This is a genomic window from Inquilinus sp. Marseille-Q2685 (assembly GCF_916619195.1).
In the GTDB taxonomy this organism is placed as follows: Bacteria; Pseudomonadota; Alphaproteobacteria; order DSM-16000; family Inquilinaceae; genus Inquilinus.
In genome coordinates this window covers 1681286-1736651 of record NZ_CAKAKL010000001.1, presented here as the reverse complement: position 1 = coordinate 1736651, position 55366 = coordinate 1681286, and the positions used below count along the sequence as shown (strand labels likewise).

Annotated in this window: 55 protein-coding genes (2 of these 55 cut by a window edge); 23 read left to right on the top strand and 32 right to left on the bottom strand. The window is 70.4% G+C overall.

What is annotated here, in order from left to right; all coding sequences use genetic code 11:
* The 4 genes from LG391_RS08265 to LG391_RS08250 form a co-directional block, all read left to right on the top strand.
* A protein-coding gene (locus tag LG391_RS08265) for a DUF4010 domain-containing protein (protein ID WP_225767496.1) crosses the window boundary here: on the top strand, window positions 1-40 show its final stretch. It extends 1211 nt beyond the left edge of the window; only the last 40 of its 1251 coding nucleotides appear in the window; its start codon lies beyond the left edge, outside the window; it ends in the stop codon at window positions 38-40.
* 130 nt (window positions 41-170) lie between these two features.
* Window positions 171-1418: a PQQ-dependent sugar dehydrogenase gene (locus tag LG391_RS08260; RefSeq protein ID WP_225767495.1), complete on the top strand. Its 1248-nt coding sequence runs from the start codon at window positions 171-173 to the stop codon at window positions 1416-1418.
* A 25-nt stretch (window positions 1419-1443) separates the two neighbouring features.
* The gene (locus tag LG391_RS08255) at window positions 1444-1782 is read left to right on the top strand and encodes a cytochrome c (RefSeq protein WP_225767494.1); all 339 of its coding nucleotides are present in this window, start codon (window positions 1444-1446) and stop codon (window positions 1780-1782) included.
* 357 nt (window positions 1783-2139) lie between these two features.
* The gene (locus LG391_RS08250) at window positions 2140-3303 is read left to right on the top strand and encodes a helix-turn-helix transcriptional regulator (RefSeq protein WP_225767493.1); all 1164 of its coding nucleotides are present in this window, start codon (window positions 2140-2142) and stop codon (window positions 3301-3303) included.
* A 3-nt stretch (window positions 3304-3306) separates the two neighbouring features.
* On the opposite strand, the gene LG391_RS08245 is transcribed toward LG391_RS08250, so the two are convergent.
* Both LG391_RS08245 and LG391_RS08240 read right to left on the bottom strand, forming a co-directional pair.
* Window positions 3307-4317 carry a CorA family divalent cation transporter gene (locus tag LG391_RS08245; RefSeq protein ID WP_225767492.1) on the bottom strand — a complete coding sequence of 337 codons (1011 nt, stop codon included), beginning with the start codon at window positions 4315-4317 and terminating at the stop codon, window positions 3307-3309.
* A gap of 13 nt (window positions 4318-4330) precedes the next feature.
* A complete protein-coding gene (locus LG391_RS08240; protein WP_225767491.1) occupies window positions 4331-5914 on the bottom strand; it encodes an inorganic phosphate transporter in 1584 nt (527 codons plus the stop codon).
* 181 nt (window positions 5915-6095) lie between these two features.
* On the opposite strand from LG391_RS08240, the gene LG391_RS08235 reads away from it, so the two are divergent.
* A complete protein-coding gene (locus LG391_RS08235; protein ID WP_225767490.1) occupies window positions 6096-6482 on the top strand; it encodes a YMGG-like glycine zipper-containing protein in 387 nt (128 codons plus the stop codon).
* A 3-nt stretch (window positions 6483-6485) separates the two neighbouring features.
* On the opposite strand, the gene LG391_RS08230 is transcribed toward LG391_RS08235, so the two are convergent.
* The 4 genes from LG391_RS08230 to LG391_RS08215 all read right to left on the bottom strand — a co-directional run bounded on the left by LG391_RS08230 (window position 6486) and on the right by LG391_RS08215 (window position 9922).
* Window positions 6486-7406 (bottom strand): arginase family protein, encoded by a 921-nt coding sequence (locus LG391_RS08230; protein WP_225767489.1) that lies wholly within the window; start codon window positions 7404-7406, stop codon window positions 6486-6488.
* Window positions 7407-7533: 127 nt separating this feature from the next.
* Complete coding sequence (locus LG391_RS08225; protein WP_225767656.1) at window positions 7534-8202, bottom strand: hypothetical protein; 669 nt, start codon at window positions 8200-8202, stop codon at window positions 7534-7536.
* Between the two features lie 654 nt (window positions 8203-8856).
* A complete protein-coding gene (locus tag LG391_RS08220) occupies window positions 8857-9267 on the bottom strand; it encodes a carboxymuconolactone decarboxylase family protein (RefSeq protein WP_225767488.1) in 411 nt (136 codons plus the stop codon).
* 88 nt (window positions 9268-9355) lie between these two features.
* Window positions 9356-9922, bottom strand: coding sequence for an HdeD family acid-resistance protein (locus tag LG391_RS08215; RefSeq protein ID WP_225767487.1), 567 nt, complete (start codon window positions 9920-9922; stop codon window positions 9356-9358).
* A 337-nt stretch (window positions 9923-10259) separates the two neighbouring features.
* Between LG391_RS08215 and rpsM the strand changes: the two genes are divergently transcribed.
* The 4 genes from rpsM to rplQ all read left to right on the top strand — a co-directional run bounded on the left by rpsM (window position 10260) and on the right by rplQ (window position 12812).
* Window positions 10260-10628 carry a 30S ribosomal protein S13 gene (gene rpsM / locus LG391_RS08210; protein ID WP_225767486.1) on the top strand — a complete coding sequence of 123 codons (369 nt, stop codon included), beginning with the start codon at window positions 10260-10262 and terminating at the stop codon, window positions 10626-10628.
* Window positions 10629-10646: 18 nt separating this feature from the next.
* Window positions 10647-11051: a 30S ribosomal protein S11 gene (gene rpsK, locus LG391_RS08205; protein ID WP_034844397.1), complete on the top strand. Its 405-nt coding sequence runs from the start codon at window positions 10647-10649 to the stop codon at window positions 11049-11051.
* A 196-nt stretch (window positions 11052-11247) separates the two neighbouring features.
* On the top strand, window positions 11248-12270 hold the full coding sequence (locus LG391_RS08200; RefSeq protein WP_088152867.1) for a DNA-directed RNA polymerase subunit alpha: 1023 nt from the start codon (window positions 11248-11250) through the stop codon (window positions 12268-12270).
* Between the two features lie 101 nt (window positions 12271-12371).
* Window positions 12372-12812 (top strand): 50S ribosomal protein L17, encoded by a 441-nt coding sequence (gene rplQ, locus LG391_RS08195; protein ID WP_225767485.1) that lies wholly within the window; start codon window positions 12372-12374, stop codon window positions 12810-12812.
* Window positions 12813-12876: 64 nt separating this feature from the next.
* Here rplQ and LG391_RS08190 read toward each other — a convergent pair whose 3' ends face one another.
* Window positions 12877-13647, bottom strand: a complete 771-nt coding sequence (locus LG391_RS08190; RefSeq protein ID WP_225767484.1) for an SDR family NAD(P)-dependent oxidoreductase — start codon at window positions 13645-13647, stop codon at window positions 12877-12879.
* Between the two features lie 99 nt (window positions 13648-13746).
* Between LG391_RS08190 and LG391_RS08185 the strand changes: the two genes are divergently transcribed.
* On the top strand, window positions 13747-14637 hold the full coding sequence (locus tag LG391_RS08185; RefSeq protein ID WP_225767483.1) for a LysR family transcriptional regulator: 891 nt from the start codon (window positions 13747-13749) through the stop codon (window positions 14635-14637).
* A 43-nt stretch (window positions 14638-14680) separates the two neighbouring features.
* On the opposite strand, the gene LG391_RS08180 is transcribed toward LG391_RS08185, so the two are convergent.
* Window positions 14681-15232: a DUF4142 domain-containing protein gene (locus LG391_RS08180; protein ID WP_225767482.1), complete on the bottom strand. Its 552-nt coding sequence runs from the start codon at window positions 15230-15232 to the stop codon at window positions 14681-14683.
* 192 nt (window positions 15233-15424) lie between these two features.
* Here LG391_RS08180 and LG391_RS08175 point away from each other — a divergent pair, with 192 nt between their 5' ends.
* Together LG391_RS08175 and LG391_RS08170 are read left to right on the top strand one after the other, a co-directional pair.
* Window positions 15425-16828 (top strand): Do family serine endopeptidase, encoded by a 1404-nt coding sequence (locus LG391_RS08175; protein ID WP_225767481.1) that lies wholly within the window; start codon window positions 15425-15427, stop codon window positions 16826-16828.
* Between the two features lie 64 nt (window positions 16829-16892).
* Window positions 16893-17738 (top strand): hypothetical protein, encoded by an 846-nt coding sequence (locus LG391_RS08170; protein ID WP_225767480.1) that lies wholly within the window; start codon window positions 16893-16895, stop codon window positions 17736-17738.
* 21 nt (window positions 17739-17759) lie between these two features.
* On the opposite strand, the gene LG391_RS08165 is transcribed toward LG391_RS08170, so the two are convergent.
* On the bottom strand, window positions 17760-20936 hold the full coding sequence (locus LG391_RS08165) for an efflux RND transporter permease subunit (protein WP_225767479.1): 3177 nt from the start codon (window positions 20934-20936) through the stop codon (window positions 17760-17762).
* 10 nt (window positions 20937-20946) lie between these two features.
* Window positions 20947-22140, bottom strand: coding sequence for an efflux RND transporter periplasmic adaptor subunit (locus LG391_RS08160; RefSeq protein ID WP_225767478.1), 1194 nt, complete (start codon window positions 22138-22140; stop codon window positions 20947-20949).
* Between the two features lie 229 nt (window positions 22141-22369).
* Here LG391_RS08160 and LG391_RS08155 point away from each other — a divergent pair, with 229 nt between their 5' ends.
* The 3 genes from LG391_RS08155 to LG391_RS08145 all read left to right on the top strand — a co-directional run bounded on the left by LG391_RS08155 (window position 22370) and on the right by LG391_RS08145 (window position 24322).
* Window positions 22370-23692: a replication-associated recombination protein A gene (locus LG391_RS08155; protein ID WP_225767477.1), complete on the top strand. Its 1323-nt coding sequence runs from the start codon at window positions 22370-22372 to the stop codon at window positions 23690-23692.
* Between the two features lie 68 nt (window positions 23693-23760).
* Window positions 23761-24069: a BrnT family toxin gene (locus tag LG391_RS08150; protein WP_225767476.1), complete on the top strand. Its 309-nt coding sequence runs from the start codon at window positions 23761-23763 to the stop codon at window positions 24067-24069.
* Entirely contained in the window at window positions 24059-24322 is a 264-nt protein-coding gene (locus LG391_RS08145; RefSeq protein WP_304608419.1) for a BrnA antitoxin family protein, read from the top strand. The genes LG391_RS08150 and LG391_RS08145 overlap by 11 nt, the downstream gene beginning before the upstream one ends.
* A gap of 59 nt (window positions 24323-24381) precedes the next feature.
* Here the strand turns inward: LG391_RS08145 and LG391_RS08140 are convergent, their stop codons facing one another.
* Window positions 24382-24837 (bottom strand): glyoxalase/bleomycin resistance/extradiol dioxygenase family protein, encoded by a 456-nt coding sequence (locus tag LG391_RS08140; protein ID WP_225767474.1) that lies wholly within the window; start codon window positions 24835-24837, stop codon window positions 24382-24384.
* Window positions 24838-24923: 86 nt separating this feature from the next.
* On the opposite strand from LG391_RS08140, the gene LG391_RS08135 reads away from it, so the two are divergent.
* The 4 genes from LG391_RS08135 to LG391_RS08120 all read left to right on the top strand — a co-directional run bounded on the left by LG391_RS08135 (window position 24924) and on the right by LG391_RS08120 (window position 28432).
* A complete protein-coding gene (locus LG391_RS08135) occupies window positions 24924-25778 on the top strand; it encodes a TrmB family transcriptional regulator (protein WP_225767473.1) in 855 nt (284 codons plus the stop codon).
* Window positions 25779-25888: 110 nt separating this feature from the next.
* Window positions 25889-26812, top strand: coding sequence for an aspartyl/asparaginyl beta-hydroxylase domain-containing protein (locus LG391_RS08130; RefSeq protein ID WP_225767472.1), 924 nt, complete (start codon window positions 25889-25891; stop codon window positions 26810-26812).
* A 55-nt stretch (window positions 26813-26867) separates the two neighbouring features.
* Window positions 26868-27752 carry a hypothetical protein gene (locus tag LG391_RS08125; RefSeq protein WP_225767471.1) on the top strand — a complete coding sequence of 295 codons (885 nt, stop codon included), beginning with the start codon at window positions 26868-26870 and terminating at the stop codon, window positions 27750-27752.
* The gene (locus tag LG391_RS08120) at window positions 27749-28432 is read left to right on the top strand and encodes a DUF2459 domain-containing protein (protein WP_225767470.1); all 684 of its coding nucleotides are present in this window, start codon (window positions 27749-27751) and stop codon (window positions 28430-28432) included. Before LG391_RS08125 ends, LG391_RS08120 begins: the two co-directional genes overlap by 4 nt.
* Before the next feature lie 3 nt (window positions 28433-28435).
* Here LG391_RS08120 and LG391_RS08115 read toward each other — a convergent pair whose 3' ends face one another.
* The 3 genes from LG391_RS08115 to crcB all read right to left on the bottom strand — a co-directional run bounded on the left by LG391_RS08115 (window position 28436) and on the right by crcB (window position 29949).
* Complete coding sequence (locus LG391_RS08115) at window positions 28436-28897, bottom strand: hypothetical protein (RefSeq protein ID WP_225767469.1); 462 nt, start codon at window positions 28895-28897, stop codon at window positions 28436-28438.
* A gap of 61 nt (window positions 28898-28958) precedes the next feature.
* Window positions 28959-29462: a hypothetical protein gene (locus LG391_RS08110; RefSeq protein ID WP_225767468.1), complete on the bottom strand. Its 504-nt coding sequence runs from the start codon at window positions 29460-29462 to the stop codon at window positions 28959-28961.
* 88 nt (window positions 29463-29550) lie between these two features.
* A complete protein-coding gene (crcB, locus tag LG391_RS08105) occupies window positions 29551-29949 on the bottom strand; it encodes a fluoride efflux transporter CrcB (RefSeq protein ID WP_225767467.1) in 399 nt (132 codons plus the stop codon).
* A 134-nt stretch (window positions 29950-30083) separates the two neighbouring features.
* Here crcB and LG391_RS08100 point away from each other — a divergent pair, with 134 nt between their 5' ends.
* The 3 genes from LG391_RS08100 to LG391_RS08090 are packed head-to-tail and all read left to right on the top strand — an operon-like array spanning window position 30084 to window position 32198.
* The gene (locus tag LG391_RS08100; protein ID WP_225767466.1) at window positions 30084-31067 is read left to right on the top strand and encodes an RluA family pseudouridine synthase; all 984 of its coding nucleotides are present in this window, start codon (window positions 30084-30086) and stop codon (window positions 31065-31067) included.
* A 20-nt stretch (window positions 31068-31087) separates the two neighbouring features.
* Window positions 31088-31630 (top strand): NAD-dependent epimerase/dehydratase family protein, encoded by a 543-nt coding sequence (locus LG391_RS08095; protein WP_225767465.1) that lies wholly within the window; start codon window positions 31088-31090, stop codon window positions 31628-31630.
* 7 nt (window positions 31631-31637) lie between these two features.
* Window positions 31638-32198: a nucleotidyltransferase family protein gene (locus LG391_RS08090; RefSeq protein ID WP_225767464.1), complete on the top strand. Its 561-nt coding sequence runs from the start codon at window positions 31638-31640 to the stop codon at window positions 32196-32198.
* Window positions 32199-32219: 21 nt separating this feature from the next.
* Here LG391_RS08090 and LG391_RS08085 read toward each other — a convergent pair whose 3' ends face one another.
* The 8 genes from LG391_RS08085 to LG391_RS08050 form a co-directional block, all read right to left on the bottom strand.
* A complete protein-coding gene (locus LG391_RS08085) occupies window positions 32220-32837 on the bottom strand; it encodes a LysE family translocator (RefSeq protein WP_225767463.1) in 618 nt (205 codons plus the stop codon).
* Window positions 32838-33090: 253 nt separating this feature from the next.
* Window positions 33091-34338 carry a nitrate/nitrite transporter gene (locus tag LG391_RS08080; RefSeq protein ID WP_225767462.1) on the bottom strand — a complete coding sequence of 416 codons (1248 nt, stop codon included), beginning with the start codon at window positions 34336-34338 and terminating at the stop codon, window positions 33091-33093.
* Between the two features lie 225 nt (window positions 34339-34563).
* On the bottom strand, window positions 34564-35157 hold the full coding sequence (locus LG391_RS08075; RefSeq protein ID WP_225767461.1) for an N-acetyltransferase: 594 nt from the start codon (window positions 35155-35157) through the stop codon (window positions 34564-34566).
* 101 nt (window positions 35158-35258) lie between these two features.
* Complete coding sequence (locus LG391_RS08070; RefSeq protein ID WP_225767460.1) at window positions 35259-36269, bottom strand: ABC transporter permease; 1011 nt, start codon at window positions 36267-36269, stop codon at window positions 35259-35261.
* Between the two features lie 30 nt (window positions 36270-36299).
* Window positions 36300-37808, bottom strand: a complete 1509-nt coding sequence (locus LG391_RS08065) for a sugar ABC transporter ATP-binding protein (protein ID WP_225767459.1) — start codon at window positions 37806-37808, stop codon at window positions 36300-36302.
* An 80-nt stretch (window positions 37809-37888) separates the two neighbouring features.
* Complete coding sequence (locus tag LG391_RS08060; protein ID WP_225767458.1) at window positions 37889-38839, bottom strand: sugar-binding protein; 951 nt, start codon at window positions 38837-38839, stop codon at window positions 37889-37891.
* 124 nt (window positions 38840-38963) lie between these two features.
* Window positions 38964-39383, bottom strand: a complete 420-nt coding sequence (gene cueR / locus LG391_RS08055) for a Cu(I)-responsive transcriptional regulator (RefSeq protein ID WP_225767457.1) — start codon at window positions 39381-39383, stop codon at window positions 38964-38966.
* Window positions 39380-41926 carry a heavy metal translocating P-type ATPase gene (locus tag LG391_RS08050; RefSeq protein WP_225767456.1) on the bottom strand — a complete coding sequence of 849 codons (2547 nt, stop codon included), beginning with the start codon at window positions 41924-41926 and terminating at the stop codon, window positions 39380-39382. Before LG391_RS08050 ends, cueR begins: the two co-directional genes overlap by 4 nt.
* Window positions 41927-42085: 159 nt before the next feature.
* Between LG391_RS08050 and LG391_RS08045 the strand changes: the two genes are divergently transcribed.
* On the top strand, window positions 42086-42292 hold the full coding sequence (locus tag LG391_RS08045) for a heavy-metal-associated domain-containing protein (RefSeq protein WP_225767455.1): 207 nt from the start codon (window positions 42086-42088) through the stop codon (window positions 42290-42292).
* Between the two features lie 24 nt (window positions 42293-42316).
* Here LG391_RS08045 and LG391_RS08040 read toward each other — a convergent pair whose 3' ends face one another.
* The 10 genes from LG391_RS08040 to LG391_RS07995 all read right to left on the bottom strand — a co-directional run.
* Window positions 42317-43759 (bottom strand): alpha/beta hydrolase, encoded by a 1443-nt coding sequence (locus tag LG391_RS08040; protein ID WP_225767454.1) that lies wholly within the window; start codon window positions 43757-43759, stop codon window positions 42317-42319.
* Window positions 43760-43834: 75 nt separating this feature from the next.
* Window positions 43835-44749, bottom strand: a complete 915-nt coding sequence (locus LG391_RS08035; protein WP_225767453.1) for a bifunctional precorrin-2 dehydrogenase/sirohydrochlorin ferrochelatase — start codon at window positions 44747-44749, stop codon at window positions 43835-43837.
* On the bottom strand, window positions 44724-47537 hold the full coding sequence (locus LG391_RS08030; protein ID WP_225767452.1) for a nitrate reductase: 2814 nt from the start codon (window positions 47535-47537) through the stop codon (window positions 44724-44726). Before LG391_RS08030 ends, LG391_RS08035 begins: the two co-directional genes overlap by 26 nt.
* Window positions 47530-47871 carry a nitrite reductase small subunit NirD gene (gene nirD, locus LG391_RS08025; RefSeq protein WP_225767451.1) on the bottom strand — a complete coding sequence of 114 codons (342 nt, stop codon included), beginning with the start codon at window positions 47869-47871 and terminating at the stop codon, window positions 47530-47532. Before nirD ends, LG391_RS08030 begins: the two co-directional genes overlap by 8 nt.
* Window positions 47872-47876: 5 nt before the next feature.
* The gene (gene nirB, locus LG391_RS08020) at window positions 47877-50342 is read right to left on the bottom strand and encodes a nitrite reductase large subunit NirB (RefSeq protein ID WP_225767450.1); all 2466 of its coding nucleotides are present in this window, start codon (window positions 50340-50342) and stop codon (window positions 47877-47879) included.
* Between the two features lie 13 nt (window positions 50343-50355).
* Window positions 50356-51153 (bottom strand): ABC transporter ATP-binding protein, encoded by a 798-nt coding sequence (locus LG391_RS08015; protein WP_225767449.1) that lies wholly within the window; start codon window positions 51151-51153, stop codon window positions 50356-50358.
* Window positions 51154-51164: 11 nt separating this feature from the next.
* Window positions 51165-52064, bottom strand: coding sequence for a nitrate ABC transporter permease (gene ntrB / locus LG391_RS08010; RefSeq protein WP_225767448.1), 900 nt, complete (start codon window positions 52062-52064; stop codon window positions 51165-51167).
* A 31-nt stretch (window positions 52065-52095) separates the two neighbouring features.
* Window positions 52096-53409: a CmpA/NrtA family ABC transporter substrate-binding protein gene (locus LG391_RS08005; protein WP_225767447.1), complete on the bottom strand. Its 1314-nt coding sequence runs from the start codon at window positions 53407-53409 to the stop codon at window positions 52096-52098.
* A 21-nt stretch (window positions 53410-53430) separates the two neighbouring features.
* Entirely contained in the window at window positions 53431-54687 is a 1257-nt protein-coding gene (locus LG391_RS08000; RefSeq protein WP_225767446.1) for a CmpA/NrtA family ABC transporter substrate-binding protein, read from the bottom strand.
* A 309-nt stretch (window positions 54688-54996) separates the two neighbouring features.
* Window positions 54997-55366, bottom strand: the 3' portion of a protein-coding gene (locus LG391_RS07995) for an ANTAR domain-containing response regulator (protein WP_225767445.1). Its footprint extends 215 nt past the window's final position; 370 of the gene's 585 nt are visible here — the last part of the coding sequence; its start codon lies beyond the right edge, outside the window; its stop codon occupies window positions 54997-54999.

Here is a 55366-nt window from a genome sequence, read left to right as displayed (position 1 = left end):
GGCCGCCGGCGCGGCCGGCATCATCCTTTCGGTGCCTTGATCCGCGAGCCCCTTCTCCGGATCGGCAAGCCGATCTACCCTGAGGCTGCGCAATCGTCGGGCGAATGACCGGCACAAACAGAAATTCCATTTCGGCAGCATCGCCCGGCATCAAAGAAGGGGGAGACGCCATGAAAGGGATTCGTGCGGTTCTGCTGGCAGGCGTCATGGTCGCGGTCTCAGGCGGCGCCTTCGGCCAGTCCAGCAACATCAAGAAGCTGCAGGACTTCAAGGTCACCGGCACCCCGCTGCAGCTGGAGACGGTGCCGCAGACCGGCGACTACGCCGACCAGATCCGGACCAACCTGCAGCAGGTGAAGCTGCCGCCGGGCTTCAGGATCGCGCTCTACGCCGTGGTGCCGGACGCCCGGCACATGGCGGTCGGCCCCAGCACCGGCATGGTCTTCGTCGGCACGCGCAAGACCCAGGTCTGGGCGGTGACCGACCGCAACAAGGACCGGGTGGCGGACGAGGTGAAGGTGTTCGCGCCCTCGGTCGACATGAAGGTGCCGAACGGGGTCTGCTTCTCCAAGGACGGCTTCCTCCATGTCGTCGAGCACAACCGGCTGCTGGTCTTCCCGGCCGCCGAGTTCTTCTACGAAGGCCCGGACACGGCGATCGGCGTGGTGGCGGAGACGCTGATCCCGGCCGCCGAGGAGTCCTTCAACCACGGCGCCCGGGTCTGCCGGGTCGGCCCGGACAACAAGCTCTACGTCTCGCTCGGCCAGCCCTTCAACGTGCCGCCGCCGGAGAAGGCCGCGCTGTATGGCGAGGCCGGCATCGGCGGCATCATCCGGATGGCGCGGGACGGCTCCGGGCGCGAGGTGTTCGCCCGCGGCATCCGCAACTCCGTCGGCATGGACTTCAACCCGGCCAATGGCGAGCTGTGGTTCACCGACAACCAGGTCGACGGCATGGGCGACGACACCCCGCCGGGCGAGCTGAACCGCATCACCGCGGCCGGCCAGCATTTCGGCTTCCCCTGGTATGGCGGCGGCACGGTCCGCACCGCGGAGTACAAGGACAGCGACCCGCCGGCGGATGCGGTGCCGCCGGTGGCCGAGATGGATGCGCATGCGGCCGATCTCGGCATGGTGTTCTACACCGGCAAGACCTTCCCGGAGCAGTATCGCGGCGGCGTCTTCTCGGCCCAGCACGGCTCCTGGAACCGCACCACGCCGGTCGGCGCGCGGATCATGTTCACCCCGGTGAAGCCGGACGGCAGCGCCGGCGCGACCGAGGTGTTCGCCGAGGGCTGGCTGGCCGACACCGGCGAGTATTTCGGCCGGCCGGTCGACATCGCGCAGCTGCCGGACGGTTCGCTGCTGGTTTCCGACGACTTCGCCGGCGCGATCTATCGCATCTGGCATGAAGGCTGAGACGAGGCCGACGGGAGGCAGGGTCATGCTCAAGCGGATTCAGGCGGGGCTGGCCCTGCTGGCGATGGCCGGGACGGCGGCGCCCGACGCGGCCTGGGCGGCCGGCGACAGCGCCGCCGGCCGGGCCAAGGCACGGCAATGCGCCGCCTGCCACGGGCTCAACGGCCTGGCGAAGATGCCGAATGTGCCGAACATCGCCGGCGAGAGCCCGATCTATCTCGAGAAGCAGCTGAAGGCCTTCCGCAGCGGCGAGCGGGCCGACCCGCAGATGTCGGTCGTCGCCAAACCGCTGAGCGACCAGGACATCGCCGATCTCGCCGCCTGGTACGCCGGCATCAGGTTCTCGGTGACGGTGCCGGAATAGGAGACGGGCCCGGATGCGAGACAGGCCACACCGAGCGGGTGTGGCCTGTCCCCGAATGCCGTCGGTCTGCACGTCGCCCTCGGTTGAACCTCCCCGGACGAGCCGCTCGGCCTTCTGATTTTTGAACGAAATGCCTCAGATTGAATGAAAATTGTATCAATCTTCGTGGGTGTCTATAATCTCTGTACTCTCGAAACACCCACAGGATGACTGAAAACCCATTCCGGTCCTATCCGCAAAATTGAGGGTGGCAACCTGACCCAAATGGACTATGGTCCTCGACAGGCCGGTGAAACCGGCCAGATGCCGCGGCGCAAGGCCGATCCCTTCGGTGTCCAGTCGAGGATCGTTCCCGAAATGGCGGATGATCTCCCGGACCTCATCGCGAGAATCTACGACGCGGCGCTCGACCACGGCCTGTGGGACTCGGTTCTCAACGATCTCGCCGGCATGTTCGCCGACGGCCACGCCAGCCTGTACCTGCTGCACGAATCCGACGACGCCGAGACCACGGCCTTTGAGGCGCTGGCCGCGACCAGCCGCTGGGATACGGCCTTCCTCGACAGCTATGCCCAGCATTTCTGGCGCCTGAACCCCTGGAGCGAGCGGGTCCTGAGCCGCGCCGTCGGCGAGGTCACGGTCAGCGACATGCTGGTGCCGCGCGGCACGCTGGAGCGGACCGAGTTCTATTCCGACTGGCTGCGGCCGCAGCAGCTGCTGTCCGGCATCGGCGGCACCTTCCTGCGCCGCGGCGGGGTCTCGGCCCATATCAGCGTGCTGCATGCCGAGCCGATGGCGGCACAGGAGACGGAGCGGCTGGCGGGGATGATGCGGCGGCTGCTGCCGCACTTCGCCCGCGCCGCCCAGATCCACCAGCGGCTCGGCGACGTGGTCACCCAGCGCGACGCGCTGGAGACCGGCCTCGACCGCCTTTCGATCGGGGTGATCCTGACCGACCCCACCGGCCGCGTCTCCTTCTCCAACCGGGCGGCCGAGGCGCTGCTGCGGGCCGGCACCGCGCTGCGGATCGACCAGCGCGGGCTGATCTGCGCCACCCAGCCCGGCGAGACCGCGAAGCTGCGCCAGCTGATCGCCTCGGCCTCGATCATCCTCGACGATCCGCGGCTCGAGCCGGGCGGCGGGCTGACCCTGACCGACTCGGCGGGCGGCGACCAGCTTGCGGTGCTGGTCTCGCCGGTCAGCCGCAACCGGCCCCTGCTCAGCCTGACCGCGCCCAAGGCGGCGATCTTCATCGCCGCGCCGGCGCCGGCCAACCAGCTGTCGCAGCCGGAGCTGCGGCGGCTGTACGGCCTGACCGCGACCGAGGCGCGGATCGCCGGCGAGCTGGCGGCCGGTCTGTCGCTGAAGGAGATCGCGACCCGTCTCGACGTCAGCTACGAGACCATCCGCAACCATCTCAAGAAGATCTTCATCAAGACCCGCACCAACCGGCAGTCCGAGCTGGTGCGCCTGCTGCTGCGCAACCTGCCGGCGATCGGCAACCGCACCGCGGCGGAATAGGGTTCAGAACATTCTCCGCCACAGCATCAGCGCCAGCGTCGCGACGCCGGCGGCCAGGATCAGCACCATCACCCACAGAAAGGCATCCGGATCCTGCAGGCCCGGCAGGCCGGCGACGTTCATGCCGAAGATGCCGGTGATCAGCGTCATCGGCAGGAAGATCGCGGTCAGCACCGCCAGCGCCAGCAGGCTGCGGTTCATCGCCTCGGCCCGCTGCGCCGCGATCTCCTCCTGCAGCATGCGGGTGCGGTCGATCACCTCGTCCAGGCTGCGGGCGGCGCGGCGGAAGCGCTCGGCGGCGGCGGCCAGGCCGGCGCGGCCTTCGGGGTCGGCCCAGTCCGGCAGGTCGTCCAGCCCGGCGGCGAGGACCACGCCCTCCGGCAGCAGATGCCGCCGCAACGCCGCGGCGCTGCGGCGGATGCGGCCCAGCGCCTGGCGGTCCTCGACGGTGCGGCTGGTCGACCGGTCGTCCAGCACCCGGTCCTCGATGCCGTCGACCTCGTCCATCAGCGACTCGACCGTGGCCTCGGCCTCCGCCGCCAGATGCTCGACCACCAGGGCCAGCATGGCCAGCGCGGTGGCCGGCGCGCGCCCGGCGGCCAGGCTGCGGTGGACCCCGTCGATCGCGCGCAGCGGATGGCGCCGGCCGGTGACGAGGAGGTTCGGCCCCAGGCAGAAACGCAGCCGGCTGATCTGGTCCGGCTCGAAGGCGAAGTCGTGGTGCAGCCCGTTGGCGGCACCGACCAGCCAACCGTCCAGCCGCTGCACCTGCACCCGGTCGGGCCCGTCCAGCAGCCATTGCGCCACGACCGGCGGCAGGGCGCCATGGCGGGCCAGCCAGTGCCGGGCGCGGGTGTCGGTCAGCTTCAGGTGCAGCCAGACCCAGCCGTCGCCCGCCTCCGGCAGCGGGTCGACCCCGGTCTGGCGACAGGCGCCGGACCCGGGGTCGAAGCGGTAGGCGGCGGCGACGGCCTCGCCGAAATGGAAGCTGACCGGGGCTCGTATCGCGTCCAACCCGGAACCCGGATCAGAACAGGTGCCGCAGCAGCCAGTAGAGCGCGGCGGCCAGGGCGATCGAGGCCGGCAGGGTCAGCACCCAGGCCATGATCAGGTTGCGGATCGTGCCCCATTGCAGGCCCGAGCGGTTCGCCGCCATGGTGCCGGCGACGCCGGAGGACAGCACATGGGTGGTGCTGACGGGCAGGCCGTAGACATCGGCGGCGCCGATCGTCGCCATCGCCACCAGCTCGGCCGAGCCGCCCTGGGCGTAGGTCAGGTGCTCCTTGCCGATCTTCTCGCCGACGGTGACGACGATGCGCTTCCAGCCGACCATGGTGCCGAGGCCCAGCGCGATGGCGACCGCGACCTTGACCCAGTCGGGGATGAACTTGGTCGCCTGGTCGAGATAGCCGCGATACTGGGTCAGCACCTTGCCGTCGTCGGCGCTGAAGGCCGGCGTATTGGCCTTGGCCATCTGTTTCAAGGCTTCGGAGGCCAGATACATGTCGTTGCGGATGTTGCCGACCTGCTCGTTCGGCACCGCGGCCAGCGAGCTGCGGCCGGCGACGCTGCGGTCGATCTCCTGCGTCAGGGCGACCAGCGCCGGCACCGTCTCCGGCGCGAGGGCCCGGTCGCGGACATAGGCGGTCACCGCCGCCCGCGCATCGGCCGGCGCAGCCGCGTCGCCGGTGTAGCGGGCCAGCACCCCGGCCGCCTGGTCCGACACCTGGGCGAAGGCGGCGATCTGCGCCTCCGGCATCGCCCGGTTCAGGGCATAGGCGGTGGGCACGGTGCCGATCAGGATCAGCATGATCAGCCCCATGCCCTTCTGCCCGTCATTCGAGCCGTGGGCGAAGCTGACGCCGGTGCAGGTCAGGACCAGCAGGCCGCGGATCCACAGCGGCGGCGGCTTGTTGCCCTCCGGCGCACGGTACAGCTCCGGCCGCTTGATCAGCGCCTTGGCGGCCAGCAGCAGCAGCGCCGCGGCGGCGAAGCCGATCAGCGGCGACAGCAGCAGCGACTTGCCGATGCCCAGCGCCTGGGACCAGTCCACACCGCTGGTGCCGGTGCCGGGGATGGCCATCAGCTGGTTCATCACGCCGACGCCGATGATCGAGCCGATCAGCGTGTGCGAGGAGGAGGAGGGCAGGCCGAAATACCAGGTGCCGACATTCCAGATGATCGCGGCGATCAGCAGGGCGAACACCATGGCGAAGCCGGCATTGCTGCCGACCTGCAGGATCAGCTCGACCGGCAGCAGCGAGATGATGCCGAAGGCGACGAGGCCGGTGGAGGTGAGGACGCCGAGGAAGTTCCACAGGCCCGACCAGACCACAGCCACCGTCGGCGGCAGCGAGTTGGTGTAGATCACCGTCGCCACCGCATTGGCGGTGTCGTGGAATCCGTTGACGAACTCGAAGCCCAGCGCGATCAGCAGGGCGATGCCGAGCAGGATGAAGGGCAGCAGACTCGGCGAATGGACGTCGCCGAGGTCGTTGACCAGGCTCCAGCCGGCATAGATGACGCCGATGATGAGCAGGGCGATGACGGCCAGTGGCGTCAGGCGGCTGAGCCCTCCTGCCGGCCTGGTGTCGAGCACGGACGTGGTCATGCGGGCCTCGCGGGCTTCGATCGGTACGATGCCGCCGACCCTACAAGCCGGATGTTACGGTTATGTTATGCTTTGCGGACGGTGCCGGGGCATGTGCTTTGGCCCGACTATGGTCTCATTTGTTTATTATAGTTCCCCGACGAAGAGAGGCCGTTTGTCGGCCCGATTGAGGGAGAGAGATATGGGCTTGAGCAGAGCAGCGGCCTTGACCGTCGTGGCGTTCGGCATTGCCGGCTGCGCCCAGCAGGTGCGGCCGATCATCGATCCCGCGACCTCGGTCGCCGGCGGGCGCAACTATGAATACGACCTGGCCCAGTGCCAGCAGCTCGCCGAGCAGGTGAATGCCGGTGGCCGCACGGTCGGCGGGGCGCTGCTCGGCGCCGGCGTCGGCGCGGCGGGCGGCGCGATCATCGGCGCCTTCACCGGCAATGCCGGGCGCGGCGCCGCGATCGGCGCCGGGGTGGGCGGCCTCAGCGGCGCGGTCGGCGGCGGCGCCTCCGCCGCCAACAGCACCCAGAACGTGGTGCGGAACTGCATGATCCGCCGCGGCTACGCCGTGCTCGATTGACGTTCAGGCTGCCGGCGTCCGCGCGGCCAGCAGGCACAGCCAGGTCCAGCCGACGGTGGCGGCCAGCACGGCGGTGACGTCGGACTGGTCGTGGGGCGGGCAGGTCTCGACCACGTCCGCCCCGATCCAGGCGACGTCGCCCAGCCGGCGCAGCAGCGCCAGCGCCTGCCACGGGAACAAGCCTCCGGCCTCCGGGCAGGCGACGCCGGGCGCCAGGCCGGGGTCGATGCCGTCGATGTCGAAGGTCAGATAGGCCGGCCGGTCGCCGAGCACGGCGCGGATCTGCTCCACCGTCCGGTCGATGCCGTCGAGATGCACGCTTTCGGCGGACAGGCCGGTGATGCCCTGGTCCCGGGTCCAGGCGGCGGTGGCGCGGTCGACCGGGCTGTGCAGCCCGACCTGCACCGTGGCCCGGGGATCGACCAGCCCGCGCTCGATGGCGTGGCGCAGCCAGGATCCGTGATAGATCCGGGCCGAGGGCGTGCCGGCCCAGGTGTCGACATGCGCGTCGAACTGCATCAGCGCCAGCGGGCCGTGCTTCGCCGCCGTCGCCTCCAGCAGCGGCAGGGTGACGGTATGGTCGCCGCCGAGGGCCAGCAGGCGGGCGCCGGCGCCGATCTGCTCCGCCGCCGCGGCGCGGATCGCCTCCAGGCTGCCGGCGATGTCGGCGGTGACCGGCGCCGCGTCCCCGGCATCGTAGAGATCCAGCCGCTCCTCCGGGCTCAGCCCCAGATCGGGATGGTCGTCGCCGGTCAGCGTCCGGCTCGCGGCGCGGATCGCGTTCGGGCCGAAGCGCGACCCGGGCCGGTTGGTGGTGCCGAAGTCGAAGGGCAGGCCCAGCACCGCTGCGGCGGGCCGGCCGCCTTCCGGACGGCGGCGATGCGGGGCATTGAGGAAGGTCGCGATGCCGGCATAGGGAGGCATGGGTCACTCCGGTCCGAAGGCGGGCCCGGATGGTTCGCGGCGGCAGGCCGGACTGTCAAGCCGGGCCGGGAAGCGGCGAAGGGCCGGCGCCTGGCGGCGCCGGCCCTTCGTCTTCCGGATCCGCCGTTCAGTGGCGGGCGCCGATCCTGGCGCCGCCGATGCTGATGCCGCTCTGATGCCCGCCCAGGCTCACGCCGATGCCGTTCTTGCCGCCCAGGCTGACATTGAGGCCGCCCTTGTTGGTGCTGGCGGCGCCGGTGCCGTCGTCGCCGATGCCGACATTGATGCCGCCGGAGTTGCCGGAGGCGGCCTTGCCGCCGAGGCCGACATTCAGCCCGCCGCTGTTGGCCGAGGTTGCGCTGCTGCCGAGCCCGGCGTTGATGCCGCCGGAGTTGCCGGAGGCGGCCTTGCCGCCGAGCCCAACATTGACGCTGCCGCTGTCGGAGGAGGCGGCGCCGTTGCCCAGGCCGGCATTGATGCCGCTGCGGTTGGACGAGGCCGCGCCGCTGCCGACACCGGCGTTGATGCCGGAGGTATTGCCGGAAGCGGCCTTGCCGCCCAGACCGACATTCACGCCGCCGGAATTGGCGGAGACCGCGCTGCCGCCGACACCGGCATTGATGCCGCCGCTGTTGTTCGAGGCGGCGCCGCTGCCGACGCCGACATTGAGCCCGCCGGAGTTGTGGGAGGCGCCGCCGGCCGCGCCGACATTCACCCCGCCGCTGTTGTTGCTGCCGGACCCGCTGCCGACGCCGACATTGATGCCGCCGCCATTGCCGGTGGCGCCGCCGCCCACCCCGACATTGATCCCCGCCGTTGCCGCCGCCGGAGCCTCCGCCGCCGCCCGAGCCCCGCCACCCGAGCCGCCGCCCCGGATCCGCCACCGCCCGAGCCTCCACCGGATCCGCCGCCGGAGCCTCCTCCGCCATGCGAGCCGCCGCCATTGCCGCCCGATGAACCGCCGCCGTTGCCGCCACCGCCGGCCGAGCCCGTGCCGCCCGTGGAACCGGTGCCGTTGCCGGTCCCCGTCCCGCTGCCCGTCCCCGTCCCGCTGCCGGTTCCATCGGGCAGGGAGGCGACGTTGATCCCTTCGCCGGCAGGCTCGAGGGCACAGCCTTTGCTGATGACAAGCTGCTGTTCTGCCGGCGACAGCTCGCGGAACGATTCGTTGCAGAGCTCAAACAGGTTGGAATTCGCCTGCGCCGCCGTCGATGCGAAGGCGGCGCAGGCCAGGGGGAGCCATAACTTCATGGCAGTGTCCTCTAAATCTGCTTATCGTGATAAATCGAGACCTGGAGGACCATATTCCGCTTGAATAGGGCGGAATATTTACTTTTCCGTAAACTGCTGATCGTAAATCTTTCCGAGATCCTATCGTTCTAGAACTTCAGGCAGTCGATACAGTGTTTCTAATGTCCGAAATTATATTACTTCAATGTGATAGAAAATTTCAGCCGGAACGTTGCTCCGTCCGGCGAAACGCTTCGTCGATCGGCACCTGCAGGCCGTTGGCCAGGCGGTTGGTCTCGTTCGCCATGCCGACCACGGCCAGGAGCTCACCCAGCATCTCGTCGGTCATGCCGGCCTTGCGCGCCGCCGCGCTGTGCGAGGCGATGCAGTAGCCGCAGCCATTGGTGGCGCTGACCGCGAGATACACCATCTCCTTCACCAGCGGGTCGAGCGCGCCGGGGGCCATCACCTCCTTCAGGCTCTCCCAGGTCCGCTTCAGCGTCGGCGGATGCAACGCCAGCGCCTTCCAGAAGTTGTTGACCCTGTCGATCCGGCGGGTGGCCATGATGTCGTCATAGACGGCGCGGACCTCCGGCGACGCCTCCTCGTATTCGATCAGCCCCGATGCCATGGCGATGCTCCTCGCGATTCCGATGCGGGCAGGGTGGCATGAGGCCCCGGGTGGCGTCACGCCGGCGCGGCGTCACGCGGTCGGGATGTCAGGCGGCGGGGGCGGCCGTGCCGCCGTGGTGCCGGGCCAGGCGGCGCAGGCGGAAGGCCAGGGTCAGCTCCAGCACCCCGACCACGATGGCCCAGGTGCCGATCAGCCAGACCAGCGACAGCGCGCCGGCGCCCGGGAAGAACAGGGCATAGGCGCCGAACAGCACCCACAGCGCGCCGGTCAGCGCCAGCAGCCACTCGCCCTCGATCTCGTTGCGCAGGCGGATGGCGGTGACGATCTCCATCACCCCGATCACGATCGCCCACACGGCAATGATGAGGACCAGCACGACCGCGGTCAGCAGCGGCCAGACCGCCGCGATGATCCCGGCGGCGACGCCGGCGACCCCGAGCAGGGCGTAGCCCCAGTTGCGGCCGCGGATGCCGACGACGATGCCCATCACCCCGTCGACCAGCGCATAGGCGGCGTAGAGGATGATCAGCACGGCCAGGGTGATGCCCGGCCACAGCCAGGCCAGGACCCCGAACAGGATGGCCAGGACGCCGCGCAGCGCGATGGCGCCCCAGTTGGCGGCAAGGGCACGAAGGACCGGCAGGTTCTGCATCGTCCGTCTCCCGCGGCATCCGGCCGGCGCTTCGGCCGTGCTCAAGAAAATGATCGCAATTGCGCAGGTGACAAGCCGAAGCGGTCCCGGTTATGGTTCGGCCGCTGTCGACCCTGGCCGGCGCGGATTCCGATTGCGAATCCCGGCGGTTGACTCTGTCCTGCCGATCACTATACTCCGCCCGCTTCGGAGCCGGAAGGCGACCGAAGCGCAAGGCGTTCGCGCGGCCGCTCCGGCCCGCGGGCAGACATGAACCAGCAGACCCGGCGATGCAGGCCAGGCCCCGGCGGGGCAGGGCAGCGGCGGCGCCGAAGGTGGCAACCGCAAGGAGAGCGACGTGGCACGTATTGCCGGCGTCAATATCCCGACCCAGAAGCGCGTCCTGATCGCGCTCACCTACATCCATGGGATCGGCCGTCACACCGCCCAGTCGATCATCGACAAGCTCGGCATCCCGGCCGACCGGCGCGTCAACGAGCTGACCGAAGACGAGATCCTGCGCATCCGCGAGACCATCGACAGCGACTACACGGTCGAAGGTGACCTGCGTCGCGAGATCGCGATGAACATCAAGCGCCTGATGGATCTCGGCTGCTACCGCGGCCTGCGTCACCGCAAGGGCCTGCCGGTCCGCGGCCAGCGCACCCACACCAACGCCCGCACCCGCAAGGGTCCGGCGAAGCCCATCGCGGGCAAGAAGAAGTAATCGGAAGGCGAGCGAACCATGGCCAAGCCAGCAGCTGCCGCCGCGAACGCCCGTCTGCGTCGTCGCGAGCGCAAGAACATCACCTCGGGCGTCGCCCACGTGAACTCGTCCTTCAACAACACGGTGATCACCATCACCGACGCCCAGGGCAACGCCATCGCTTGGTCGTCGGCCGGTGGCATGGGCTTCAAGGGCAGCCGCAAGTCGACTCCCTACGCCGCCCAGGTCGCCGCCGAGGATGCCGGCCGCAAGGCCCAGGAGCACGGCATGCGCGTGCTCGAGATCAACGTGAAGGGCCCCGGCTCCGGCCGCGAGAGCGCGCTGCGCGCCCTGCAGTCGATCGGCTTCCAGATCACCTCGATCCGCGACGTCACGCCGATCCCGCACAACGGCGTCCGCCCGCGCAAGAAGCGCCGCGTCTGAGGCCGGCCCGGCCCGCGCCGCCCCGTCCCCCACCGGGACAGGGGCGGCGCGGGCCGCCGCCTCTTTCGCAGCAGTACCGCCGGCCGATTCGGGACAGGACCACTGGCCACAGGGTCCACGGATGGGATCGGAAGGGGGCTTCGGCCCCCGTCGGCATTTCGGCCGTATCCGGCCTCTCGTGGCAGAACAGGATGATATGACAGTGCTTCAGCGCAACTGGCAGGAACTGATCAAGCCGAACGCTCTCGACGTCCAGCCGGGCGACGATTCGCAGCGCAAGGCGACCCTGGTCGCCGACCCGCTCGAGCGCGGCTTCGGCCTGACCCTCGGCAACGCCATCCGCCGCGTTCTGCTGTCCTCGCTGCAGGGCGCCGCGGTCACCGCGATCCACATCGACGGCGTGCTGCACGAATTCTCGTCGATCCCGGGCGTCCGCGAGGACGTCACCGACATCGTCCTCAACGTCAAGGCGCTGTCCCTGCGCATGCACGCCGAGGGCCCGAAGAAGATGCGGCTGAACGCCGAGGGCCCGAAGGTGGTCAAGGCCGGCGACATCGTCACCGGTCCGGACATCGAGATCATGGACCCCGAGCTGGTGCTGTGCACCCTCGACGACGGCGCCAAGCTGGCGATGGAGTTCACGGTCAATGTCGGCAAGGGCTACGTCCCGGCCAGCATGAACCGGCCGGAGGACGCGCCGATCGGCCTGATCCCGGTCGACGCCCTGTACAGCCCGATCCGCAAGGTCTCGTACAAGGTCGAGAACACCCGCGTCGGCCAGGTCACCGACTACGACAAGCTGTCGCTGACGATCGAGACCAACGGCGCGGTGACGCCGGAGGATTCGGTGGCGCTCGCCGCCCGCATCCTGCAGGACCAGCTGCAGCTGTTCATCAACTTCGAGGAGCCGTCGCGCGACCACCGCGAGGAGACCTCGGAGGACATGCCGTTCAACCGCAACCTGCTGCGGAAGGTGGACGAGCTCGAGCTGTCAGTGCGTTCGGCCAACTGCCTGAAGAACGACAACATCGTCTATATCGGCGACCTGGTGCAGAAGACCGAGGCGGAGATGCTCCGCACCCCGAACTTCGGCCGCAAGTCGCTGAACGAGATCAAGGAAGTGCTGTCGACCATGGGCCTCCATCTCGGCATGGAGATTCCGAACTGGCCGCCGGAGAACATCGAGGATCTCGCCAAGAAGCTCGAGGAGCCGTTCTGATCGGCTGACGAGTTGTACCCCGCCGTTCTTTCCCGATGAGGGGAGGCGGCGGGTCCCGCCATCGGACCCCCGCGGGGGCCAAGCCATGAGGAGAGATCGCCATGCGTCACGGAGTGACCGGACGTCGTTTCAGCCGCACCAGCAGCCACCGCAAGGCGATGTTCGCCAACATGGCGGCGGCGCTGATCACCCATGAGCAGATCAAGACCACCCTGCCGAAGGCGAAGGATCTGCGCCCGATCGTCGAGAAGCTGATCACCCTCGGCAAGAAGGGCGGTCTCGCCAATCGCCGCCTGGCCTATGCCCAGCTGCGCGACGACGAGGTGGTGGCGAAGCTGTTCTCGGTGATCGCCGAGCGCTACAAGACCCGCAGCGGCGGCTACTCCCGCGTGCTCAAGGCCGGCTTCCGCTACGGCGACGCCGCCCCGATGGCCGTGATCGAGCTGGTCGACCGCGACCGCGACGCCAAGGGCGCCGCCGACAAGGCGCGCGACGCCGAGCTGAAGGCCGCCGCGGCCGAGGCCGAGGGCGCCGAGGGCTGATCGGCCCCGCGACGGTGAACGGATCGAGGCCCGGCGCAAGCCGGGCCTTTTTCTTGGTGGCTGGTCAATGCCCGCGCTCGGCGCCGCCATTCACCTGGATCACCTGGGCGGTGACGTGCGAGGCGCCGGGCGAGGCCAGCCAGGCCACGGCGTCGGCGATGTCGGCCGGCACCCCGGCGCGGCGGGTCGAGGTCTCGGCGATCAGGGCGGCCTGGCGCTCGGCCGACAGCCGGTCGGCGAAGAACCCGGTGTCGCGGATATAGCCGGGCGCGACGATGTTGACGGTGATGCCGCGCGGGCCGAGGGCGACGGCCAGGTCGTAGCCGTAGGGATGCAGCGCGGCCTTGGCGGCGCCGTAGCAGCCGGCGCCGGATCCGCGATAGGCGGCGATCGAGCCGATCAGCACCACCCGGCCGCCCGGCGCCCGCAGCCGGTCGCGCAGCCCCTCGGTCAGCAGGACCGCGGACAGCACATTGCCGGCGAAGTTGTCGGTCCAGCGCCGCGCCACCCCGGCCAGGCCGTCGTCGTAATGGCCCGGCGGCGCCTGCAGGATGGCGTTGCCGCCGGCTGCATGGACCAGAACGTCGACCGCGAGGAAGCGCTCGCCGATCTCCCGGCACAGCGCCTCGACCCGGTCCGGCTGCGACAGGTCGCCCGCCAGCGGCAGCACCGGCGGCGCGGCCGGATGCTCCCGCCCGATCGCCTCGACCGCCGCCTGCAGCACGCCGGCGCGGCGGCCGAGGATCACGACCTGCTCACCCTGCCCGGCGAAGTGCCCGGCGACCGCCAAGCCGATGCCCGTGCCGCCGCCGCTGACCACCACCACTCGTGTCATCGATCCGTTCTCCCGTTGCGACGAGCGGACGATGGGACGGTGTCTCGCATACTTCAAATATGAGATCGTGAGCGTCTGATATCTGGAGAGTATCAGCCGATGATCGAACTTCGCCTCCTGCGCCAGTTCATCGCCGTGGCCGAGGAGCGGCATGTCCGCCGGGCGGCGGAACGCCTGGGCATGGCGCAGCCGCCGCTCAGCACCGCGATGCGGCGGCTGGAGGACGTGATCGGCGCGGATCTCTTCGACCGCAGCCGTCGCCGATTGGCGCTGACCCCGGCCGGCACGGCGCTGCTGGAGGAGGCGCGCCGCACCCTGGCCCAGGCCGATTATGCTGTGGCGGTGGCGCGCCAGGCGGGGCAGGGGCTGACCGGCCTGTTGCGCGTCACCTTCGTCGGCAGCGCCATGTTCGAGCGCCTGCCGCCGGTGCTGAAGGCGCTGCGGCAGCGTCATCCCGGCCTGGCGCTGGACCTGCGCGAGGCGACGACGATGCGGCAGCTGGACGATCTGCGCGGCGGCCGCTGCGATCTCGGCTTCGTCATCCCGCCGCTGCCCGACAGCGAGGGGCTGGACCAGCGCCCGGCCTGGGCCGAGCCGATGGTCGCCGTGGTGCCGGCCGACCATCGGCTGGCGGGTGCCGGCCGGATCAGTCTCTCCGACCTCGCCGCCGAGTCCTTCGTCATGTTTCCGCAGGGCGAAGGGCCGGGCTTCCACGCCGCGATCCTGGAGGCCTGCGCCGCCGCTGGCTTCGTGCCGCACGTCGCCCAGTCGGCGCATCAGATGCACGCCATCGTCTCGCTGGTCGCGGCCGGATTCGGCGTGTCGCTGGTGCCGGCGTCGCTGCGCCGGCTGCGGCCGCATGGCGTGCGCTACCTGTCCCTCGCCGGCCGCGCTCCCCAGGCGCGGATAGCCGTCGCCTGGCGCCGCGGCGACCGGTCGCCGGCCCTGCTGCAGGTGCTGGCGCTGCTGCGGGAGGTCACGGAACCGTAGTCCGGGCGACATGGATCGATCTTTGGCGTCCCGGAACGGCCGCTCAGCGGAGATCGACCAGGATGGTCAGCGCTTCTTCGAGATGGCGCTGGACCATCGGGCTCAGCTCGGACGCCAGCACCTTCAGCTCGGGATCGCCGCCGGAGGCGCGGTAGCTCTGCTGCAGCTCCAGGGCCTTCTGATGCCCGTCGATCTGGCCGTGCATGTAGAGGCGGTCGAAGTCCGGGCGCGCGGCCGAACTCAGCGCGGCCAGACCCTCCCGGCGCTCCGGGTCGAGCGTGGTCGGCGGCTGCAGGGCCGGGTTCGACGCCGCCGCGGCGCGGCGGATCCTGGCATTGGCCACGATGTGGTCCCGGACCATCATCCGGGCGAAGCGCCTGACATCCGCGCTGCGGGCCCGAGAGGCCGCGACCCGGCTGGACTCGACCTCGAACAGGCCGCTCATGCCTGTGCTCCGGACATAGTCGGCCGGATCGATCTGCGGCGCCGCGGCCGGCGCCGGCATCGCCGCGGGCTCGCTCTCGCCGTTGCTGCAGGCCCCGAACAGAATCGAACCGCCGATCGCCACGATGGACAGCGCAAGGGCGGTCCTCATGACCAATCTCCCTGGCTGGGGCGGGACTGCCATGGCAACGAGATCAGGACGGCCGCCGTTCCGGACCGCCATCGGCCCATGTCCGGGACGGCGCCGCCGTTCGAGCCCTGCCTCCCTCCGCGGCATGCCGGCCCATGGACGCGGGCGGAGGCCTCGGCTAGACCCACGCCCGTGACGGCGGATGGAGGAAGGATGTTCCGTTTCGCAGGCGCCGCGGCCGCGGCGCTGCTCCTGCTGGCCGGGCCGGCCGTGGCGGAGCCGGTGGTGCCGACCAGCCGGGCCGAGATCGACCTCAGCTTCGCGCCGCTGGTGCGCAGCGCGGCGCCGGCCGTGGTCAACATCTATGCCCGCCACATGGTGGTCGAGCGGCAGAACCCGCTGTTCGACGACCCGTTCTTCCGCCGCTTCTTCGGCGACGACCTGCCGGGCGGCCGGCCGCGGCAGCGGGTGGAGAATTCGCTCGGCTCCGGCGTGCTGGTGGCGGCGGACGGGCTGGTGGTGACCAACCACCATGTGATCAAGGACGCCGACCAGATCACCGTGGTGCTGGCCGACCGAACGGAATACGAGGCCGAGCTGGTGCTGTCGGACGAACGCACCGACCTCGCCTTCCTCAAGCTCAAGGACCTCGCCGGCCGGTCGGTGCCGTCACTGCCGCTCGGCGACAGCGACGCGCTCGAGGTCGGCGACCTGGTGCTGGCGATCGGCAACCCCTTCGGCGTCGGCCAGACCGTGACCATGGGCATCGTCTCCGCCATCGCCCGCACCGCGGTCGGCATCTCCGATTACGACTTCTTCATCCAGACCGACGCGGCAGTGAACCCGGGCAATTCCGGCGGCGCCCTGATCGACATGAAGGGCCGGCTGGTCGGCATCAACACGGCGATCTACAGCCGCACCGGCGGCTCGCTCGGCATCGGCTTCGCCATCCCGGCCAACATGCTGCGCAGCATGATGCGGGCGGCGGAGACCGGGGAGCCGGTGGTGCGGCCCTGGCTCGGCGCCGACGGCCAGGCGATCGACCGCAGCCTGGCCGAGGCCTACGGGCTGGACCGGCCGGCCGGCGTGCTGGTGAACGGCGTCGCCGCGGGCGGGCCGGCGGCGCGGGCCGGCCTCAAGGTCGGCGACGTGGTCACCGCGGTCGACGGCCATGCGGTCGACGACCCGGAATCGCTGCGCTTCCGCCTGGCCACGCTCGATCTCGGCGCCACCGCCAGGCTGACGGTGCGGCGCGGCCAGGACACGGCCGAGCTGTCCCTGCCGGTCGAGGCGCCACCGGAGGACCCGCCGCGCGACGAGCGTGTGCTCGGCGGCCGCTCGCCCCTGGCCGGCGCCACCGTGGTCAACGTCTCGCCGGCGGTGGTCGAGGAGATGCGGCTCGCCAATGCCGGCAAGGGCGTGGTGGTGACCGCGGTCGCCGCCCGCAGCCCGGCGGCGCGGCTGGGGCTGCAGCCGGGCGACGTGCTGCTGCGGCTGGACGACGAGGCGGTCGAGAGCACCGAGGCGCTGGACGCGGCGCTGCGCGGCTCCCGCGGCCCCTGGCGCATCGCCGTCCAGCGCGGGGGGCAGGTGCTGGAGACCGTGATCGGGCGGTAGGTCGGTTGCCTCTCAGCCCCCCGGCTGAAATGATCCGCCCCGATTCGTGGGAAGGGGATGGACGATGGCGGCACTTTCGAGCGGCGATCTGCTGCGGCGTTCCGTAGGCTGGAGCCTGGGGCATGCCGGTGTGCTGGTGCGACTGTCCGCGCCGGCCATCGCCTTCGCGCTGATCCTGCGCTTCGCCATCAACTGGCTGTGGGGCGACGAGGTCGCGGCGATGTTCGCGGACGAGGTGCCTTCCGGCACCGCCGCGCTCGCCATGCTGCTGTCGATGCTGGTGCTGTTGTTCGCCATCGCGCTGATCGCGGTCAGCTGGCACCGCTACGTGCTGCGCGGCGAGCTGGCGCCGTTCCCGGCCGACGCCGGGACGGTCCGCTTCGCCCTGTACCAGATCTGGCTCGGCATCCTCGGCATGTTCACGGCCGTGGCCGGGCTGTTCGTGCTGTCGATCCTGTTCGGCCTGGTCGGCGGGCCGTCGGTGCTGCGCGCCGTGGCCGATGGCGGCGCGTCGGGCGGCATGCTGGGGATCCTGACGATCTCGGGCCTGATCACGATCCTGTCGACCGTGCCCTTCGCCTTCTACGGGCTGGTCCTGCCCGCCATCGCGATCGGCGACCGGGGGCTGACCGCGGCCGAGAGCAGCCGGCTGCTGCGCGGCCGGCGGCTGGCGGTGCTGGGGGCGCTGGTCATCGCCCTCTTGGGGTTCTTCCTGGTCGCCATCGGCCTCGGTCTGGTGCTGGACGCGATCCTGCCGGAGGAGCAGGGCTTCGGCCTCGTGACCCTGGTGATCGACCTGGCGTCTCTGGCGCTGACCGCGGTCGAGGTCAGCGTCTTCGCCGGAATCCTATCCGAGCTGTATCGGGACCTGCGGCTGCCGGAGCTGGCGCGGGGCGGCGCTCCCGAGTAGGCCTCGGGGGCGCCGCCGCGGTCACTCCGCCGGGCCGCCCTCCGGCTTCGGCACCGGCTTGCGCCGGGAGACCACCGTGCCGAGCCAGCGGCAGACCACGTAGAACAGCGGCGTGAACAGCAGGCCGAACACGGTCACGCCGATCATGCCAAAGAACACCGCGGTGCCCAGCGACTGCCGCATCTCGTAGCCGGCGCCCGACGCGATCACCAGCGGCACCACGCCGAAGATGAAGGCGAAGGACGTCATCAGGATCGGCCGCAGCCGGGTGCGGGCGGCCGAGACCGCGGCGTCCTGCCGGCTTTCGCCATGCTCCTCCGCCTGGCGGGCGAACTCCACGATCAGGATCGCGTTCTTCGCTGCCAGGCCGATCAGCACGACGAAGCCGATCTGCGCCAGGATGTTGACGTCCATGCCCCTGAGCAGCAGGCCGGTGACGGCCGCCAGCAGGCACATCGGCACGATCAGGATGACCGATAGCGGCAGGGTCCAGCTTTCGTACTGCGCTGCCAGCAGCAGGAAGACGAACACCACCGAGGCGACGAACACCAGCATGCCGGTGTTGCCGGCCAGCTTCTCCTGCAGCGCCAGCTCGGTCCATTCGAAGCCGAAGCCCTGCGGCAGGGTCTCGGTGGCGATCTGCTCCATCGCCGCCAGGGCGTAGCCGGTGGAATAGCCCGGCAGGGTCGCCCCCTGCACCTCGGCCGCCGGGTACAGGTTGAAGCGCGGCACGCGGTACGGGCCGGTCCGATCGTGGAAGCTGGCCACGGCGGAGAGCGGCACCATCCCGCCGCTGTCGCTGCGGGTCTTGTAGTTGCCGATGTCGCGCAGGTTCTGCCGGAACTTGCCGTCCGCCTGGGCGGTCAGGCGGAAGGTGCGGCCGAGATAGTTGAAGTCGTTGACATAGGTCGAGCCGAGATAGACCTCGAGCGTCTCGAACACCCGGTCGGCCGGCACGCCCAGCATCTCCGCCTTCACCCGGTCGATGTCGGCGTAGAGCTTCGGCGTGCGGGTGTTGAACAGCGAGAACACGCCGGCCAGACCCGGGGTCTGGTTCGCCCGGCCCACGATCTCCTGGGTCGCGGCGTCCAGCGCCGGCAGGCCGCGGCCGGTCTTGTCCTCGATCATCATCTTGAAGCCGCCGCCGGTGCCGATGCCGCGCACGGGCGGGGGCTGGATGGTGATGATGAACGCGTCCTGGATGCCGGCCAGCTTCTGGTTCAGCGCCTGCTGCAGGTGCGTCACGTCCTGCCCCTTGGCGTCGCGCTCGGCGAAGGGCGCGAAGGTGGAGAAGATCGCGCCGGCGTTCGAGGCGTTGGTGAAGGTGGCGCCGTCGAAGCCGGAGAAGGGCACGACATGGATGATGCCGGGCACCTGCAGGATCTCCTTGGCGGCCTCCCTCACCACCGCGTCGGTGCGGGCGAGGGACGAGCCGGGGGGCAGCTGGATCACGGTGATCAGGTAGCCCTGGTCCTGCTGCGGGATGAAGCCGGTCGGCGCCCGGCCGAACTGCAGCCCGGTCAAGCCGATCAGCCCGACATAGAGCACCAGCATGACCACGGCGAAGCGCAGGATCCGGCGGGTCAGCCCGCCATAGCCCAGGGACAGCTTGTCGAAGGCCCAGTTGAAGCCCCGGAAGAAGGACTGGACCGGCCGGAACAGCACGAAGGTCTTCTTCTCGTGGTGCTCCTGGTGCGGCTTCAAAAGGATGGCGCAGAGCGCCGGGCTCAGGGTCAGCGACACGAAGGCCGAGATCACCGTCGCCGCGGCGATGGTGACCGCGAACTGGCGGAAGAACTGGCCGGAGATGCCGGTGATCATGGCCGCCGGGATGAACACGGCGCACAGCACCAGGGCGATGGCGATCAGCGCGCCGCCGACCTCGTCCATGGTCAGATGCGCCGCCTCCTTCGGCGACCGGCCCTCGCGCAGGTGCCGCTCGACGTTCTCGACCACCACGATGGCGTCATCGACGACGATGCCGATGGCCAGCACCAGGCCGAACAGCGACAGGTTGTTCAGCGAGTAGCCCAGCGCCGCCATCACCATGAAGGTGCCGATCAGCGAGATCGGGATGGCGACGACGGGGATGATCGCCGCGCGCCAGGTCTGCAGGAACAGGATGACGACGATGACGACCAGGACAACCGCTTCCCAGATCGTCTTCTCGACCTCATGCACCGATTCGGCGATGAACTCGGTCGGGTTGTAGATGATGTTGTACTGCAGGCCTGGCGGGAAGCTCTTGGACAGTTCCGCCATGGTCTCGATCAGGCGGTCGGCGGTCTCCAGCGCGTTCGATCCCGGCCGCTGGAACACCAGGAGCGGCACCGCCGGCCGTTCGTCGAGATAGCCGTTGGCGGTGTAGTCCTGGGCGGCCAGCTCGACCGTGGCGATGTCGCGCACGCGGGTGACGCGGCCGTCGTTGTCGGTCTTGACCACGATGTTGCCGAACTGGCGCGGGTCGGCCAGCCGGCCCAGCGTCTCGACATTGAGCTGATAGGCGCCCTGCTGCGGCACCGGCGGCTGGTTCAGCACGCCCGAGGCGACCTGGACGTTCTGCGAGCGCAGCGCCGCGATCACCTCGCCCGCGGTCAGGTTGCGCGAGGCCACCTTGTCGGGGTCGAGCCAGACCCGCATGGCGTAGTCGCGGGCGCCGAAGATGCGCACGTCGCCGACGCCGTCGAGGCGGGCCAGCACGTCGCGCACCTGCAGCGTCGCGTAGTTGGAGATGTAGAGCGGGTCGCGCGATCCGTCCGAGGAGCTGAGATGGATCACCATCAGCATGTCGGGCGAGGATTTGCGCACGGTGACGCCGATCTGACGCACCTCCTCCGGCAGCCGCGGCTCGGCCACGGCGACGCGGTTCTGCACCAGCACCTGGGCGATGTCGAGATCGGTGCCGAGACCGAAGGTGACCTGGATCACCAGCTGGCCGTCGCCGGTCGCCTGCGACTGCATGTACAGCATGTTCTCGACGCCGTTGATCTCCTGCTCGATCGGCGTCGCCACCGTGTTGGAGACCACCTCGGCCGAGGCGCCGGGATAGGAGGTGCGGATCTCGATGGTCGGCGGCGCGATCTCGGGATACTGCGCCACCGGCAGGGTGAAATAGGCGGCCGCGCCGAGCAGCACGACCAGGATCGACAGCACCGTCGCGAAGATCGGGCGGTCGATGCAGAAATGGGAGAAGCGCATCGGACCGTCCTCAGTTGGCCTCGTATTCCGGCTGCGGCTCGATGGTGCCGGGCTGCGCCGTCACCTTGGCCCCCGGACGCGCCCGGACCAGGCCGTTGATGATGACCTTCTCCTGCCCGGTCAGGCCTTCGCGCACGATGCGCAGGCCGCCCGGCTGGGTCGGGCCCGGCCGGATGATCTTCGGCTCCACCGTGCCGTCATCCTTGACCGTCATCACGATCCGGTTCGACTGGTCGGTCAGGATCGCGCTGTCGGGGATCAGGATGGCGTCGTATTCGTTCGAGCCGGGCAGCCGCAGCCGGCCGAACTGGCCGGGGGTGATGAACAGGTCCTTGTTCTGCAGGATGGCGCGGGCGCGGATGGTGCCGGAGCCGGGGTCGATCTGGTTGTCGACGAAGTTCATGGTGCCGGCATGCGGCCACTCCTGCTCGTCCGGCAGCCGGGTCTGGATGATCGTCTCGTTGTCCCGGGTCGACGGCAGCAGGCCGCGGGCGACGGCGCGCTGATAGGCGAGGTAGTCCGCCTCGCTCATGTCGAACTCGAAATAGATCGGATCGAGCGCCACGATGGTGGTCAGGAGCGTCGCGTTCGGGTCGCCGGTCACCAGGTTGCCGATGTCGACCCGGCGGTTGGAGACGCGGCCGGCCATCGGAGCCCGGACCTGGGTGAAGTCGAGGTTCAGCTGCGCCGACTGCAGCGCCGCGGTGGTCTGCTGCACCTGGGCCTCGGCCGCGCGGCGCTCCTGCACCGCCTGGTCGTAGGCCGAACGCGAGACGTTGGACTGGGCGACCAGAGACTGGGCCCGGTCGAGCTGGACCTTGGCGAGGTCGAGCCGGGCCTGGGCGCTGTTCAGGTCGGCCTTGGCCGAATCCACCGCCGCCTGGTAGGGCCGGGGATCGATCACGAACAGCACGTCGCCCTGCTTGACCATGGCGCCGTCGGCGAAGTTGATCGACTGCAGGTAGCCGGAGACGCGGGCCCGCACCTCGACCGTCGCCGTCGCCTCGTAGCGGCCGGTGAACTCGTCCCATTCGGTGATGCGCTTGACCAGCGGCGAGGCCACCGTGACCGGCGGAGGCGGCGGCGCCGACTGGCCCTCCGTGCTGCTCGATTCGTTGCAGGCGGCCAGGAAGGCCACCGTTCCCAATGCGGCCAGGGTGCCAAGCACCCTTCCTGGCCGCGTCTGCAGGCGCCCGGTCATCATGTCTCGCACTCCGAAGGAGGTCCCCTGCCGAGAGGGTCATCTCTGCATAGGGGGTTGTCAATGCATCGGGGTTAGGGGGTGAGAGTCGTTCGCCTTTTGCACTGCAAAAGTTCCGGGCGAAGTGACCGTGATCACATCGGGGCGAAAGCGTGGCGGGATTGCGGCGCCGGCTCCTCGTGGAAGCTCGCTGTTGCGCCGCCGCGGCCGCTGGTCGACGATGCGCCCCATCATGGCTCGTTCACCCAGACCCGACGATACCCCATCGCTCTTCGCCGACCAGGCGCCGCGGCCCCTGGCCGACCGGCTGCGGCCGCGCAGCATCGCCGAGGTGGTGGGCCAGGACCATCTGCTGAAGCCGGACGGGCCGATCGGCCGGATGGTGGCGGCGCACCGCATCGCCAGCATGATCCTGTGGGGGCCGCCCGGCTGCGGCAAGACCACCCTGGCCCGCCTTCTGGCCGAGCACACCGACCTGCATTTCGAGCCGCTGTCGGCGATCTTCTCCGGCGTCGCCGACCTGCGGAAGGTGTTCGACGCCGCCCGCGGCCGGCGTGCGGCGGGGCAGGGCACACTGCTGTTCGTCGACGAGGTGCACCGCTTCAACCGCAGCCAGCAGGACGCCTTCCTGCCGGTGGTCGAGGACGGCACCATCACCCTGATCGGCGCCACCACCGAGAACCCGTCCTTCGAGCTGAACGCGGCCCTCTTGTCACGCTGCCAGGTCTTCGTCCTCAACCGCCTGGACTTCAGCGCGCTGGAGGAGCTGCTGCAGCGGGCCGAGGCGACCGAGGGCCGGCCGCTGCCGCTGACGCCGGAGGCGCGCGACGCGGTCAAGGCCATGGCCGACGGCGATGGCCGCTATCTCCTGAACCTGGCGGAGGAGCTGTTCGCACTCAAGGTGGCGGCGCCGCTCGACGCCGCCGCGCTGGCCCAGGCGGTGCAGCGCCGGGCGCCGGTCTACGACAAGGCGCAGGAGAGCCACTACAACCTGATCTCGGCGCTGCACAAATCGCTGCGCGGCAGCGACGTCGATGCCGGGCTCTACTGGTTCGCGCGGATGCTGGCGGGCGGCGAGGACCCGCTCTACGTCGTGCGCCGGCTGGTGCGCTTCGCGGTCGAGGATATCGGCATGGCCGACCCGCAGGCGCTGACCCAGTCGCTGGCGGCCTGGGACGCCTATGAGCGGCTGGGCAGCCCGGAGGGAGAGCTGGCGATCGCCCAGGCGGTGATCTACCTGGCCACGGCGCCGAAATCGAACGCCGCCTACACCGCCTTCAAGTCCAGTGCCCGGGCGGCGAAGGAGACGGGCAGCCTGATGCCGCCGATGCACATCCTGAACGCCCCGACCCGGCTGATGAAGGAGATCGGCTACGGCAAGGGCTACGCCTACGACCACGACACCGAGGAAGGCTTCTCCGGCCAGAACTACTTCCCGCCGGACATGGACCGGCAGGAGTTCTACCGCCCGGTGGAGCGCGGCTTCGAGCGCGAGATCCGCAAGCGGCTCGACTACTGGGCCAAGCTGCGGGGGCAGAGAAGCGAGGAGTCGTAGGTGGTGGATTGATCGAACTTGAATCGGCCGATTGTTGTAACTACATTTGTGTAGCTACGGAGCGGGCTGTGGGTTGGAGATGGGATCCTCGCAAGGCCGCCCTGAACCGAAAGAACCACGGGGTTTCCTTCGAGCTGGCCATGCGGGTCTTTGGTGATCCCTTTCAGCTGTCGATCCTCGACCCGCATCCGGACGAGGAACGCTGGCGGACGATCGGAAAGCCCAGCCACGAGAGCGGAGTCGTCCTGTTCGTGGTCCACACGATCGATGATGAAGATCAGGTCGAGCTGTCGGGCCGGATCATCAGTGCCAGAGTGGCCGAACCGCATGAGAGAAGGGCTTATGAGGAAGGGAAATTCCCAACCATTGACCGATGAGCTGAAGGCAGAGCTGAAGGCGCTGGAGGCGATGCCGGACGACCGGATCGACACCTCCGATGCCCCGGCGGTGACCGACTGGACAGGGGCCCAGCGAGGACGATTCTATCGCCCCACAAAACACCAGCTTACGCTTCGCCTCGACGCGGATGTGGTCTCCTGGTTCAAGGACGCAGGCGATGGCTATCAGACGCGGATCAACCAGGTGCTGCGCGACTATGCCGAGCGGCGCGGGCTGCAACGCGTAAAATAGGGCTCTGCAACCGGCCTCGAAAGGAGGCGGAGGAGTAGCCGCTCCTCCGCCCTGCCGTCTTACACCATCGTCACGCCCGGCGGCGGTTCGGGCGCGCCGACGGTCTGGCAGAACCACAGCGAATAGCCATAGGGATCCTTCACCGCGAAGGTCCTATCGCCCCACCACTGCGTCGTCAGCGCCTCGGTCACCGCCACGCCGCGCGACCGCACCTCGTCGTGGAAGCCGTCGACATCCTTGACGTAGAAGTAGATGTCGAGCGGCCGGGCCCCGCCCTGGCCGCGGGCGATGCCGGCGCCGGGCGATTGCGGCCGGCCCATCATCACCATGATGCCGTCGCGCCGGACGATGCCGAAGTCGAACTTCCCGTCCTTGCCGACGATGCCCATCATGTGGCCGAAGCCGAGCTTCTCCAGATAGAAGTCGCGCAGCGTCTCCACCTCCTCGACCCAGAAGCTGGGGATCACCTGGGCCGGGGCCTCCGGATACGCCAGGTGGCTCAGATCCTCGCTCATGTCGTCCTCCCCGATGAGTGGCTGATGGGGGGATTGTCCGCGGCCGCCTGCTCGCTTTCATCTACTTTCTGGAGTAGAAAGCGATCATGCGATGGCAGGACCTGGCGCTGCTCGACGAGGCCGGCTTCTCGCTCTACGAGAAGCGGGCGCTGGTGGCGCTGGGGATTCTCGGCGTGTCGGACGCGGCCGGGCTGTGCCGCGAGGGCGACATCCCGACCTCGAAGATCTACCTGGCGATGGAGAAGCTGGCCCGGCTGGGCCTGTGCGAGATCCAGCACAGCCGGCCCAAGCTCTATGCCGCGCTGCCGCCGGACGCGGTGGTCGACCGGCTGGTCGAGTTGGCGCGCGAGCGGGCCGAGAGCTTCGCCGCCCAGGCCGACCAGCTGCGCGCCACCCTGCGCGACCTGCCCGGGCGGCTGCGCGGCGGCCGCGGCGTGGTCGACCTGGCGCTGGGCACCGAGAGCCATGTGAAGCGCCATCTCGCCCGTCTCGCCGGGGCCCGCCGGCGGGTGCTGTCCTATCTCGAGGAGGGCGACCTCTCGGCGATCGACCGCCAGGCCGAGTCCGGCTTCGACGTGCTGAAGCGCCTCGGCCGCGCCGCCTCCGGCCGCGGGCTGGACCACCGGGCGATCTTCGGCTTCTCCGACCGCACGGCGCCGCGGCTGCTGGCCTTCCTGCGGCGCCATGGCGGCTCGCTCGGCCACCTGTCGGGGCTGCGGTATTCGGGCGAGCTGGGCCACCCGTTCCATGTGCTGGACGACGAGACGGTGATCCTGTCGCTCGACCATCCCTTCGTGCCGGAGGGGCGCTTCGCCTCGCTCCTGGTGCATGACCGCGACCTGGCGGCAAGCCTGACCCAGGGTTTCGAGACGTTATGGCAGAAGGCGCTGCAGGATCTGCGCGAGATCCGGTTCATGCCCAGGCAGCCAGGGCCTTCCTGAGCCCTGCGGCGCCCTGGTCCTATCGGCGAAGCGGCGGGGATGGTATAGAGCGTGCGAATTGGTCGCAAACCCGGTCCCGTCGCCCGGGTCCGGTTGGAGGTATGGCCCAGATGCTGGCCACAGTGTTCGCCCCGAAGTTCCTGATCGTCTACGCCTATATCGCCTCGGCGCTGTGGGTGCATTTCCGCGGCCAGGTGCGGCACCGCTTCACCCGCCAGCTGACCGACCATTCGACCTTCTTCGCGCCGATCAACTGCTTCATGTACCTGTTCTCGCGGGTGCCGAGCACGCCCTATCACGACCCGCGCAGCTTCCCGGAGCTGCAGGCGCTGAAGGACAACTGGCATGTGCTGCGCGAAGAGGCGTTGCGGCTGCAGGAGGAGGGCGACATCAAGGGCTCCGACAAGCTCGACGATGTCGGCTTCAACTCCTTCTTCCGGCGCGGCTGGAAGCGCTATTACCTGAAGTGGTACGGCGACCCGCTGCCCTCGGCCGCGGCGCAGTGCCCGCACTCGGTGGCGCTGGTGCAGAGCATCCCGAGCCTGAAGGCGGCGATGTTCACCTCGCTGCCGCCGGGCGGCAAGCTGGTGGCGCATCGCGACCCCTATGCCGGTTCGCTGCGCTATCATCTCGGCCTGGTCACGCCGAACGACGACCGCTGCCGCATCGTGGTCGACGGCAAGTCCTACAGCTGGCGCGACGGCGAGGACGTGGTCTTCGACGAGACCTTCATCCACTACGCCGAGAACTTCTCCGACGAGAACCGGGTGATCCTGTTCTGCGACGTCGAGCGGCCGATGCGGTTCCGCTGGGCGCTGGCGGTGAACCGCTTCTTCGCCAAATACCTGATCCAGGCCGGCGCCACCCGCAATGCCGACGGCGACAAGGTCTCCTGGGTCAACCGGGCGTTCAGCTACGTCTATCCGGTGCGGGCCTTCTTCAAGAAGGTGAAGAAGAAGAACCGCAAGCTGTACTACGCAATCAAATACGCCTTCTTCGGTGGCCTCCTGGCGGCGTTCCTCGCTCTCGCCTGACTTCGGCCATGCCGCCATGCCAGGGTCGCCGCGACGGCATCGGCAGGGGGCATGAGTGACATCGGGCGAGCAGACGGCCGCGTTCGACCGCTTCGTCGCCATCGACTGGTCCGGCGCCCTCGGGGCCTATGACGGCATCGCCGTCGCCGAATGCCGGGCCGGGGCCGATGGGCCGGCGCTGCTGCCGCCCCCGGCTGGCCGGCGCTGGACCCGGACCGCGGTCGCCGCATGGCTCGAGAACCAGGTGGAGGGCGGCGGCCGGATCCTGGCCGGGATCGACTGCGCCTTCTCGCTGCCCTTTGCCGTGGCCGCCGGCTATCTGCCGCCCGGCGGCGACGCCGGGGCGCTGTGGGCGCTGGTCGACCGGGTGGCCGGCGAGGCGCCGGATTTCCACGGCGCCGGCTTCGCCCGCCATGCCGACTACGCCGCCGATTTCTGGCATCGCGGGCCGCGCCCGGCCGGCTGGGCCGAGCCGCACCGCGCCGCCGAGCTGGCCTGCCGCCGCGACCGGCTGGGCGCGCCCGACAGCCCGTTCAAGCAGTTCGGGCCGAAGACGGTCGGGCCCGGCGCGCTGGCGGGGATGCGGGTGCTGCACCATCTGCGCCGCCGGCTCGACGGGCGGCTGGCCGTGTGGCCGTTCGAGGCGCCGGCCGCCCATCCGCTGGTCATGGTCGAGATCTTTCCGCGCCTGTTCTGGCGCCGGGCCGGCCGCACCGCCAGCGCCAAGGTGCGCGACCGCGCCGATCTCGACGCCGCGCTGGCGCGTCTCGGCAGCGGCCCGGCCCTGGCGCCAGACCCGCTGACCGATCACGCCACCGACGCGCTGGTGGCCGCGGCCGGGCTGCGGGCGCTGGCGGCGGACCCCGCCGTGTGGTCGCCGCCGGGGCTCGACCCCACCACCGCCCGTACCGAGGGCTGGATCTTCGGGGTGCGCGGATGAGGGCGCTGCGCCTGCTGCTGGCGACCGCGACCGCGCTGACCGCGGGTTTTCTGGGCCTCACCGTGCTCTATATCGGCGTCGCCTTCGCGCTGGCCCTGGCGCCGCTCGGCGGCCGGATGCAGCACGCCGCCGCGAGCGACCCGCCGGCCTATGTCTGCGCCACCCTGACCCACACCGACATCGTGCTGCCGGCGCGGGACGGGCTGGTCGACTGGACCGCGGTGTTTCCGGATGCCGTGCCGGTCGCCTTCGTGCCGAACCTGCATGTGGCCTTCGGCTGGGGCGACCTGACCTTCTACCGCGACACCCCGACCTGGGCGGACCTCCGCTTCCGCACCGCCATGGCGGCGCTGTTCGGCGGCGGCCCCACCGCCCTGCACGTTGCCTATGTTTTGGACCCGGCGGGCGTGCCGGGCTGCACCCGGCTGGCGCTGGACCGGGCGGGGCGGGACGCGCTGATCCGCTTCATCCGCGGCACCGCGGCGCTGGACCCGGCCGGGCGTGGCGTGCCGGCGGCGCCGCCGGGGACCGGGACCCATGAGGCGTTCTACGCGGCGCATGGCACCTACCGGCCCTGGCGCACCTGCAATGTCTGGACCGCCGAGGCGCTGCGGGCTGCGGGCGCGCCGACCGCGCTGTGGGCGCCGTTCAGCTTCGGCGTGATGTGGCCGCTGGGGTGATCGTCAGGGCATGAAGATCCGTTTCAACTGGTCTGGATCGCCGGGCAGGATCCGAGTGCTTCGCGCGATGACCTTCCCCTGAAATCGATCGGCGGTGACATAGAGCAGATAGATCATCTCGCCGATTCTGTACACTTGCGAGCAGCCTTTGGCGTCCTGCTCGAAGTAGCAGATCGTATCTCCCTCGACAGTCCACCTGCCGCGGAATGGCCGAACGCTGTCCTTGTAATGATAGGTTCCGTCGGGATCGTAGTATTCGCTCCAGGATGCCCCCGCACGCCGGCGGCGATAGTCGATGATGAACTCGCCATAGATCGTCCGGCCTGAAACCAGATCGGTGATCTGCTGGCCTGTCAGAAGTCTGGCGCCCTGGGCTGTCAAAATCGCCGGCGTGATGCTCGGTTCCGATGTCTGGCAGCCTGCTAGGACCAGCAGCGCTGTCAGCATCAGAAAGAGATTGCGCATGTGAGCATCCCTCGCCAGCAGATCCGTTCGACGCAGGTGATGCGCCGTCCCGGGACCGACTCTACTTCCGCGGCCGGCGCTTGCGCGGCTCCGGCTTCTTCGGCACGAAGCCCTCGGCGTCGCCATCCGCGGTCTTGTCGGCATAGGAGATCGCACGGCCCTGATAGGGGCCTTGGGCGACGGAGACGAACTGCATGGTGGTGCCGAGCTCGTACAGCCTGGCGCAGCGCTCCTCGCCCTCGCGGAAGCTCAGGCACAGCTCGTCCCGGTCGTCGGGCACATGCCAGCGGCCGCGGAAGGTGGTGCGCCGGTCGCGGTACCAGAGTTGCCCGTCCGGGGCGAAGTACTCGGTCCAGGCGTCGCCGGCCTTGTCGGTGTTGGTGTCGACCGAGAAGGTGCCGTAGACCGTCTTGTCGGTCAGCCGTTCGAGCAGCGCCATGCGCGGGATCGGCTTGGCGCCGTGCGCCAGCAGCTGCTCGGCGGTCGGGGCCGGCGGCAGCGGTTTCGGCGCGCAACCCGCCAGCACCCCAAGCAGCACGATTCCCGCCACGATCCCCAGCCTCATCGCCGTCCCCCAATGTCTGAGCCGACTCGATCCCCTTACTCGATGATAATATCCCTTTATGCACGGATGGCGGGAAAATCTCGTCCCGTTACGCTCCTTTCAGCGCGTTGATTGCCCCGGCCGCCACGACGCCGAGCCAGACCGCGGCCAGGCACAATACCACCGACAGCACCACATTGGCGCCCGCCCGGGCCCATTCGCCGTCCTGCATCAGCGCCAGCGTCTGCAGGCTGAAGGAGGAGAAGGTGGTGTAGCCGCCGCACAGCCCGACCATGACGAAGATCCGCATGTCCGGGCTGACGACGAACCGACCGTCCGGCCCGGTCAGGCCGCCGAAGAGGCCGATGACGAAGGAGCCGAGGACGTTGATGATCAGCGTGCCCCAAGGAAAGGCCTCGCCGGCGCGCTCGGCGACGAAGCCGGAGCACCAGTACCGCGCCATGCCGCCCAGCGCGCTGCCGGCCGCGACCCACAGATAAGTCCCCACGCGACGATCCCCTCTCGTGCTACACAACCCGCATGAGCCGAACGCCCGCCCCGCCGCCGACCCGAAAAGACCATCCTGCGCCGAAGCCCGCGGCCGGCGCCACCCCGCGGTCAGGCGATCCTGCGCCGCGCGCGGTGCAGACCGTCGCGGTGTCGCAGGACGACGGCGAACTGCGGCTGGACCGCTGGTTCCGCCAGCGCTTCCCGGGCCTGACCCATGGCAGGCTGGAGAAGCTGCTGCGCACCGGCCAGATCCGGGTCGACGGCAAGCGCGCCAAGGCGGCGCAGCGGCTGGAGGCCGGCCAGACCGTCCGCATCCCGCCGCTCGACGAGGCTGCGGCGCAGGCGCCGGTGCCGCGCGCGCCGATGCCGCTGAGGGCCGAGAAGGCGGAGGGGCTGGCGGCGGAGCTGAAGCGCACTATCCTCCTGATCGACGACGACGTGATCGTGCTGAACAAGCCGTCCGGCCTGGCGACGCAGGGCGGGGGCAAGGTCAAGGCGCATGTCGACGGGCTGCTCGATCATCTGCAGTTCGACGCGAAGGAGCGGCCGCGGCTGATCCACCGGCTGGACCAGGAAACCTCGGGCGTGCTGCTGATCGGCCGCACCGCCAAGGCGACGCGGCGGCTCAGCGAGGCCTTTCGCGAGCGCGCCACGCGCAAGGAATACTGGGCGGTGACGGCCGGCGTGCCGCAGCCGCATCAGGGCCGCATCGACCTGGCTCTGGCGCGGTCGCCGAACAATGTCGGCCGCGTGGTCGAGGACGGCGACGAAGAGGGGCAGCGCGCGGTCACCGACTACACGGTGGTCGAGGCCGCGGCCCGGCACGCCGCCTTCGTCGCGCTGTGGCCGCTCACCGGCCGCACCCATCAGCTGCGCCTGCACATGGCGGCGCTGGGCACGCCGATCCTGGGCGACGGCAAGTACGGCGCCGGCAAGGCCGTGATCGCCGGGGCGGAGCTGCCGCGCCAGCTGCATCTGCATGCCCGCCGGCTGGTGCTGCCGCACCCGGCGCGCGGCACGATCGACGTCACCGCCCCCCTGCCGCCGCACATGGCGACGACCTTCCGCTACTTCGACTTTGACCCGAAGGCGAAGCCGGAGGGGCCGGAAGACTAGGCGGTGCGTCGGAGCGGATCGTGACGCTGATCATCACCGGATCCGAGGGCACTATCGGGCGGCGGCTGCGCCGGGCCTTTCCGGGATGCATCGGCATCGACCGGGCGGCGGGGGCCGAGATCCGGGCCGACCTCTCGACGATCGATTACCGGGAGCCGGCGATTGCCGCGGCCCTGCGGGACGTCGACGCGCTGATCCATCTGGCGACCTCGGCGGACCCGGACGCGCCGGAAGCGGTGCACTGGCAGGCGGTGATCGACGCCGCCCGGCTGTTCGCCGCCTGCGCGGCGCAGGGCGTCGGGCGGATCGTCGTGGCCTCTTCCGACTGGGCCGCGCCGAAGAACGGAGCCGCGATCAACAGCTATGGCCGGTCCAAGCTGGCGCTGGAGAGCCTGGCGGCGATGTATGCGATGAAGCCGCGCTCGGCCCGAGTGATCCGCATCGGCTGGGTGCCGCACGACCCGGCGGCGCTGGCCGCGGCACCGGACTGGCTGCGCCGGAATCATTGGGACGACGACAGGCTGGTCGAGGCGTTCCGACAGGCGCTGGAAGCCCGGGAATAGAGTAGCCATGCCGATCTCCGCCGAGACCGTCATCGCCCAGGCGATGGAGAACCCGGTGAACGCCGCGCTGATGGAGCGGCTGCCGCGGCTCGGGCTGCCGCAATGCTTCCTGACCGCCGGCTGCCTGTTCCAGGCGGTGTGGAACCGGCGCTCCGGCCGGCCGCCGGAGGCGTCGGTCAAGGATTACGACGTCTTCTATTTCGACGACCGCGACCTGTCCTGGGAGGCGGAGGATGCGGTGATCCGCGAGGCCGCCGCCCTGTTCGCGGATCTCGGCGCGCCGGTCGAGGTGAAGAACCAGGCGCGGGTCCATCTCTGGTACCAGAAGCGCTTCGGCGGCGCCTATCCGCGGCTGCGCTCGGCCACCGACGGCATCGACCGCTATCTCGTGCAATGCACCTGCATCGGCATCGAGGTGGCGACGGGCCGGCTCTACGCCCCGAACGGGCTCGAGGACATGGCCGAAGGCGTGCTCCGGCCCAACCCGCTGAATCCGTCGCCCGAGCTGTTCCGCGCCAAAGCCGAGGCCTACCGGGCGCGCTGGCCTTGGCTGACGATTGTCGAATGACGGCGACAGGCGCGGAACCGCTCACCTGCCGCGGGCGAGGGCCAGGCCGAGGCCGGCGCCGACCAGCAGGCCGCCGGTGATCCTCTGCCGCAGCCGGCCATGGCGGGCCAGCAGGGTCCGGGCGCGGCCGGCCAGCAGGGCCCAGCCGCTGTCGAGCGTCACCGCCAGCAGCAGGAACACCGCCGACAGCAACGCCACCTGGGCGCCGGCCGGCCGTGCCGGGTCGACGAACTGCGGGAAGAAGGCGCCGTAGAACAGCAGCGTCTTCGGATTGGTCAGCGACACCAGCAGGGCGCGGCCGTAGATCGCCCTGGCGGATTTCGGCTGCGCCGCGATCCGGGTCAGGTCGGCCGGCGGGGCGCGCCAATGAGCGATGCCGAGCCAGAGCAGATAGGCGACGCCGATCCAGCGCAGCGTCTCGAACCAGCCGCCGGCGGTGCCCAGCGCCTCGGCCATGCCGAGGGCGGTCAGGCCGAGCTGCAGCATCATGGCTGAGCTGGTGCCGAACACGGTCAAGAGACCGTAGCGCGGCCCCCAGGCGACGCTGTTGGCGACGATCAGGGCCACGTTCGGCCCCGGGATCAGGATGACCAGGGCGACGGTGGCGATGAAGGCGAGGAGGAGGTGCGGGTCGATCATCGGGCTCTCCGAAGGCAGGAGGCCGGCGAGGATCGGATGTGAAAAACCCCGCCGGTGTGGCGGGGCGTCGTGCGTCGGGCCGTCAGCCGCCGGTCAGGAGGACCGCGGCTTCGCCCCGGGCGCGCAGGCGACAGCGACCGCCGGATTGCGGCGGTGTTGTTGCAGGCGATGGGAAGCGGCTCGAAGCATGGCGGCAAGATACGGGGCGGGGCCGGCGCGGTCAATCCGGCGCGAAACCCCGCCCCAGGTCGGGTCAGGCCGATGCGCCGGCACGGGTCGGGGAGGCAGGGATGCGGCGAATGGTGAGGTGCATCCAGCCCAGCGAGACGGCGATGAGGACAAAGAGGAGCAGGAAGCAGCTCGACCACAGGCCGGTCACGTCCTTCAGGACACCGAAGGCGACGGGCAGGACGAAGCCGCCGAGCCCGCCGACCATGCCGACCACCCCGCCGACGGCCCCGATGCTCTCGGGATAATAGGCGGCGATGTGCTTGAAGACGGCGGCTTTGCCGAGGCTCATGACGAAGCCGAGCACGAAGACGGCGACGACGAAGACGACCGGGCCGATCGCAAAGGGCGGTGTCGCCGGCAGCGCGAGGATCGCCGTCGCCACGGCGGAGACCATGAACACCAGATACATGACGGCCCTGGCGCCGACCCGGTCCGACAGGACGCCGCCATAGGCGCGGAAGATGCTGCCGGGGATCGAATAGGCGGTCGCGACCATGCCGGCGGTCTCGAGATCGAAGCCGTAGGCCCCGACGAGATAGCGCGGCAGCCACAGCGACAGGGCGACGAAGCCGCCGAAAGCGAAGAAATAGTAGAGCGAGAAGCGCCAGACCCGCGGGTTCTTCAGCGGGGCGAATTCCTGCAGGAAGGGCTTCGGCGCATGGCCGTGGAGCTTGCGCCTGCGGTAGTCCGGGTCGTCGCCGGTGGTGAACCAGAACACGACGGCCATGACGGCGAGGCCCAGGGCCCAGATTTCCGCCACCGCCTGCCAGCCCCAGGCCAGAAGGACGAAAGGGGCGAGGAACTTCGTCACCGCCGCGCCGACATTGCCGGCCCCGAAGATGCCGAGCGCCGTGCCCTGCCTGTCCGGCGGAAAGAAGGGCGACACATAAGTCACGCCCACGGCGAAGGACCCGCCGGCGAGGCCGACGCCGAGGCCCGCGAGCAGCATCTCGGGATAGGTGCTGGCGCGGGACAGCAGGAACGTCGCCGCGGCGGCAGACAGCATCGTCGCGGTGTAGACCAGCCTGCCGCCGTACCGGCCGGTCCAGATGCCCAGCAGGATGCGGCTGAGCGATCCGGTCAGCACCGGCAGGCCGATGAGAAGGCCGAATTCGGCTTCGCTCAGGCCGAGCTCCTGCTTGATGCGGATGCCGATGATCGCGAACAGCGTCCAGACCGCGAAGCACAGGGTGAAGGCCACGGTCGAGATCCACAGCGCCCGCTGGGCAGTGGCGGTCGGGCTTACAGGCGGTGGATTGACGTCGGCCATGGATGCTCCGGGACGCGATACTGAACCGGCCTTCGCGGCCGGATCGCATCCCGCAGGAATCGTGCCAACTTGCCTGTCCGGAGAAGGCATGGGAGTTCTCGGGACAAAGCCGCCCCGAATGGCGGGCTTGTCCCGTCGGATCGCTCAAGAACCGGTCACAGGATCATCGATGCTGCCCAATTCCGGAGCAGGACGGATTGTCCCGGCGTGCATCCGTCCGGGCGATCAGCGCGCGGCGCGCCGCATCGGGGTCAGGAGCGGCGAAGACTCCGTCTGGATCGTCCCCATGATCTCGAAGCCGTGCCGCCGGTACAGCCCGATATTGGCCGGATTGGTCGAGTCGAGATAGGCCGGGAGATGGTCCTGGTCGCAGCGGCGCAGGGCGGCCTGCAGCAGCGCCGCGCCGTACCCCTTGCCTTGGTGCAGCGGGTCGACGCCGATCAGGGGCAGATACCAATGCGGCTCGGTGGGGTGGTACCGGGCCATCTGCTCGACCATGGCGCCGAACTCGCCCTGTCTGTCCCGTGGGATGGTCGCTGCGATCAGCGCTTCCAGGGCCTCTCCGTCGGAATGGGCGCCCGGCCGCAGCCACAGTGCCGCCCCGGCGTGATCGTCGACCTGCCAGGCCGTGCCGTCGGCGAAGGCCGTGCCGCCGAGGCCACGGATAAAGCCTGTGAAATGCAGCAGATACTGTTGCGGGTCGGGGTAGGTCCAGCGGGCGATCGGGTCGGCGGCGAAGGCCAGCAGGATGGTGGCGATGGCCCGCTCGCTCTCGGGCGGCTCGACGATCGCCACGGTCGGCATCGCGGATGCGGACATCGGCGACTCCCTTCCAAGGCGTCGCGGTCAGCCGTGACGCCTCGGGATGATCATGACCCTCGATCTGCCCCGGCGCACGCCGTTTCGTCGGGACCGCCCGGTCAAGGCTTCGGCGCCGATCCCGCCACCGCCGGCGCCCGATCGGCCGCGGCCGGGACGGCGCGGGCCTGGCGGGCGGCGCGCAGCTTCTGCAGATGCTGGTCGGCCAGCACGCCGATCAGGATCACCGTGCCCATCACCGCGAAGTTGAGCGAGGAGGGGATGCCGAGCAGGTTGACCAGGTTCTGCAGCACCTGCAGCAGAACGGTGCCGAGAATGATGCCGAGGATCGAGCCTTCGCCGCCGCGCAGCGAGCAGCCGCCCAGCACCGCCGCGGCGATGGCGTAGAGCTCGTAGAAATTGCCGTGCGCCGAGGGCTGGATCGAGTTCGTGTAGAACGCGAGAAACACGGCCGCGAGGCCGGCCAGGAGCCCGCAGATGACATAGGCCGAGGCGATCACGGCGCGGGTGCTGATGCCGGAATAGCGCGCCGCCTCCTCGTTCTTGCCGACGGCGAAGAGATAGCGGCCGAACACCGAGCGGTGCAGCACCACCCACATCACCAGCGCCACCACCACCATGGTGAGGAAGGTGTTGGGAAGGCCGAAGCTGCGGCCGGTGGCGAAGTTCGCCAGCGTGTCGAAATCGCCGCCATAGCCGAAGCCGACGGTGGCGTCGTCGGTGTAGTAGCGGGCGGCGCCGCGGTAGATCAGCAGGGCGCAGAGGGTGACGACGAAGGGCTGGATGCCGACCCGGGCGACCAGGAAGCCGTGGATGGCGCCGAACACCCCGCCCATGGCGATGGCGGCGGCCAGCGCCAGCGGCCAGGACCAGCCCCAGTTCACCACCATGTCGACGAAGACGACGCCGATCAGCGCGAACATCGACCCGACCGATAGCTCGATGCCGGCGGTGATGATCACCAGCCCCTGGCCGATCGAGAACAGCCCGTACAGGCCGACCAGATTGGCCCTGTTGAACAGGTTCACCGCCGAAATGAAGCGCGGCTGCAGCAGCGCCACAACGCAGCCGATCACCAGGATCAGGACCGCCAGCCCCAGTTCCTTCCTCATCGTCCCCGACGTCCTCCCGGTGCCTTTTCCCTACGCCGCCAGCGGCCGGCCGACGGCGAGCTGCATCACATTGGGTTCATTGAACTGGTCACGGCTGAGAATGCCGCTGATCCGACCCTCATGCATCACCGCGATGCGGTCGCTGACGCCGATCACCTCCTCCATGTCGCTGGAGATCATCAGGATCGGCACGCCGCGGTCGGCCAGGTTGCGCATCAGCTGGTAGATCTCGGACTTGGCCCCGACATCGATGCCGCGCGTCGGCTCGTCGAAGATCAGGAAGCGCGGCTGCAGCGCCAGCCACTTCGCCAGCACGATCTTCTGCTGGTTGCCGCCGGACAGCTTCAGCGCGGTGGTGGTGACGGACGGCGTGCGGATGCGCAGCTTCTCGCGCTGGGCCTCGGCCTCCTTCGTCTCGCCGCGGCCGTCGATCAGCCAGCGCCTGGCGACGCGCCGAAGGCCGGGCAGGGTGACGTTCTCGGCGATGGTCATGTCCAGCACCAGGCCGCTGCGCTTGCGGTCCTCCGGCACCAGGAACAGGCCCTGGGCAATGGCCGCGCGCGGCGTGCCGATGGTGAGCGGCTTGCCGTCCAGGCGGATCTCGCCGGCCAGCATCCGGTCGATGCCGAACACGGCGCGCGCCAGCTCGGTGCGGCCGGAGCCGACCAGGCCGGCCAGGCCCACGATCTCGCCGCGGCCGACCGACAGCGTCACCTCATGGTCCGGATATGTCGCGGTGCGAACGCCGCGGATCTCGACCGCGTCGGGCTGCGCCGCGACGGCGGGCGGGATGTACAGCGCCCGCAGGTCGCGCCCGACCATCATCCGCACCATGCGGTCGTGATGGATCTCGTCGCGGTCCAGCGCCCCGACCAGCCGGCCATCGCGCAGGCAGACCACGCGGTCGGCGCAGGCCTCGATCTCGCCCAGCCGGTGGGTGATGAAGATGGTGGCCACTCCGGCGGCCTTCAGCTCGCCGACCACGCGCAGCAGCGTCTGGGTCTCGGCGATGGTCAGGCTCGAGGTCGGCTCGTCCATGATGATGATGCGGGCGTCGAGCGACAGCGCCTTGGCGATCTCCACCATCTGCTGCTGGGCGATCGACAGCTCGGCCAGCGGCGTGGCCGGCCCGAAATCGACGCCGAGGCGGTCGAGCAGCCTTTGCGTGTCGGCGTGCAACCGCGTGGTGTCGATCAGCTTCAGCGGGCCGAAGCGCCGCGGCTCGCGCCCGATGAAGACGTTGGCGGCGACGTCGAGATTGTCGAAAAGGTTCAATTCCTGATGCACGAAGGCGATGCCGGCGGCGATCGCCTCCTGCACCGTCAGGGCCGTGCGCTGCGTGCCGCCGACGGTGACGGTGCCGGTGGTCGGCGCCTCGACCCCGCCCAGGATCTTCATCAGCGTCGACTTGCCGGCCCCGTTCTCGCCGATCAGCCCGACCACCTCGCCGCGGCGGACGGTCAGGCTGACATCCTTCAGCGCCTGCACGCCCGGATAGGTCTTGGAGATCCCCTCCATGGCGAGGACGATGTCGGTCATGCTCGGAAGTCCGCCTGTGCTGGTCGCGAGAACCCCTCCCCCTGACCCCCTCCCGCGAGGGGAGGGGGGACAAGGAGGAGTTACTTGCCCAGCAGCTCCCGCATCTGCTTCTGGAAGTCGGCGACGTTGCTCTGGTCGATCAGCCGGGTCGGGATGATCTTCAGCTTGTCGGCCGGGATGAAGGACTTGTCGCCCTCGATGTACTGGGCCAGCAGCTTCACCGTCTGGTAGCCGAACTCGTAGGGCTGCTGTACCACCGTGCCCTCGATCACGCCCTCCTGCACGCCGCGCAGGGTGACCGGGTCCTCGTCGAAGCCGACGACCTTGATCTGGCCCAGCTTCCCGGCCGCCTTCATGGCGTCGTAGATGATCGGCGTGTTGTAGGAGTAGAGGCCGACCAGCATCGCCAGGTCGTCGTACTTGGTCAGCGTGTCCTCGACATTGCGCTTGGCCTTGGCGAAGTCGATGTCGTCGGTGCGGACGTCGACGATCTCGATCTTGGTGCCGGCGATCGCCTTCTTGATGCCCTCGACCCGCTCGCGGGCGTTGGCGTTGCCCAGGGTGCCGACGAACAGCATGATCTTGCCGCCATCCGGCAGGGTCTTCTTGATCAGCTCGCCCGCCTGCACGCCGGCGGCGACGTTGTCGGTACCGATATACAGCAGCCGGTCGCTCTTCGGCGCGTCGCTGTCGAAGGTGAACAGCGGTACCTGGGCGGCGGCCTTGTTCAGCAATGCCGTGGCATTGTCCGGGTCGACCGGGCTGATGCCGATGCCGGCGACGCCGCGGGCCAGCATGTCCTCGACGATCTGGCGCTGCTCCGCGGCGCTGGACTGGCCGGGGATCTTGAACTCGACGCTGTAGCCCTTGAGCTCGGACACCGCCTTGTCGGTGCCCTTGTGGGCGATGGTCCAGAAATCGGACGACCCGTTGACGACGAAGGCGATGGTCTTGTCGGCGGCGGTGGCCGGGCCGATGGCGAGAGCCGATGCGACGGCGGCCGCGAGACCCGCCAGAATCAAGCGCTTCATAAGGTTCCTCCCGTTTTCCGGGCCCGCTCTGCGGCGGGGCCGGTCAACATTGCTATTATAATCAGACAATTTGGATCACAACGCCTGGAACCGGTCAAGCCGGTGCGCGACGTCCGGGCCGGCCTCAGGCGGATCGTGCCCGCCGGGCCGGCTTCGGCTCGAGCGCCAGGTCGTCGAGAATCGGGCAGTCGGGTCGGTCGTCGCCATGGCAGCAGGCGGAGAGATGCCGCAGCGTGCCGATCATCTGCTTCAGCCCCTCGACCTTCCGCTCCAACTCGGCGACATGGCCGAGCGCGATCCGCTTCACATCGGCGCTGGATCGGTCGCGGTCCTGCCACAGCGCCAGCAGCCCGGCGATCTGCTCGACCGAGAAGCCAAGGTCGCGGGCGCGGCGGATGAAGCGCAGCGTGTGCACATCGTCGTCGCTGTAGACCCGATAGCCGGCTTCGGTGCGAACCACTTGCCGGGTCAGCCCGACGGATTCGTAGTAGCGGATCATCTTGGCGGAGACGCCGGAGGCGGCTGCCGCCTGGCCGATATTCATGGTCTGGCTTCCTTGGAAATGAGCCGCGCCGCCGGCGCCGGCCCGTCGTCCCGGTCCGCCATGGGCGGCCGGAAACGGCGCAGGCGCAGCGCGTTGGCGAGGACGAACACGCTGGACAGTGCCATGGCGCCGGCCGCCAGGATCGGCGACAGCAGCCAGCCCTGGGCCGGGTACAGGGCGCCGGCGGCGACCGGGATCAGCGCGGCGTTGTAGGCGAAGGCCCAGAACAGGTTCTGCTTGATGTTGCGGATCGTCGCCTGCGACAGGGCGATGGCGTTGGCCACGCCGCGCAGGTCGCCCGACATCAGCACCAGGTCGGCGCTCTCGATGGCGACGTCCGTGCCGGTGCCGATGGCGATGCCGACATCGGCGGCGGCCAGGGCCGGCGCATCGTTGATGCCGTCGCCGACGAAGGCCACCCGCCGGCCGCCTGCGCCGAGGCGCTTCACCGCCTCGACCTTGCCCTCCGGCAGCACCTCGGCCGCGACCTCGTCGATGCCGAGGCGCCGGGCGATCGCCTCCGCCGTGGCGCGGTTGTCGCCGGTGACCATCGCCACCTTCAGGCCGAGCGCATGCAGCGCCCGGATCGCCTCCGGCGTCGACGGCTTGATCGGGTCGGACACCGCGATGATCGCGGCCAGGCGGCCGTCGATGGCGGCGTAGAGCGGCGACTTGCCGTCCTCGCCCAGCCGGGCGGCCGTCCCGGCGAAGGCCGACGGGTCCAGGCCCAGCGACCGCATGTAGCGGTCGGCGCCGATCGCGACGCGGCGGCCGTCGACCGATGCCGCGACACCGTGGCCGGGCACCGCCTCGAAGGCCTCGGCCGCCGGCAGGGTCAGGCCCCGCGCGCTAGCGGCGGCGACGATCGCCTCCGCGATCGGATGCTCCGACCGCGCCTCGACCGCCGCCACCAAGCGCAGCGCCTCGTCGCGGTCGACGCCGTCCAGCGTGTCGAAATCGGTCAGCTCGGCCCGCCCCTGGGTCAGCGTGCCGGTCTTGTCGAGCGCGATCACCCGGGCGTCGCGCAGGGCTTGCAGCGCATCGCCCTTGCGGAACAGCACGCCCAGCTCGGCGGCGCGGCCGGTGCCGACCATGATCGAGGTCGGCGTCGCCAGCCCCATGGCGCAGGGGCAGGCAATGATCAGCACCGCCACGGCGTTGACCAGGGCGAAGGCCAGGGCCGGGTCCGGCCCGAAGGCCAGCCAGACCAGGAAGGTCGCGGCGGCCATCGCCATCACCGCGGGCACGAACCAGGCCGTGACCTTGTCGACCAGAGCCTGGATCGGCAGCTTGGCGCCTTGGGCCTGCTCGACCATGCGGATGATCTGGGCCAGCAGCGTCTCGCCGCCCACCCGCGTGGCGCAGAAGGAGAAGCTGCCGGTCCTGTTGATGGTGCCGCCGACCACCTCGGCGCCGACACCCTTGGCCACCGGCACCGGCTCGCCGGTGATCATCGCCTCGTCGACGAAGGACGAGCCCTCGACCACCTCGCCATCGACCGGCACCCGCTCGCCCGGCCGCACCAGCACGATGTCGCCGGGCCGCACCTCCTCCAGCGCCAGGTCCAGCGTCCGGCCGTCGCGCACCACCCGCGCGGTCTTCGGCTGCAGCCCGACCAGCCGGCGGATCGCCTCCGAGGTGCGGCCCTTGGCGCGCGCCTCCAGGTACCGGCCCAGCAGGATCAGCGTGGTGATCACGGCCGCGGCCTCGTAATAGACATTGGCCGTGCCGGCGGGCAGGGCGCCCGGCAGGAAGGTGGCGACGACCGAATAGCCCCAGGCGGCCGCCGTGCCCAGCGCGACCAGCGAGTTCATGTCGGGCGCTCCGCGCAGCAGAGCCGGCACGCCCTTGCGGAAGAAGCGCAGACCCGGGCCGAACAGCACCAGGCTGGCCAGCACGAATTGCAGGATCCAGCTCTGCCGCATGCCGATCGTCGCCATCACCAGGTCGTGAATGGCGGGGATCAGATGCGTGCCCATCTCCAGCACGAAGACCGGCAGGGTCAGCACAGCGGCGAAGGCCAGGCTGCGCCCCAGCGAAGCCATCTCCGCGGCCCGGGCGTCGCGCTCACGGTCGCCGGCGTCCTCCGCGCCGATGCGCCGAGCCTCGTATCCCGCGTCGCGGACGGCCTGCTCCAGCGCCGCGGGCTGGACCGCGCCGCGGGCGAAGCGGACCGTGGCGCGCTCGGTGGCCAGGTTGACGGCGGCCCCGGTCACTCCGGGCACGGCGCGCAGCTTCTTCTCGACGCGCGCGACGCAGGAGGCGCAGGTCATGCCCTGGATCGCCAGCTCCACAGCGTCCTGCGGCACGGCATAGCCCGCGCTCTCGATCGCCTTGACCACCGCCGGGATGTCCGGCGCGGCCGAGAACGACACGTCGGCCCGCTCGGTGGCGAGGTTCACGGTCGCCGCGGCGACGCCCGGTGCCTTCGCGATCGACTGCTCGACCCGGCGCACGCAGGAGGCGCAGGTCATGCCCTCGATGGCGAGCTGAACCACGTCCCTGGTGCCTGAATTTGCTTGCTGCACGGTCCCGATTCCCATCTCGCAACAGCGGATGTGGGGAGAGATGGACCTTCCCACAATGGGAAGGTCAAGGGGGCTTTCGACGGGATCGATGAAGACGGCAAAAACGTGCTTGACCTTCCCATGATGGAAGGCCCGACAGTGCCGTCAGTTCACGCGAAACAGGAGCGAACCATCATGGGTGTCCCGCTGTCCTTCCGGGTCGAGGACATGACCTGCGGCCATTGCGCCGGCACGATCAAGGGCGCGATCGAGGGCAGCATCCCCGGCGCCCGGGTCGAGGCCGACCCGGTGCGCAAGCTGGTCTCCGTCACCGGAACCGAGGACCGGGCCCGGGTCGCCGGGCTGATCACGGAGGCCGGCTACACGCCCGAAGCGGCCTGAGGCGGGCGGCCGGCGCCCGCCGGCTCAGCCATTCACCAGGAAGCGCAGCGGGTCGGGCGCGACCTGGCAGGCATCGACCGGCTGCCGGTCCGGCGCATCCAGGAACTTCCCCGCCAGGGTCTCGGCGCAGGGGTCGCTGCCGATCAGGCCGTGGCCCTGGTCCTGGCGCTCGATCAGGAAGGCGTTCGGCAGATGCGAGGCGGTGGCGCGCGCCCAGGTCGGCGGCGTCACCGGGTCGAGTCCGCCGGACAGGATCAGGGCCGGGATATCGCTGTCGACCGGCTCGGAGGCGAGATCGTCCGCGGCGCCGGCCGGCCAGGCCGGGCAGGTCGACCCCGGCGCGTCGCGCAGGTCGCCGGCGTCCGGCGACAGGCATTCGGCCAGGTCGTATGCGCCGTTGGCGATGGTCGGGTCCAGCAGACCCGTCAGCCACTGCTCCGCCGCCTCCTCATAGGCCTCGTCGCGGTCGGCATCGATGCCGGCGATCAGCGCCGGCAGGGTGGCGGCGTCGTCGCGGGAGTAGAGGTCGTTGAACACCACCTCGGCCAGCAGGCCGCCGGTGAACATCAGCTCGGCCTCGCCGTTGCCGTCGGGCCGCGCCACGGTGACGGTCGGCGGCTCGTCGTCCAGCCGTTCCAGCAGGGTGCGGTAGCGCGCGGCCAGGTCGGGATAGGCGGCGTTGCAGGTGTCGTCGGCGGCGCAGGCGGCGAAGACGCGCTGCAGCGACCGGCCGCCGTCCGGGTCGTCCTCCTCCGACGCGGTGAACAGGCTCCTGCCGGGCGGATAGACGCCGTCGAGGATCATCGCGGCGATGCCGTCGGGATAGCGCCGCACCGTCTCCAGCGCCAGCCGGGTGCCGTAGGACGATCCGAACAGCACCCATCGGTCGATGCCGAGGGCGCGGCGCAGATCGGCCACGTCGCGGGCGCTGTCGGGCGTGGTGTAGCGGGTCAGATCGTGGCCCTCGGCCTCCCAGCGGCCGCGGCAGGCGCGGGCGGCGTCGACCGCCGCGGAGGCGTTGCCGCCGTCGCCCTCCGGGCCGTTGCCGCGGATCTGGGCTTCCACCATCTCCGGGCAGGTCAGGTTCGGCTCCGACCTGCCCATGCCGCGCTGGTCGTACAGCACCAGCTTGCGTTTCTGCAGCCAGTCGTTGCGGGCGATCAGGTCCCACCAGCGGGCGATGCCGTCGGGGTCCAGCCCCGCCGCCCCGCCCGGGCCGCCTTCGAGATACAGGATCGGCGGCGCATCGCCGAGCTTATCGGGGGTCGAGAGGATGGCGACGGCGAGCGTCACGGTGGCGCCGTCGGGCTTGTCCCGGTTCTCCGGCACGATGACGGTGCCGCAGGTGGCGGCTCGTCCGTCAGGCACCGTGAAGCCGCAGGCCCCTTCATGGAATTCGGGCGCCGCCAGGGCCGGGGCGCCGCCGGCCAAGGTCAGGGCGGCGATCAGGATCAGGGTACGGGTCATCATCGGCATTCGCGGGACAATGGCCGCCTCAAACTAAGCAAGCCGGCGAGGCGGCGCCATGCGGCAAGAGCGTCGCTACTCCGCCGCGAGCATTACCGTGCTCTGCAAGACGGAAGCGGCGACCAGCTGCACCACCTGCAGGCCTCGGCCCAGGTCGTCGCGCAAGGCGGCGGCCTCGGCCGGCGTCCGCACCGGGCCGCGGCGCGGCGCGTCGCGCCGGGCATGGTCCAGCACCGCCGGGTCGACGCCGTCCTCGACCAGCAGCAGGTCGGCCCGGCGCAGCGCCGCCACCTGGCGCAGCGTCAGGTCCTGCTCGCCGCCCGGGCCGACCGCGATCCGGGTCAGGGAACCGACGGAGGGGCGGGCGGCCGCCACCTGGTCCATCAGATCGAGCGCCAGGGCCCGATCGGTTGCGCCGTCGCGGTACAGCCGGCGCCAGAAGGCCAGGCGGCGGGCCGGGTCGGCGATGCGGCGGCGGATCTCGTCGCGCAGCGTGCCGGACAGGGCAGCCAGCCGGCCGAGACCGGGCGGGATCAGCGCCTCCAGCTCCTGCCGGATCAGCCCGGCCAGGGCCGGAGCTGCGCCGCCGGTCGAGACCGCGACCACCACCGGCGACCGGTCCAGGATCGCCGGCAGGATGAAATCGCACAGCGCCGGCCGGTCGACGACGTTCAGCGGCACGCCGGCCGCCCGCGCCAGGGCGGCGCTGCGCTCATTGGTCCGGTCGTCGCCCGAGGCGTCGATCACCAGGCAGGCCCCGGCGAGATGCTCGGCCTTCAGCGGCCCCGGCAGGACCTCCGCGCCGGCCGCCGTCTCGGCGAAGGTGGGATCGGCGCCGACCAGCCGGACCGCGGCGCCGGCGCGGCGCAGCAGCTCGAATTTCGGCGCCGTGGCATCGCCGCCGCCGACCAGGACGCAGGCCCGGCCGCGCACGGTCAGGAAGAGGGGAAGATGGGGCAGGGCGTCAGCCTGCTGCAGGAAGGGCGGCATGGGCGACGATCTCCTTCAGCTCCGGCACGCAGGAGCCGCAATTGGTCCCGGCGCCGAGCAGAGCGCCGAGCTCCTTGACCCCGATGCCCTGCCCTTCCCGCAGGGTGCGCAGGATCCGCTCGAGGCCGACGCCGAGGCAGGCGCAGACGATGCGGCCCTCGGCTGGGGCGCCGGCCGGGGCGCGGCCGGACAGCAGGGCACGGCGGTCGGCGTCGTCCAGCTGCGGCGTCTCGGCGGCGAAGCGGGCCAGCAGCCATTCCGGGTCGGGCAGCCGGCCGGGCGGGGCGACGAACAGGCACTCGGCCAAGCCGCCGGCATCCAGCGTCGCCAGGCGAAACAGGCCGCGCTTGGCATCGGCGAACTCGATCACCTGCCGGTCCTTGCCCGGCGCCAGCCGCGACCGGCCGAGGATGATGCCGTCGGCCGGCGGCTCGGGCCCGCCCAGGGTGTAGATCTGGCAGCCGGCGGCGGCGCGGCGGGTCCAGTAGACCAGGCCGGTCGGCCGCATCCGCCGACGCGAGACCAGAAAGCCCTCCCAGCCCAGCGCGATCCGTTCGAGCGCGACCGGCATGTGCTTCAGCTCCGGCTGGCCGGAGACCGGGTCGACGGCTGGGCTGGCCAGCCTGCCGACGACGCAGTCGGTGGTGAAGCGGTCGTTCCAATGCATCGCCAGGAAGGCCTGGCCGGGCGCCTGGTCGGGCGTGATCCGGGCGCGGGCGAGGGCGCGGCCCCAGCCGCTCCTCACCCGCACCAGATCGCCTTCGGCGAGGCCGTGGCGGCGGGCGTCGTCCGGATGCAGCTCGACCGCCGGCTCCGGGCTGTTGGCGGCCAGGCGCGGCACCGCGCCGGTGCGGGTCATGGTGTGCCACTGGTCGCGCAGCCGGCCGGTGTTCAGCAGCATCGGCCGGTCGCGGTCCGGGCGGTGGGCCGGCGGGCGGTGCCGCCCCGGGACGAAGCGGGCACGGCCGTCCGGCGTCGGGAAGCGGCCGTCGGCGAACAGCCGCGCCGTGCCTAGCCGTCGGCCTTCCGGCACCGGCCACTGCACCGGTTGCAGCGCGTCATAGGCCTCGCGGTCCAGCGCCGCGAGGGCGCCGATGTCGAAGGCCCGCTTGCCGCCGTTCTCGAAGGCGGACAGGGCGGCGTGCTCGCGGAAGATCGCGGCCGGCTCCTCATAGGGAAAGGCGTTGGCGAAACCCATGCGACGCGCCACCTGGGTGACGATCCACCAATCCGGCCGGGCCTGGCCAGGCAGGGGGCGGAAGCCGCGCTGCCGCGAGATCCGGCGCTCGGAGTTTGTGACGGTGCCGTCCTTCTCGCCCCATCCGGCGGCGGGCAGCAGCACATCGGCGAGGCGGGCGGTGTCGGTCTCGGCGGTGACGTCGGAGACCACGACCAGATCGCAGCGAGCGAGGCCGCGGCGCAGCCGCTCCGCCTCCGGCACGCTGACCGCCGGGTTGGTCGCCATGATCCACAGCGCCTTGATCCGGCCGGCGGCGACGGCGTCGAACAGCTCCACCGCCTTCAGCCCCGGCCGCTCCGCCAGGCGCGGCGCCCGCCAGAAGCGGCGCACCCGGTCGCGCGAAGCCGCATCCTCGAAGGCCATATGCGCGGCCAACTGGTTGGCCAGGCCGCCGACCTCGCGCCCGCCCATGGCGTTGGGCTGGCCGGTGACCGAGAAGGGACCCATGCCCGGCCGGCCGATCCGGCCGGTGGCGAGATGACAGTTGATGATGGCGTTCACCTTGTCGGTGCCCTGGGTCGACTGGTTCACGCCCTGGGAGTAGATCGTCAGCGTTGCGGGGGTGTGGGCGAACCAGGCGTAGAAGCGCCGCACCGCCTCCTCCGGCAGGCGGCAGCCGGCGGCGACGGCGGCGATGTCCGGCGCGTCCTCGGCCGCGGCGATGGCCGCCTCCTCGAAGCCCGAAGCATGGGCTGCGATCCAGCCGCGGTCCAGCAAGCCCTCGCGCACCAGATGGGCGAGCAGGCCGTTGAACAGCAGCACGTCGGTGCCGGGGGCGATGGCGAGGTGCAGGTCGGCCTCGTCGCAGGTCGCGGTGCGGCGCGGGTCGATCACCACGATCCTGGTGCCGCGGCGCTCGCGCGCCGCCAGCAGCCTTCTGTGCAGGATCGGATGGCACCAGGCGGCGTTGGAGCCGACATAGATGGCGAGGTCCGCCTGCTCCCAATCCTCGTAGCAGCCGGGCACCACGTCGCCGCCGAAAGCGCGGCGGTGGCCGGCGACCGAGGACGCCATGCACAGGCGGGAGTTGGTGTCGATATTGCCGGAGCCGATGAAGCCTTTCATCAGCTTGTTGGCGACGTAGTAGTCCTCGGTCAGCAGCTGGCCGGAGACGTAGAAGGCGACGGACTCCGGCCCGTGCTGTTCGATCGCCTCGGTGAAGCCGGCGGCGACGCGGTCCAGCGCCTCGTCCCAGCTTGCCGTCCGGCCGCCGATCATCGGGTCGAGCAGGCGCCCGTCCAGCCCCAGCGTCTCGCCCAGCGCCCCGCCCTTGGAGCAGAGCCGGCCGAAATTCGCCGGGTGGATCGGATCGCCTTTGACCGTGTGCTCTGTCGCGTGACCTCTCCCGCCGGACGCGGGAGAGGTCGGGCTCGCGGAGCGAGACCGGGTGAGGGCTGGCCCAGGCCTCGACAGACTCCCCTCACCCGGAGCCGCCAACGCGGCTCCGACCTCTCCCGCAAGCGGGAGAGGCAACGCGTCAGCTCCACCCGACACGGCAACGCCGCAGCCGACGCCGCAATAGGGGCAGGTGGTGCGGATCTCAGCCATTGGCGACCAGTTGCGGCGACGGCAGGCCGAGGCGGATGCGGCCGGCCTGCAGCTCGACCGCGATGCGGTGGACGCAACCCTCGTCCGGCCCCTCGACCGATCCGGTCTCCAGGCTGATCACCCAGGCGTGCAGCGGGCAGGTGACGCTGGTGCCGTGCACGATGCCCTGCGACAGCGGCCCGCCCTTGTGGGGACAACGGTCGTACAGCGCGAAGACCCGGTCGTCGGCGGTGCGGAACAGGGCGATGTCGCCGTCCGGGCTCTTCACCACCCGGGCGCCCATCGGCGGGATGTCCTCGATCCCGCCGACATCGATCCACAGCGGCATGGTCATCGTCGTCACTCCACCGCCGCCATCGGGCGAAACTCGTGCGCCTCGGCGCCGGCGGCGCGTTCGGCCCAGGGGTCCTGTTGGGCGAATTGCTGCGAATGCAGGAAGCGGGCATGCAGCCGCTTGCGCGACTCCGCGTCCTCGACGATCCGGCGCTTGACGTGGTCCAGGCCGACCCGCTCGATCCAGGGCGCGGTGCGCTCCAGATAATGCGATTCCTCGCGGTGCAGCTGCAGGAAGGCGCCGCAGTATTCCAGCACCTCGGCCTCGGTCTCGACCTTGCACAGGAAGTCGGTGCCGCGCAGCTTGATGCCGCCATTGCCGCCGACATGCAGCTCCCAGCCGCTGTCGACCGCGATCACGCCGAAATCCTTGATCGTCGCCTCGGCGCAGTTCCGCGGGCAGCCGGACACCGCCATCTTGACCTTGTGCGGCGTCCAGGTGCCCCAGGTCATCTTCTCCAGCGCGATGCCCATGGCCGTCGAATCCTGGGTGCCGAAGCGGCACCATTCCGATCCGACGCAGGTTTTCACCGTCCGCAGCGCCTTGCCGTAGGCGTGGCCGGAGACCATGCCGGCGGCGTTCAGGTCGCGCCAGACATCCGGCAGCTGCTCCTTCTTCACGCCCAGCAGGTCGATGCGCTGGCCGCCCGTCACCTTCACGCTCGGGATCTGGTAGCGGTCGACCACGTCGGCGATCGCCCGCAGCTCCTGGGCGGTGGTGACGCCGCCCCACATCCGCGGCACCACCGAATAGGTGCCGTCCTTCTGGATGTTGGCGTGCGCCCGCTCGTTGATGAAGCGGGACTGCTGGTCGTCGGTGTACTCGCCCGGCCAGGCGCAGATCAGATAGTAGTTCAGCGCCGGCCGGCATTTGGCGCAGCCCTGCGGCGTGCGCCAGCCCAGCTCCTGCATCACCGCGGGGATCGACCGCAGCTCGCGCGCCAGGATCAGCCGCCGCACCTCGTCATGGCCGAAATCGGTGCAGCCGCAGACCGGCTTGATCTTCGGCCCGCCCTCGTAGCCGTCGCCCAGCGTCACCGCCAGCAGGCTCTCGACCAGCCCGGTGCAGGAGCCGCAGGAGGACGAGGCCTTGGTGTGGGCCCGCACCGCGTCCAGGCTGGCCAGCCCCTTCTCGGTGATCGCCTGGACGATGGTGCCCTTGCAGACGCCGTTGCAGCCGCAGATCTCCGCCTCCGGCGGCAGGGCGGCAACGGCCTGCTTAGGGTCCGGCGCCGCACCCCCGGCGGCCGCCAGCGCCTGGCCGAAGATCAGCCCGTCGCGCAGCGGCGCCACGTCCCGGCCCTCGCGCAGCATCTGGAAGAACCAGGCGCCGTCGGCGGTGTCGCCGTACAGCACGGCGCCGGCGATGCGGTTGTCCTTCAGCACCAGCCGCTTGTAGACGCCGCGGGCGGCGTCGCGGAACACGATGTCCTCGCAATCCTCGCCGCCCTGGAAGTCGCCGGCCGAGAACACGTCGATGCCGGTGACCTTGAGCTTGGTCGAGGTGACCGAGCCGCGATACTCGCTCTCCGCCGTGCCGGCCAGCTGGTCGGCGCAGATCCGCGCCATCTCGTACAGCGGCGCCACCAGCCCGTAGGTCCGGCCCTGGTGCTGGACGCATTCGCCGACGGCGAGGATGCAGGGGTCGGAGGTGATCATCCGGTCGTCGACCACGACGCCGCGTTCGACCGTCAGGCCGGCCTCGCGGGCCAGCGCCGTGGCCGGGCGGATGCCGACCGCCATCACCACCAGGTCGGCCGGGATCACCCTCCCGTCCTTCAGCCGCACCGCCTCGACCCTGCCGTCGCCCTCGATCGCGGCGGTGTCGGCCTCGGTCAGCACGGTCAGGCCGCGCCGCTCCAGCTCGCGCTGCAGCAGATAGGCGGCGGCCGGGTCGAGCTGACGCTCCATCAGCACCGGCATCAGGTGCAGGACGGTGACCTCCATGCCGTTGGCGCGCAGGCCGTTGGCGGCCTCCAGCCCCAGCAGGCCGCCGCCGATCACCACGGCGCGGGTGCGGCCCTCGCGCGCCGCCGCCAGCATCGCCTCGACATCGGCGATGTCGCGGAAGGTGACGACGCCGGGCAGGTCGCGCCCCGGCACCGGGATCACGATCGGGTCGGACCCGGTGGCCAGCAGCAGCCGGTCGTAGCGGCGGCGGCCGCCGTCGGCGCCGACCACCTCGCGCGCCTCGCGATCGATCGCCGTCACCCGCACCCCGGCGCGCAGGTCGATGCCGTTGGCGTCGTACCAGGCGCGGTCGTTGATGACGATGTCGTCGAACCGCTTCTCCCCGGCCAGCACCGGTGACAGCATGATGCGGTTGTAGTTCACCTGCGGCTCGGCGCCGAACACGGTGACGGCGTAGCGGCCGGGCGCGCGGGCCAGCAGCTCCTCCACCGCCCGCATCCCGGCCATGCCGTTGCCGATGACGACGAGGCTCTCCTTCGGGCCCCAGCTTCCTTCGGGCATCTTTCCCTCCCCCTCAGGCGGCCGCGGTGGTGAAGCGCTGGCGCTCGTCGAGGAAGCGCAGCACCTGCACCCGGCACGCGGCGTAAGTCGGATCGTCGGCCAGCGCCAGGCGGCGGCGCGGCCGCCCCAGCGGGATCTCCAGCACCTCGCCGATGGTGGCGCTGGGGCCGTTGGTCATCATCACGATGCGGTCGGACAGCAGCACCGCCTCGTCGACGTCATGGGTGATCATCAGCACGGTGTTGCCGAGCGCGGCGTGGATCTCCATCACCGAGTCCTGCAGATGCGCCCGGGTCAGGGCGTCCAGCGCGCCGAAAGGCTCGTCCATCAGCAGGATCTTGGGCTGCATCGCCAGCGCCCGGGCGATGCCGACGCGCTGCTTCATGCCGCCGGAGATCTCGCCCGGCCGCTTGTCCTTGGCATGCGCCATGTGGACCAGCGCCAGGTTGTGCATCACCCAGTCGTGCCGCTCGGCGGCGCTCTTGGACCGGCCGAACACCTTGTCGACCGCGATCCGGACATTGCCGTAGACGGTCAGCCAGGGCAGCAGCGAGTGGTTCTGGAACACGATGGCGCGGTCGGGGCCGGGGCTGTCGACCACCGCGCCATCCAGCAGCACCTCGCCGGTGGTGGAACGGACCAGGCCGCCGACGATGTTCAGCAGGGTCGACTTGCCGCAGCCGGAATGGCCGATGATCGACACGAACTCGCCCTGGGCGATGCCGAGGTTGACGTCGACCAGCACCTCGCTGACCGCGCTGCCGCGGGTGAAGCGCATGCCGACCTGCTCGATCGAGAGATAGCTGTCCATGGGGCGTCTCCTCAGGCCGAGGTGCCGCGGGCGACGAGCGCGCCGGCGAAGCCGATCAGGCGGTCGAGGACGAAGCCGACCAGCCCGACATAGACCAGAGCCACGACGATGTCGCTGATGCGCGAGCTGTTCCACGCGTCCCAGATGAAGAAGCCGATGCCGACGCCGCCGATCAGCATCTCGGCGGCGATGATCGCCAGCCAGGACAGGCCGATGCCGATGCGCAGGCCGGTGAAGATGTAGGGCACGGTGGCCGGAAGGGTGATCTTGGTGAACACCTCCCAGGGCGACAGGCGCAGCACCGCGGCCACGTTGCGGTAGTCCTGCGGGATGTTGCGCACCCCGACCGCGGTGTTGATCACGATCGGCCAGATCGAGGTGATGAAGATCACGAAGATCGCCGACGGCTCGGCCTGCTGGAACCCGGCCAGCGAGATCGGCAGCCAGGCCAGCGGCGGGATCGTGCGCAGCACCTGGAAGATCGGGTCGAGCCCGCGCATGGCCCAGACGCTCTGGCCGATCAGGACGCCGAGCGCGACCCCGACCACGGCGGCCAGGGCGAAACCCATCGCCACCCGCGACAGGCTGGTGGCGATCTGCCAGAAGGCGCCCTTGTCGACCCCGCCATTGTCATAGAACGGGTCGATGATGAAGTCCCAGGTGTCGTCCAGCACCTTGAGCGGGGACGGCAGGCTGGAGCCGGGGCTGGAGCACAGCAGCTGCCAGGCCAGCAGCAGCAGCGCCAGCACGATCAAGGGCGGGATCACCCGGGCCGCGGCCCCGGCGGCGAGGCGGCCGAGGATGGGGGCGAGCGGCGGCCGCGCCACCGGCAGGGACAGGACCCGGCCGGCCGGCGCCGGCTTGGGCGCGGCGGCGGGGGCCTTGGATACAATCTGGGCGGTCTGAGGCACGAGGCTGGCTCCGGCTGGCTGTCGTCGGGCGTCAGGCGACGGTCTTGATGGCGAGGCTGGCGAGGTAGGCGTCGGGGGCGTCGGGGTCGAAGACCTTGCCGTCGAAGAAGGTCTCCTTGCCGCGCGAGGGGCCTGCCGGGATCTCTGCGGCCGGCACGCCGATCGCCTGGGCGGCCTGGCGCCAGAGGTCCTCGCGGTTGACCCTGGCGATCAGCCCCTTGAGGTCGACATCGGGGGCGATGTAGCCCCAGCGCCGGTCCTCGGTCAGGAACCACAGCTCGTGGCTCTGGAACGGGTAGGAGGCGAAGTCCCGCCAGAACTTCATCAGCAGCGGGCTGTTCTCGACCTTGCGGCCGTCGCCGTAGTCGATGGTGCCGAGCGAGCGCGGCAGGATGTCGGCCGGGGGCACGTTGAACCATGCCCTCCGGCCGATGATCTGGGCCATTTCCTCCTTGTTCTCCGGCTTGTCGGCCCAGCGCTGGGCGTCGAGGACCGCCTGCAGCAGCGCTTCCGCCGCCTTCGGGTGGGCGTCGATCCAGTCGGCGCGCAGCGCCAGGCTCTTCTCCGGATGGTCCTTCCACAGCTCGCCGGTGACGCAGGCCGAATAACCGATCCCCTGGTGCACGAGCTGGTCGTTCCACGGCTCGCCGACGCAGAAGGCCTGCATGTTGCCGACCTTCATGTTGGCGACCATCTGCGGCGGCGGCACCACGATGGTGCTGACGTCCTTGTTCGGGTCGATGCCGGCCGCTGCCAGCCAGTAGCGCATCCACAGGTCGTGCGTGCCGCCGGGGAAGGTGACGGCGCACTTCACCTCCTGCCCCTTCGCCTTCATGTCGGCGAAGGCGGCCTTCAGCGGCTTGGCGTCGACCGTGGCGCCGGCCGGCATCAGGTCCTTGGCCACCGAGATCGCCTGGCCGTTGGTGTTCAGCCGGCACAGGATCTGCATCGGCAGCGGCTTGTTCTCGGCGGTGATGGTGCCGAGCGTCATCAGGGAGGGCATCGGGGTCAGGATGTGGGCGCCGTCGATGCCGCCGCCGGCCGAGCCCAGCACCAGGTTGTCGCGGGGGGTGCCCCAGGAGGCCTGCTTGCTGACCGTGACCTCGCTCAGCCCGACCTTGTCGAACAGCCCCTTCTCCTTGGCGATGATCAAGGGCGAGGAGTCGGTCAGGGCGATGAAGCCCAGCGTCGCCTTCGTCGTCTCCGGCCCCGCTCCTTGCGCGAAGGCGCCGGCGGGGAAGGCGGAGCGCAGCGCGGCGACGGTCGCCGCGGCGCCGGTCAGCCTGGCGGTGCCCTGCAGCAGGCCGCGGCGGGTGAGGGTGGTGGGGCGGTCGCGTCCGGTCATGAAAGCCCCCTTCGGTTTCCGTCAGCCGCGTTGCGCCGCGGCGGTTGCGTTGCCGCCGGCGGCGTAGCCGAGGCCGGCGAGATAGCTGTCGATCGCGGCGGGATCGAAGACCCGGCCGTCGCAGAAGCGGGCGGCGCCCAGCGCCACCTCACCGGCCGGGTCGGCCAGGACCCAGGGGGCGGCGTGCAGCCCCTCGGCCTTGCTGTCCGCGGCGGGGGCCGGATAGCCGAGGTCCCAGACGGCCTCGCGGTAGAGGTCCGGCCGGTAGACGGCGGCGGCCGCGGCGGCGATGTCGACGCCGTCCGGCAGCTCGCCCCAGCGCCGCAGCTGCGCCAGGAACCAGGCGGCATGGGACCGCCAGGGCAGGCCGGCGGCGCGGCGGTGATAGACCGGGCCGCGGGCCGGCAGCCCGTCGACCATCAGCTCGCCCGGCCGGCCGACCAGGCCGGCGGCGATCGACGCCGCCGGGGCGTTCAGCACCTCCGGCGCCGCCAGCATCGCCACCGCCTGCGTCCGGTGCTGCGGCCGGTCCAGCCAGGCCGCGGCCCGGATCAGGGCGCGCAGCAGGGCGCGGTGGACGTCCGGCCGGGGCTCGGCCCAGGCGCGGGTGACGGCGAACACCTTCTCCGGCGCGTTGTTCCAGATCCGCCAGCCGGTGGTGGCCATCACGCCGACCCCCTGGTCGACCGCGACATCGCCCCAGGGCGCGCCGACGCAGAAGCCGTCGACCCGCCCGGCCGAGAGATGCGACACCATCTGCGGCGGCGGCACCACCACGATGCGCACATCGCGCTGCGGGTCGACCCCGCCGGCTGCCAGCCAATAGCGCAGCTGGTCGTGATGGCTCGACACCGGGAAGACGATGGCGAAGACCGGGGGCGGGGCGCCGGCCTTGCGCCGGGCGGCGACGACCGCCGCGACCGCGGTGGCAGAGCCGGCGGCCGCGCCCTCCGGATCCGCCGCCGCCATCTCCGCCGCCAGGGCGTTCGAGACGGTGACGGCGTTGCCGTTCAGGTTCAGCGACAGGCCGACCAGCATCGGCGTCTTCGCACCGCTCAGGCCCAGCGTGATCGCCAGCGGCAGCGGCGCCAGCATATGGGCGCCGTCCAGCAGGCCGCAGACCAGCTTGTCGCGCAGGCTGGCCCAGCTGCTCTCGCGTGACAGCCGGACCGACAGCCCCTCCTCGCGGAAGAAGCCTTTCCGCTCCGCCACGATCAGGGGGGCGCAGTCCGCCAGCGGCACGAAGCCTAGGGTCAGATCTGTGCGGTGGTCCGTCATCAGCCGCTCCAAAACGAAAAGGCGCCCGAGAGCGTGCGGAAGATCCGCAACCCTCGGACGCCTTTGCCCGGTTCAGGCGGTCCAGCGTCGGACTGCCCAAGATATCGTCGGACGGACGCCATTGCCCGTCACCACCCAGAGGATACGCAAGCGGCGTGCCAGTTCCCTCGCGGCGGCAGCCGAAATCGGGAATCGAGCATCGCGGCTCGATTCAGGGATCGAAGACGGTCGGCATGGTCACGCTGCGCTGCGGCACGAATCTGCTCTGCTGTTGTGCAATGCACAAAAAAGCGGCGAAAACAGTCGTGCCTAATCCTTGGTCAGCAACTCGCTGATGCTGATCACCTGCTCGGCGATCTCGGCCAGGGGCTTGCCGCGGTCCATCGCCAGCTTACGCAGGGCCTTGTAGGCCTCGTCCTCTGTCATGCCGCGCTGCTGCATCAGGATGCCCTTGGCGCGTTCGATCCGCTTGCGCTCGGCCAGGGTGGCGCGGGTCTTCTCCAGCTCGTCGCGCATCGCCTGGAAGGCCTGGAACCGGGCGATCGCAGCCTCCAGCACCGGCTTCACCCGGTGCGGGCTGAGGCCGTCGACGACATAGGCGCTGACCCCGGCGCGGATCGCCTCGCCGATCGCGACGTCGTCACTCTGGTCCACGAACATCACGATCGGCTTCGGCCGC

What these genes read in the sequence shown, in the direction of transcription:
- LG391_RS08260 (WP_225767495.1), top strand. Translation starts at nt 171, where the DNA reads ATGAAAGGGATTCGTGCGGTTCTGCTGGCAGGCGTCATGGTCGCGGTC.
- LG391_RS08255 (WP_225767494.1), top strand. Translation starts at nt 1,444, where the DNA reads ATGCTCAAGCGGATTCAGGCGGGGCTGGCCCTGCTGGCGATGGCCGGG.
- LG391_RS08250 (WP_225767493.1), top strand. Translation starts at nt 2,140, where the DNA reads ATGGCGGATGATCTCCCGGACCTCATCGCGAGAATCTACGACGCGGCG.
- LG391_RS08240 (WP_225767491.1), bottom strand. Translation starts at nt 5,914, where the DNA reads ATGACCACGTCCGTGCTCGACACCAGGCCGGCAGGAGGGCTCAGCCGC.
- LG391_RS08235 (WP_225767490.1), top strand. Translation starts at nt 6,096, where the DNA reads ATGGGCTTGAGCAGAGCAGCGGCCTTGACCGTCGTGGCGTTCGGCATT.
- LG391_RS08230 (WP_225767489.1), bottom strand. Translation starts at nt 7,406, where the DNA reads ATGCCTCCCTATGCCGGCATCGCGACCTTCCTCAATGCCCCGCATCGC.
- LG391_RS08220 (WP_225767488.1), bottom strand. Translation starts at nt 9,267, where the DNA reads ATGGCATCGGGGCTGATCGAATACGAGGAGGCGTCGCCGGAGGTCCGC.
- LG391_RS08215 (WP_225767487.1), bottom strand. Translation starts at nt 9,922, where the DNA reads ATGCAGAACCTGCCGGTCCTTCGTGCCCTTGCCGCCAACTGGGGCGCC.
- rpsK (WP_034844397.1), top strand. Translation starts at nt 10,647, where the DNA reads ATGGCCAAGCCAGCAGCTGCCGCCGCGAACGCCCGTCTGCGTCGTCGC.
- LG391_RS08200 (WP_088152867.1), top strand. Translation starts at nt 11,248, where the DNA reads ATGACAGTGCTTCAGCGCAACTGGCAGGAACTGATCAAGCCGAACGCT.
- rplQ (WP_225767485.1), top strand. Translation starts at nt 12,372, where the DNA reads ATGCGTCACGGAGTGACCGGACGTCGTTTCAGCCGCACCAGCAGCCAC.
- LG391_RS08190 (WP_225767484.1), bottom strand. Translation starts at nt 13,647, where the DNA reads ATGACACGAGTGGTGGTGGTCAGCGGCGGCGGCACGGGCATCGGCTTG.
- LG391_RS08185 (WP_225767483.1), top strand. Translation starts at nt 13,747, where the DNA reads ATGATCGAACTTCGCCTCCTGCGCCAGTTCATCGCCGTGGCCGAGGAG.
- LG391_RS08180 (WP_225767482.1), bottom strand. Translation starts at nt 15,232, where the DNA reads ATGAGGACCGCCCTTGCGCTGTCCATCGTGGCGATCGGCGGTTCGATT.
- LG391_RS08175 (WP_225767481.1), top strand. Translation starts at nt 15,425, where the DNA reads ATGTTCCGTTTCGCAGGCGCCGCGGCCGCGGCGCTGCTCCTGCTGGCC.
- LG391_RS08170 (WP_225767480.1), top strand. Translation starts at nt 16,893, where the DNA reads ATGGCGGCACTTTCGAGCGGCGATCTGCTGCGGCGTTCCGTAGGCTGG.
- LG391_RS08165 (WP_225767479.1), bottom strand. Translation starts at nt 20,936, where the DNA reads ATGCGCTTCTCCCATTTCTGCATCGACCGCCCGATCTTCGCGACGGTG.
- LG391_RS08160 (WP_225767478.1), bottom strand. Translation starts at nt 22,140, where the DNA reads ATGATGACCGGGCGCCTGCAGACGCGGCCAGGAAGGGTGCTTGGCACC.
- LG391_RS08155 (WP_225767477.1), top strand. Translation starts at nt 22,370, where the DNA reads ATGGCTCGTTCACCCAGACCCGACGATACCCCATCGCTCTTCGCCGAC.
- LG391_RS08140 (WP_225767474.1), bottom strand. Translation starts at nt 24,837, where the DNA reads ATGAGCGAGGATCTGAGCCACCTGGCGTATCCGGAGGCCCCGGCCCAG.
- LG391_RS08135 (WP_225767473.1), top strand. Translation starts at nt 24,924, where the DNA reads ATGCGATGGCAGGACCTGGCGCTGCTCGACGAGGCCGGCTTCTCGCTC.
- LG391_RS08130 (WP_225767472.1), top strand. Translation starts at nt 25,889, where the DNA reads ATGCTGGCCACAGTGTTCGCCCCGAAGTTCCTGATCGTCTACGCCTAT.
- LG391_RS08120 (WP_225767470.1), top strand. Translation starts at nt 27,749, where the DNA reads ATGAGGGCGCTGCGCCTGCTGCTGGCGACCGCGACCGCGCTGACCGCG.
- LG391_RS08115 (WP_225767469.1), bottom strand. Translation starts at nt 28,897, where the DNA reads ATGCGCAATCTCTTTCTGATGCTGACAGCGCTGCTGGTCCTAGCAGGC.
- LG391_RS08110 (WP_225767468.1), bottom strand. Translation starts at nt 29,462, where the DNA reads ATGAGGCTGGGGATCGTGGCGGGAATCGTGCTGCTTGGGGTGCTGGCG.
- LG391_RS08090 (WP_225767464.1), top strand. Translation starts at nt 31,638, where the DNA reads ATGCCGATCTCCGCCGAGACCGTCATCGCCCAGGCGATGGAGAACCCG.
- LG391_RS08085 (WP_225767463.1), bottom strand. Translation starts at nt 32,837, where the DNA reads ATGATCGACCCGCACCTCCTCCTCGCCTTCATCGCCACCGTCGCCCTG.
- LG391_RS08080 (WP_225767462.1), bottom strand. Translation starts at nt 34,338, where the DNA reads ATGGCCGACGTCAATCCACCGCCTGTAAGCCCGACCGCCACTGCCCAG.
- LG391_RS08075 (WP_225767461.1), bottom strand. Translation starts at nt 35,157, where the DNA reads ATGTCCGCATCCGCGATGCCGACCGTGGCGATCGTCGAGCCGCCCGAG.
- LG391_RS08070 (WP_225767460.1), bottom strand. Translation starts at nt 36,269, where the DNA reads ATGAGGAAGGAACTGGGGCTGGCGGTCCTGATCCTGGTGATCGGCTGC.
- LG391_RS08065 (WP_225767459.1), bottom strand. Translation starts at nt 37,808, where the DNA reads ATGACCGACATCGTCCTCGCCATGGAGGGGATCTCCAAGACCTATCCG.
- LG391_RS08060 (WP_225767458.1), bottom strand. Translation starts at nt 38,839, where the DNA reads ATGAAGCGCTTGATTCTGGCGGGTCTCGCGGCCGCCGTCGCATCGGCT.
- cueR (WP_225767457.1), bottom strand. Translation starts at nt 39,383, where the DNA reads ATGAATATCGGCCAGGCGGCAGCCGCCTCCGGCGTCTCCGCCAAGATG.
- LG391_RS08050 (WP_225767456.1), bottom strand. Translation starts at nt 41,926, where the DNA reads ATGGGAATCGGGACCGTGCAGCAAGCAAATTCAGGCACCAGGGACGTG.
- LG391_RS08045 (WP_225767455.1), top strand. Translation starts at nt 42,086, where the DNA reads ATGGGTGTCCCGCTGTCCTTCCGGGTCGAGGACATGACCTGCGGCCAT.
- LG391_RS08040 (WP_225767454.1), bottom strand. Translation starts at nt 43,759, where the DNA reads ATGACCCGTACCCTGATCCTGATCGCCGCCCTGACCTTGGCCGGCGGC.
- LG391_RS08035 (WP_225767453.1), bottom strand. Translation starts at nt 44,749, where the DNA reads ATGCCGCCCTTCCTGCAGCAGGCTGACGCCCTGCCCCATCTTCCCCTC.
- LG391_RS08030 (WP_225767452.1), bottom strand. Translation starts at nt 47,537, where the DNA reads ATGGCTGAGATCCGCACCACCTGCCCCTATTGCGGCGTCGGCTGCGGC.
- nirD (WP_225767451.1), bottom strand. Translation starts at nt 47,871, where the DNA reads ATGACCATGCCGCTGTGGATCGATGTCGGCGGGATCGAGGACATCCCG.
- nirB (WP_225767450.1), bottom strand. Translation starts at nt 50,342, where the DNA reads ATGCCCGAAGGAAGCTGGGGCCCGAAGGAGAGCCTCGTCGTCATCGGC.
- LG391_RS08015 (WP_225767449.1), bottom strand. Translation starts at nt 51,153, where the DNA reads ATGGACAGCTATCTCTCGATCGAGCAGGTCGGCATGCGCTTCACCCGC.
- LG391_RS08005 (WP_225767447.1), bottom strand. Translation starts at nt 53,409, where the DNA reads ATGACCGGACGCGACCGCCCCACCACCCTCACCCGCCGCGGCCTGCTG.
- LG391_RS08000 (WP_225767446.1), bottom strand. Translation starts at nt 54,687, where the DNA reads ATGACGGACCACCGCACAGATCTGACCCTAGGCTTCGTGCCGCTGGCG.